We start from the raw sequence: 57,671 nt of genomic DNA, 5'->3' as shown, positions 1-57,671 counted from the left end.
GTAGAGGTGGAGATCAAATAGCAATTTTTTCCAAAAATGAAATACCAAGATATTATGGTTCTACAAGTGAAATCTTACCAAGTGTTGATAGAACAAGAATTAAGAATATAACATCTATTATTGAGAAAAAACTATCTGATTCTAGAATTAATAAGGCAATAATTTATGGGCATGCAAATGCAGATCTAGATGCAATTGGTTCAGCAATGGGAATTAAATCTTTAGTAGAAACATATAAAAAAGAAGCATATATATGTTCATCAACCCAAGATGCTACAACAAAAAAATCTATTAAAAAATATTTTGAAGATATTGAAGATATATTTATTAAACCTCAACAGGCCAATAAATTATCCGATGAATCAACACTAGTTTTCTTTGTTGATAATTCATCACCAGAAAGAACAGATAATCCAAATGCAATATCTAAAATAAAAAGTAACAACATTTTTATTCTCGATCACCATAGACTAGGTTCATCAGTTGATTTTGCAAATAAAGAAAATAGAATAATTGATCCTTCTGCATCATCAGCAAGTGAAATAGTTACTCAAATTTTAATGTTTTCGAAAAAGACAATAAAAATTGACCGTAAAACAGCACAAATGTTGTTAAATGGAATTTATTTAGATACATTGCAATTTCAAAAACACGTTACTTCAAAAACATTTGAAGTATCAAGTTGATTAGAGTCAAAAGGTGCTAATTCTGCAATTAGTAATGAATCATTAAAAATTGATGACAATACTTATCAAAAAGTATTACAAGTTCTAGAAAATATTCAAGAAGTAAAACCCGGATTTTTCCTTGCATATAAAGATATACCGCTTTCAAACGATGTTATATCAATAGCTGCAGAAGAAATCTTAAGAATAAGTGGAAGAAAAGCAAGTTTTGTTGTTGCTAGAAGCGAAAACTCTAAAACATTTAAATTATCTGCAAGAGGCTTAAATACTAATGTTCAAATTATTGCTGAATCAGTTGGTGGTGGTGGACATTTTGGGACTGCAGCCGCAACATCAAATGAAAGTTTAGATATTTTTATCGACAATATTAAACAAGCTATAGTGAGTGTGAAAAATGAAAGTAATTTTAATTAAAGACTGTAAAGATGGTAAAGCTAACACCATTATCGAAGTTAGCAACGGATATGGAAGCAATTTTCTAATTGCTAAAGGTTTTGGTGTTCCATACAATAAACAAACCCAAAAAGATCTAGAAAAAAGATTGAGTGTGTTAGTTAATGATGAAATGGAAAAACGTTCACAAGCGTTAGAATTAAAAAATAAAATTGAAAAAGAATTATTAGTGTTTAATTTAACTGCACATATTGATAACAATGGAAATTTAATTACACATAAATCCATTTCAACAAAAGATATTATTAAAAAAATGACAGAAAAAGGATATAAATTAGACAAATACGCAATACAAAAAGTTCATTTGGTATCAAATGGTATGCATGATATTAATGTTGAAGTATATAAAGATATAATTGCAAAATTGAAAGTTAAGGTAACATTGAATGACAAATAAAAGTGAATCTGAGTATAATGAAAATATTTCAAAACATACTAATGTTGAATATGAATCAGCTTTATTGAGTTTAATTTTAAGAAGTAACGAATTGTCTGGAAAAATTATTCCGTTTTTAATGGAAGAAGATTTTTCCGTTTTTGAATATCGTGAATTATTTAAAATTTTTAGAGTATTGTTTGAAAACAATCAATCTATTAATGATGATCGGATTTTAGATTTAGCCAAAAGAAATAAAAAAAATATTATAGATGCAACTCTTTTATCATATTTATACACTGTTAATAGTTATTCTGCAAATATTCAAATTTATTTAGAAGAGTTAATTCGACTAACATCTCTTCGAAAAATTGAAAGAAAAATTAAAGAAGTATCGAACAAAATGAATGTCAATCCCAAAATAAGTGAAAGCGAATTGATAAATGAAATTCAACAACTTATTTTAGATATTGATAGAAGCCAAGTAAGTTCTGATTTTTTAACAGCTAAAGATGTTAGTGATAAATATTTAAGTGATCTAGAGGCAAGAAAAGATGCGAATATAAATGAATTCAGTGGTATACCAACTGGATTTAAAGAAATAGACAATACAACACAAGGTTTACATGGTGGAGAACTCATCATTTTAGCAGCTAGACCAGGTATTGGTAAAACCGCATTTGCGCTTAACATTGCAACAAATATTGCACAGCATAAAGGTAAAAGAGTTGCTTTTTTTAGTTGAGAAATGACGCCTATTCAATTAATGGGGCGTATTTATAGTTCATTAACTGAAATAGAAGCTAATAAATTTAAAAAACCTCAAATGTTAACAGATAATGAATTCATAAAAATTAATGCAGTAAAAATGAAAAAAATTGACAAATTAAATTTATATATGGATGATAGTTATAATACAGATTTAAATAACTTAATATGAAAATGTCGCAGATTGCATAAAGTAAACCCACTTAGTTTAATAATAATTGACTATTTACAACTAGTTGAAAGTTCAGGAAATAAATTTAGAAGTGAAAACGATAGACAAAAAGAAGTTTCAAAAATAAGTAGGGCTCTTAAAACTTTATCTCTTGAATTGAATATTCCAATTTTGGCACTAAGCCAACTATCGCGTGAAGTTGAAAAAAGAGAGGACAAACGACCAATGCTTTCTGACTTACGTGAAAGTGGAGCTATTGAACAAGATGCTGATATAGTTATGTTTATATATCGAGAAAGTTATTACAATAATAAGAAAAAAAATAGCGAAGAAAAGCAAAATCATTATATACAAGAAGGTTATGCAGATATTGGCACACCAACTAATATAATAATTGCTAAACATAGAAATGGCTCTACAGGATCATATAACTTAAGGTTTTTTATGACATATGGAAAATTTACTGATATTGATTATTCTTCATATAAAGATTTTAGTGAAAATGAATATGAGTAAAAACTTAAATGAAAGGAAAGAATAATGGACCCGATAACAATTTTATTTCTAATAGTATTATTTTTACTCTTAATATGTAGTGCAATTTTTAGTGGATGCGAGACTGCATATACATCTCTAAATCCTGGAAAAATCGAAACATTAGTCGAAAATAAGGGCTTTGGAGCAAAAATTATTAAAAAACAATATAGTTTTTTTAATCAAACATTAGGAACAATACTTATTTTTAACAACATAGTTAATATCACATCTTCAGCACTAATTTCATATATTTTTAGTTCATCTATTCCTGAATTAAAATCATACAGTGTTTTAATTTCAACGTTAATAATGACACCTATTATAGTTTTATTTGGTGAAATTATGCCTAAATTATTAGCAAAAGCTCATCCAATATGATTTGCACAAACTTTTTGTTATGTATTGTTAATTTTGTATTATCTTCTTTGACCAATAACATTTTCAATAGGTAAAATTGGTAAAAAAATTTACATAACCAATAGTGAAAAAGATGTAAAAAATTTAATTGATGTAGCACAAAATGAGGGTGTATTAGAAACAAATGAAAGTATTATGGCACAAAACGCATTAGATCTTGATAGTATAAAGACTGCACGCCATTACATAAAACTAAAAAATGTTTCAACAATAAAATGAGATGCAAATGTGCAAGAGGCACTTGAAGTATTTAAAAATACCAATTATAGTAGGTTACCAATTGACAAAGATGGTCAATTGATAGGAATATTGCACTTAAAAGATATATTCTTTTTACAAAACAAAAATAAAATCATTAATTACTTAAAAGTTGTTCCATCAATCAGTTCAAACGCTACTTTAGCAAGTTCATTAGAAAAAATGAGACTTAAAAGAGCTCAAATGGCTTTCGTTACTAAAAATAATCAGTCAAGTGATGTAATTGGAATATTAACAATTGAAGATATATTAGAAGAAGTTGTTGGAGAAATTTATGATGAATATGATGATGAAGAAATAAAAGATATATTTGAAATTAGTTTAGAATTATTCCATGTTTCTGGATATGTAAAAATAAAAGAAATGATTAGACAACTTGAAATTGAATTAGAATTAAATCAAGATGAAAAAGAAATGACATTGAGAGAATGATTAGAAAAAAGAACTGAACACAAAATTACAAAATCTACAAAATATCAAGTTGATGATATAACTTTTAGAACTTTTTGAGTTCCTGATCGTAAAAATAAATATTATAGATTCGAAGTTGAATTGGGAAATAATGCTGATATTATCGACAATGAAACAACAATAGAAAAAGAATTAATATAGCTTTATTGCTATATTTTATTTTATTAATCTAGAAAAACGTTAAATTTATTTAATATAATAAAAGAGAAAAGAGGTGTCTAAATATGAATAAAAAACTAATAAAAAAAATTAAATTATGCTCAATAATAGCAATGACACCAATTCCGTTTATAACTATTGGTTGTAACTTCAATAATTTTTTTAATACACAAAACGAAAAGGACAAATCTCCTGAAGAAAAAAAATTAAATGAATTGATTAACGAAGCTGAAAATATCATAAAAACAGATAATTCTTTTGATATAAAAAGAATAAATGAATTGACAAGTGCGATAAATAATGCTAAAAATGGTAAAAATAAAGTAATAAATAACAACGACTTTCTTGTTTTGGCTTTGGAATTAAAAAAAGCAATAAATAAATTTCAATCCGTTGTAGTAGATGATGAAAACATTGAAATTCCTAATGATTCTCAAGACTCTGATGATGACAAAATAAATGAAGTAAATGAAAAAGGAGTTTCAAAAATTAATTTTTCATTATATAAAAATGAAATTTTAAATAAAGCTAAAATTAAAAAAGCTTTAATGAAAGAAAATATTTTAAAAATAATAGGTAATAAAAATGTAAATTTAAATAATATTAGACAAAAAATTCAAGATCAAAATCAATTAAATAAAGCTATTTACCTTGCTAATTTGGTTAATAGAATTAGAAAACAATTATTAAACTTTTCAAATGATGTTTATGATTATTTTTATTTAAGAGGAGAAAGATATAATATTTCGCTTCATGCATTTGAAAATTTTGTAAAACAATATTTAACACAAGCTAATATAAAAAATATTATTATTACTCTTATAAACTCATTCAATGGAAGCCGTTTTAATATAGAGCAAATACTAGCGAATGAAAAATATTTTGAATTTAACATAAATCAAATTTCAAAATATTTAGATAATGTGCAAAGAGACATTGATTTAACATTTGATAATACAGATAGCTATATTGTTAATTTTAATAAATTAGATTTTTTAAAAAATAGAAACAAGTTTAATTGAATAAGTGATGAAGACATTTACAAAATAAGAAAAAATTTACTTTTCGCTGGTACAGCTCATATTAGAAATTTAAAATATTTCAAACCTTTTGTAATTGAAAATGAAGAAAACGATATTGTTGTTAGATCTAATTTTCAAGAATTAATATATGACCTTACAGGTGGGGCCAATTATTATAATGATGTAACAGAGTTATGAACTGGTTCAGGAATTGATAATAACATTTATAATTTTAGTTTTAAATATAGAACAAGTAATGCAAACGAAGAAATACAAGTAAATGAATTTGTTAAAAATAAAATAAAAGATATTATAAGTATAAAAATGAGTAAAAGACAAAAAATAGAATCTGTTCATAATTGAATAATAGATTATATTGATTATTCAAATAATAAGGATTTGAATGATCCATCCAAATCAGAAATAATAAGAAGTCCATACACATTTGTAACATTTCCACAGAATCAACAAGGAGTTGTTTGCGAGGGATATGCAAGAATGTTTCAAAAATTTATGACTTTTCTAAATATTGAATCATGATATATCACAGGTCCTGTTCTTGTTAATGGCGTTGAACAACCTCATGCCTGAAACATGGTAAAAATAGATGATGAATATTTATTTGTAGATTGTACTTTTGATGACCCTGTTATTCTAGGTAATAATATATCTATACAATCTAAATCTATTACACCACACTCTCGAAAACATTTGTTAGTAACATGAAAACAACTAGCATTTGATGAAAATAATAACAAAATAAGAACAGTTGATAAAGAATATTTATATTTACAACAATTTTGAAAAGAAAGAAATAAATTGGATATGTACAGCGTTAAATTTCCAAGATAAATAAAAATAACCCATAAATTATTCTGGGTTATTTTTTCGTCATTTTTTATTTATTTAATATTATAGAAAGCGTCAACACCTAAGAATTCTTCAGAACCGTCCAACTCTTCTTCAATAACTAATAATCTATTATATTTAGCAATTCTATCTGTACGAGACATTGAACCTGTTTTGATTTGTCCTGTATTTAATGCAACAGCAACATCTGAAATTGTTGTGTCTTCTGTTTCTCCTGAACGATGTGATACAACACATGCCATTCCATGTTTTTGAGCTAATTCAATTGTATCTAATGTTTCTGTTAATGAACCAATTTGATTTAATTTAATTAAAATGGCATTCATTGATTTTTCTTTAATTGCTTTTTTAAGTAATTTTGGATTTGTAACAGTTAGGTCATCACCGACAATTTGAATTTTGTGTCCATATTTTTCAGTCATTTTAGCGAATCCTTCTCAATCGTCTTCTGCTAAACCGTCTTCAATAGAAATAATTGGATATTTTTCAATTAATGTTCCATAGTAATCAACAATTTCATCTGTTGTATATTCCAATTTAACATTTTCTAAATGTTCAAAACCGTTTTGTTTACTTTCAATAGCTTTTTTAAGTTTTTTAAAAACATATTTTTTACCATCGTAAAATTCACTTGCTGCAGCATCTAATGCAATAGCAATAGCATCTTTACCGCTTGTTGCAGGTTTAAATCCTGCGGCCTTGATAGCTTTAACTAAGTAATCAAGAACTTCTTCATGACTTTTACAATTTGGTGCGAATCCACCTTCATCTCCAACTTGTGTTCCATGACCATCAGCTTTTAATAATTTAGCTAAATTGTGAAAAACGTGATTAGCCATTTGTAATGCTTGTCTCATTGATTTAGCACCAACTGGCATAATCATAAATTCTTGAAAATCAACTGTATTTGAAGCGTGTGCTCCACCATTCATAACATTTAACATAGGTACTGGTAATGTATGAGCATTTGTACCGCCTATGTATCTATATAAAGGCATTCCTAATTCATCTGCAGCAGCACGAGCAACAGCTAATGAAACACCTAAAATAGCATTAGCACCAAATTTACTTTTTGTATCAGTTCCATCCATTTCAATCATTTTTTGATCAATTCCACGTTGATCAAAAATATCATAACCAATTAATTCTGGCGCAATATCTTCATTAACATGGTCCACAGCAGTCATAACACCTCTGCCACCAAATCAATTTTTTTCATATTTTGTTTTTTGATCTCTTAATTCAAGAGCTTCTTTACTTCCTGTACTTGCGCCTGAAGGTACATTTGCAATTCCATGTGCACCAGTTTCAGTAAATACTTCAACTTGCACTGTTGGGTTTCCACGTGAATCTAAAATTTCACGTGCTTTAATTTCATAAATAAATGACATTTTTTCTCCTTGTAACATTTTAAATATATTTAAAATTATAACACATTGAAAAAATCTATTTTTAGACCTTTGATAATTATTTTTTTATATTAATGATAATAATTTCATATTTGATAAAAAAATATAGATTTTAAATCTATATAATGTTACATTTTTGTAATTAAAATTTAATGATTTGAATTTTATTTTGAATTAATTCATTTTCTAATTCATCTAGCATATCAAGTTCTTGTTCTAATTTTAAAACTTCCTCAAGTTTTGGTTTTGTAACAGGTTCTTTTGGTGCAAACAACTCACAAGTTTCATTTGCTTTTTCTATAGAAATTTCATAGGTTCCAATTTGTTTAGCTAAATTTATAGTATCGATTTTATCATTTGTTAAAACGGGTCTGAAAATTAATCTATCAGCTTCTTTGGAAATAACTTCAAGTGATTCTAATGTTTGTGATGCAACTTGTCCAATGTTTTCCCCATTAGAAATAGCTGGTATTTTTCTTTTAGCCGCTATTTTACAAGCAATTCGATAAAAACTTCGTCTCATAATAGTGATTTTATATGCTTCATTAGAAATCAATGATATGTAATTCATTAAATTGGAATAATCAGCTAAATATCAAATAGTTTTAGTCTGAAAATTAGATAATTTTTGAATTAAGCGCTTCAATTTACTTATTGTTGTTTCATCGGTTTGCGGAGGTGTAACAAAAGATAAAAATGAAACATTTAATCCTCTTTTCATTAATTCAAAAGCAGCCACTGGAGAATCTATACCACCACTCATTAAATGTAACGTAGAGCCAGATACACCTACAGGCAAACCACCATATAGTCTAATATTATCACTAAAAACGTAAGTTTCTTTTGCTCTTATTTCAACATTAATTATTTGATCAGGGTTGTGAACATCTACTTTTACTGAACTATTTTTCAATATGAACGAACCAATTAAATTATTCATTTCTTGAGAATTATATTTAAAATTTTTATTACTTCGTCTAGTTGCAATTTTAAAAGTTTTTGTCTCTTTTTTTAATGACTTTAATGCTAGATTTTTTATAGATTCCAAATTATTATCACACACAATAACAGGTGAAAATGAAGTTAATCCAAAAACATTTGTTAATTTTTTCATATTATCTTCGCTATATGAAAGATACATTCTGTCATATTCAACAAATGGTTTTTCATTCACAATTTTAGTTATATTTTTTGCTAGTAAATTAATAAAAGTATTTCTATTTTTTCCTTTTAAAGTTAATTCACCGTATCTTAATAAAATTTTAGAGTACATATTTTTTTCCTTTTTTTAAATGACCACTTAATATTTCATAAGCTTTTTGATAATCTTTAGCAATCATTTTCATATTTATTCCTTGTAAAACATTATTTAATTCTAAATTATTTTGTCTATGATTAATTAATTTATTAATCAAAATTTCTGTCATATTTTTATATGCTAAAGCAGTTAAAATTTTTTTTGTTAATTCAATTAAAATAGAATGTCATTTTTTTCATAATTCATCTTTAAAATAGATATATTCATCAAAAGCATTTTGAGTAACTAATAACGAATAATTTTTAATTAAAATATCAAATTTATTATTATTTTCATTGCTTTCTTCTAAAAGATTTCTATTTTTCATTAAATTTAAATATCACAATTTTGTAATTTCTAAATAATAAAGTTTTCATTGTTTTTGTGTTTCTTCATAATTAATATTTGTAACTAAATCATTTATTTGCTCTACTAAATCTATTATTTGTTTAAAAAAAACTTGTAATTCTAAATGCTCTTCTTGATCAAATTCTTTACTTTCATAATTTTGAAAAATACTATTGAAATTTAAAATTATTTGGTCAAATATTTTTGTAAATTCTGAAAATTTATTTTTTGCACTAAAAATAAAATGATTTTTCATTAAAAATGTTCTTAGATTTTCTAACATATTTTTAATATCAACAAATGAGTTTTTTACAAAACTATCAAACTTATTTAACTCAAATAAAGAATTTTCTATTAAAAACACATCAAAGTAAATTTTTTTAACCTTTTTAAGCACTGTTTTATATGGAATGTTTAATCATTCTTGTTTTAAAATATTCAATTCTTCCCTTAAATTATTAACTTTTAAATTATGAGAAGTTGTCTTCATTTGTTGAAGTTTTAAAGGCAAATCATAAAAGATAGCTCATTCTAAATTTATTAAATATTCTATTTTAGAAATAAAGATATTAATTCTTTTTTCATGTTCATTTAATGAAACAGAAACATTAGAAATTGAATTAGTCATTTTTTCTTCTTCTAATTCTTGAGTTATGTTTTCCAATTCATTAAGTTCTTTAATTAAGTAATCGTATGAATATATTAATTTACTTTTTTTAATATTTAAATATTTTTTTAATTCTCGAATTTTATTAAAAGAATTTGTTGAAACTGTATCGATTGTGTTTCAATGTTTATTTAATTTATTCGATATAGAATTAAATTTTTCATACAAAATACAAATTTTTTCATATATTGGTAATGCTATTTTATATTTTTTCTTACATAAAAAGAGCTTAAATTTTTCTAAATACTTTTTCCATTCAATTAAATGAATTCTAATATCTTTTTCTAAACATTTAATTTTTTCATTTATTTTCTCTAGTTCAATCAAGTCATTTTTATACTCAGTTCTTTTTTTGGACATTGTATAAAATCTAGTTAATGAAGCTTCAATATCATTATCTTCTGCAGAAATTCTTTTTATTCATTTTTCAATGGTTTGTTCATGTTTTAAATAAATTCTTTTTCTAGACACTAAAAAAACTATAGCAACTAAACTAGAAAAAGAAATCAAACAAAGAAAAAATGATAGTGTAATTATTAATTCTTTCATAATGTTATGTATTATAAATAATTTTTATATTACTTATTAAAAAATAATAGGTAATAAAAAAGTTGAATTAAATAAATTCAACTACTGGATTATTATGAATTACGTAAATTTAAACTCTTGTAACCTTCAACTTTTTTGCCTTTATAAAAACCACAAAATTCACATACACGGTGTTGTTGAATTAATTGTGTACAGTTTTTACATGCAATTAAATTTTGTACAGGCAACGCATCATGAGTACGTCTTTTATGTTTACGTTGTTTAGATGTTTTACGCTTTGGAACTATAGCCACAATTCCTCCTTCATTTAAAGTTAAAAATTTATCAAACTTTACTATTTATTAAAATGTATTTCTATTATAGATTAAAAAATAAAATAAGAAAGTATTTTTTTAATTTACAACAACTAATTTTCGAAGTTTGTTTTTAAAATACCTAAAATAATTAAATATTTAGTTTAAAATTATTTTTATCTATTAATTAAATGAAATAATAAATTTATATACTTTTTAAAGTATAAAAGGAAACACATGAATAACGAAAAATTAAAAAAAGGTTTAAAAAAAGAAGAAGTCCTACAAAAATTAAATCAATATGGAGAAAATACACTACTTAAAAAGAAGAAACTAAATCCTTTCATTGCATTTTTAAAACAATTTATGGATCCAATGGTAATTCTATTAATAATTGCAGCATTAATTAGTTTGTCGTTAGCAATTTATGAACATTTACAAAATAATAATTCTTTGAAAGAACTTATTGTATCTTATGTTGAACCAGGAATTATAATGATTGTAATTATTTTAAATAGTATGTTAGGTGCATATCAAGAAATAAAAAGCGATCAAGCTGTGAGGGCTTTAGAAAAAATTAATCAAGTAAATACAACTGTAATTAGAGATAATAAAGTAGAAATTGTGCCAGCTAATTTAATAGTTCCAGGAGATATTATCATTTTAGCATCAGGCGATACAATTAATGCTGATTGCAAAATAATCGAATCCAATAATTTAGAAGTTATTGAATCTTCCTTAACAGGAGAAAGTATACCTGTTAAAAAGAAAGAGGACTTCGACAAAAAAGTTGACAAAATATTAGCCAATAACTCACATATGGTTTATTCTGGTACATATGTCACTAATGGTAGAGCAATTTGTTTAGTAGAAAAAACAGGGTCTAATACTCAAATTGGAATTATCAATTCAATGATTCAAAATGAAAATAAAAATATAACGCCATTACAATTCAAATTAAATAAATTGGGAAAATGATTTGGTTATTCAGGAATAATTTTATTATTTATAAGTTTTATAATGCAAATTCTTATGAATAATATATCTACAGGAATATGAAATAATCCTGATATTTATACCGAGAGTTTAGTGACAGGTATAAGTTTAGCAGTAGCAGCAATTCCTGAGGGTTTAATCACTTTTACAACAGTTATTTTATTCATTGGAGTGAAAAAACTTAGTAAACAAAATGGGTTAGTTAAAAATTTACTTGCAGTTGAAACACTCGGTTCTGCTTCAATAATATGTACCGATAAAACAGGAACATTAACTGAAAATAAAATGCGAGTTGTTGATTCTTATATTTGCTCTAAGCAAACTTTTATAAATAAACAAAATGAGAACTCGTTTTTAGAATTAGCAAAATATTTCACACTATGCAATGATGGATTTATAACTTATAATAAAAAACAAAATGAATTTAAAGAAGTGGGTGATCCTACCGAAACTGGAATTTTAAGGTGATCTTATTCATTCAATCTCACAAAAGAAAATCTAATAAATAAATATCCTATCTTAACTTCATTACCATTTGATAGTAATAGAAAAATGTCAAGTGTTCTTATCAAAGTTGAAAATAACTATGAAATAATAACAAAAGGTGCTCCTGATGTGATTATTGAAAAATGTATAAATATTGATAAACAAGAAATCAAAAAAATAAATGAAGAATGAGCTAAAAAATCGTATCGTGTTTTAGCTATTGCTAAAAAAAATCATGCAATTGAAACATTAGATTTTAAAGATGAAAATGATCTAGAACTAATTGGTTTAGTTGCAATGATTGACCCTCCGAGAGCAAATGTTGCTCAAAGCATTGCTGAAGCTAAACTTGCAGGAATTAAAACTGTGATGATTACAGGAGATCATATCGTTACAGCTAAGGCAATAGCTAGCAAACTTGATATATATCAAAATGGGGATTTATGTATAAATGGTGAAGAACTTAAAAAAATGAGTGATGAAGAACTTAAAAATAAAGTTAGTTCAATATCAGTTTATGCTCGTGTTAATCCTGAAGATAAATTAAGAATTATAAAAGCATGGCAAGCACATGAAAAGGTTGTTGCCATGACTGGAGATGGTGTTAATGATGCACCAGCACTTAAAGCAAGTGACATAGGTTGCGCAATGGGAATAACAGGAACCGATGTATCAAAACAAGCTGCAGATTTAATTTTGGTTGATGATAATTTTAATACTATTGTTAATTCCGTTAAAAATGGACGCTTAATATATGACAAAATAAAAACAGTTATTTTAAATTTACTAATTAGTTCACTATCAGAAGTGTTAATTATGTTAATTGGAATGATTGCATTCTTTTTTGCATATAAGAAATATTATATAAATGGTTTTTATATCTTTGCTGCAAGCCAATTATTATGAATCAATTTATTAACACATGGTTTACCAGCCATAGCATTAGGATTTGTTGATAGTAACAAAAATGTTATGAATCGAAAACCATTTGAAAAGAAAGAAAGCATATTTGCAAGAGGTATGGGAATGAATTTAATAATTCAATCATGTATTCTTTCATTGTTATCTTTGATTAGCTATGTATTAGGTGCTGAATATGCTATACAAAATAATTTAGATGTAGCTTCGGTAGCTTCTACTACTGCATTTGTAACCCTTGGTGTTGCCGCTTCTATAAATTCGATTAATTTGATGAGTGAAAAATCAATATTTACCGCAAGTTTTAAAAAATATTGACTTGTTTGATTATCAGCAAGTTTTTCATTGGTTGCAACTCTAATAATTGTTTTCATTCCACAATTAGCAAAAATGTTTAGAATGTCAACTAATTATTATAATAACGTAAATTTAATAGCTATGTCAATACCAATTTCCTTTGGATTAATTGCATACAATGAAATTTATAAACTTATAAATTTAATTAGACGAAAAAATAAAAATTAGGCTAAACAATAAAGCCTAATTTTTATTTGAACCAATAATTTTTGTTTTAAAAAAATCAAATTTTTCTTGTGCTGCTGTTTGAGTTTTTCCAAATGCAAAAATATAATATTTAATTTTAGGTTCTGTTCCTGAAGGTCTTAAAGCCAATCAAGAATTATCATCTGTAAATTCAATTTTTATCATATTAGATTTAAGAAAATTATCTTTTTTATTGTAATCAACAATAATTTGATTTTCAAAATTTAAATTTTTAAATCTATTTTGTAAATCTTCTAAATTAATTCCTGCCTCTATTTCAATTTCAATATTACCGCTAACAATGTAACCATATTTTTCATAAATATCATTTAAAACATCAACAAGAGTTTTGCCTTGTTTTTTATAATATGAAACCATTCTAGGCAAAATTACTACAGATTGCAACGCATCTTTATCACGAGAAACAAATTCCTTATTTAGAGAACCATAACTTTCTTCAAAGGCATAAATACACTCTCTATTTTGTTTACTTTGTTCATTAATTATCATTCCAATTCATTTAAATCCAGTTGGAACAACATAAGAATCTATATTTTTTTCCTTGGCTATTATAGCAGGCATATTAGATGAAACATATGAATGCACCATATATTTGGTGTTATTGATATTCATTGAATCCTTATTTAAAACATTAATAACAAAATTTGCAATCAATGTTGCTGTTTCATTACCATTTAATAAAACATATTTATCGTTATGCTTAATGCCCAAACCAACTCTATCGCTATCTGGATCAGTAACTAAAAATAAATCACAATTATTTTTTCTAGCTAATTTTTCAAGCATTATATAGGCATCTTGTTTTTCTGGATTAGGATAACTACAATGTGTAAAGTTCCTGTCAATTTTCATTTGTTTTTTTACAAAATAAACGTTTTCGCCTAATCCTAACTTTTCGAATATTTGGGGAGCAAATTTACTTCCTGTTCCATGCAAAGGAGAATATGCCAATTTAATATTGTCTGTATCAATATCATTTGCAATATTGCAAATTTCATCAATATAAGAATCCTTCATTTTTTTACTAAAAAAATTAATATTTTTGAATGTTTTTTTAGTAAGTTTTTGAATATTAAAATTTTCATCATATTTTTCATATGATTCGAAAAAACTAGTCATTTCGTCAATTTCTTTTGGCAAGCATTGACTACCCATTTCATTGTATAACTTAATACCATTGTATTCTGCGGGATTATGACTAGCAGTTATATTAATCCCTCCTTGCATTTTATTTTTTAATATTGCATAACTTACAAAAGGTGTGGGAGTAATATCTTTACTAAAAAAAACTTTTATCCCATAGTTATTCAATATCATTGCACAACAAATTGCAAAACTATATGACATTCTTCTATTATCACGCCCAATAGCTATTTTAATTTCCTGATTAGGATATTTATTTAACAAATAATTAGAAAATCCATGCGCTACTCTTTGCACATGTGCATAGTTTAAATGATCTTCATTTTTACCTAATTTACCACGAATGCCCGCGGTACCAAATTCCAATTTTTTAATTTTCATATCTTGCATAGCCCATATTATATACTTTTATTTTTTGAAACGCAATTTGATTAATAAATTATATAATTAGTTAATGAAAATTTTAGATACAGACAAAGAAACAAAAAATGAAAACGAAACCGAACCTTTTAATCAGAAAATTAAAAAATACTTTAAAAATTCTATTAAAGTAAAAATTTTTGATATTTCACTTGGGGGAATTCTGTTAGGAATGCAAATCATTCTTATGATAATTGCAAAATTAACAATTCTTAAAATAGTTCCTTTGGAAATCGAATTTGTCTTTTACATTTTTTATGGCTTAATATTTGGACCATTTAAAGGTTCGTTTTTTGCAATTCTAGGAGATACGCTTGTTTTATTAATTACAGGTTATATTGGAACGTGATTTTGATTATATGCAATAATACCTCCGTTAATTGCAATTACAAGTTCTATTTATTTTTTCATTTTTAAAAACGTAAAAAGTTTTAGATTGATTTTTTCAATAGCAATTTTATTATCATCCTTAATTATTATTTTAGTTACTTATTTTATGCATGTAAATGAAGATGGAACTTTTAATATTTCTAAATCAAAAACCTTGCCTAAATCGTTTTTATTGTGAATGATTATCGCTTTTGCTTCCTTAATAATTTTGGCTTTTATTACTCTTTATATTTCTTATAAAGTTACTAAAAAAGAAAAAATAATGAATTATTTACTAGTATTTAGTTTAATTATTTTTATTGTTATTATTTATAGATGAACATTAGGACCAATTGCTTACATTTCTTGATATAATCATTTCAATAAGACTAAAGGAACAACTAAATTTAAAACATTAGGCACTGATTATGTTTTGATAACTATACCTATTATTATTAAAAGTGTAATTACAATTCCGGTATATACTCTTATTTTAACCCCTATATTTAACATCACCCATTTTTTAAAAGAAAAATATATTGATTCAAATAATTCAATCTCATATTAATGAGATTTTTTTTATATTAATAAAAAATAATTATTTTTGTTATAAAATTCATATTATGTTATCAAGAAGAAAATTTAGACTTGGAAATATTGGTGTTATTTATAAATATGAATTATTTGATAAAGAAATAAATATAAATGAAGTGTTTCAAGAAAATCAAGATCTCACAAATGAACAATTTTTAGAAATAGAAAAACTCAAAAAGAACTATTCATTTTATAAAAAAATAATAAGTTCCTTTTTAAATGCTGATTGAAAATGGGAAAGAATTTCTCCATTATTAAGAGCTATTTTAATTTACGCTGTACATGAACTATTTTTAATTGAACCTAGAATTGTTATAAATGAAGCGGTAGAAATAACCAAATATTACTTCGAGGATGAAAAAAATTACTATAAATGAATCAATGCTATTTTACAAAATATTTATAAATATTTAGTAGTGCAAGAAGCAAAATTAAGAGAAGAAAAAAATAATGACCATGACAAAAAAACAATTAATTAAATATTCTAAAAATTATTTAAAAAATAATGGCTTGTATAAAAACTACAAAAAAGTTTTTTGTTTTAGACAAACAAAGTTTTCCATCGAAAAAATTATTCAGATATTTAATTTTAAAATTAACACTGATTTTTTAAATTTAATAAATAACTATTTAATAGATGATAAAAATAAAAATATGGATGATTTTGTAAATAAAATAATAAGTATTTTTTCTAAAATAACAAGCGATGATGAAAAAATGTTAAGAAATTTTTGATCATATTATTGATTAGCCATAAATAAATATTACATGTTAAGGTTAGGTTCCAAACAATTTAGCGTTTATAATCCATACAAAGAAGAAATAATTTATGAAGTTGATATAACAAAAAGAAATTATTTTAGTTCTTTTTTAGATGAATTTAAAAAAAGACAAAATTTTAATATTAAATTAAGAAAAATATTTAAATCATGTCCCTTTTTACTTACAACTTCTTATAATTAAAAATAACCAAATTGCCTTTTTTAAAGACTTTTTGGTTATTTTAATATAATAATTCAATTATTTTTTCAAGCTCTATTTCATATTTTTTGGAAACATCTTCAAAATTAGAAAATTTATCTGATTCATATTTTGTTCCATCTATTAGAAGTGATTGAATATTTTTAGCACCTAAAAAATTAAATGTACCTTCTAGTAATTTAATATGGTCTCCAAATGGATACCATCCTTTAGGTGCTCCTTGTGAACCAATAATAATTACGTTAAGATTTTCTAAAAAGCCTTTCGATTGTCCTTTGCCAGAATATTTGTATGTAAAAGTTTTATTAGCAACACATATAGAATCAATAAAACTTTTTAATGTTGATGAATAACTAAAATTATACATAGGTGCATTTAAAACTAATAAATCAATATTTTTTAATTTATCAATTCATATGTCAGATTCTACATTGACAAAAAATTCATCTCTATTTAAACTTGTTAATTGATTTTCAGCAAATGGAGAATTGTTTAAATCTAAGAAAGTAATTTCGTTATTTTTATTTTTATCATTTATTTTTTTAATAAGTTCCATGCTGATATAGTCTGTCAAAGATTTTTGATTTACAGAAGTATTTAAGCATAATACTTTTAGTGGTTTGTATTTCATATTTTTACTCCTTTATTAATTTCATATTAAAATTATACAAAAATCATATAATTAATAAATATGATTACAAAAGAAATGGCAATAGGAATAAGCATAGGCACAATATTTACATTTACAATATTGACTTTTTTGTTTGCTTATACAATTTTAAAGGTAAAAAAGGAAAAAAATAAAAATAGTATTGGATTCAAATTTGAAAATAAAATTAAAAATAAAATGTTAAATATAGTTAAGACAAATAACTATAAATATTTAAATGGCGGGTTATTTAAGTACTCTGAAACTCAATGATTCGAAATTGACGGTATTTTAATTAGTGAAAAAGCTATTTTTATTATTGAAACCAAATATTATATTGGAACATTGAAAGGAAATGCTCTCGATACAGAAATCACTCTTATAAATAACAAAAAAAGAAAAAAATTTAGAAATCCGCTAATTCAAAATTTTAAACATATACAACATTTTTACAAAATGTGTAGAATGAGTTTTCCTATTTTTTCATTAGTTATTCTACCTTCACAAACCTCACAAGAATTGGAAGCTCTAGAATCTTGATCGGTTGTTGTCAATGAAGACAATATTGAACAAACCTTAAAAGAAATTGATGAGGACATGAAAGATGACCTTCCTATATCTAATGAAATAGTTAGAGCAATAATAGACATTACAAATGCATCTAGAACATCTTCATATAAAGATATTAAACGTTTCGGAAAAATAATAAAAAAGGATATCAATGACAAATAAAAAATTCCTTAAAAATTACTATTTGGATAATAAAGTATATGAAGTCTATACAGATATTAATTCTTCTAAAAATATTAAAATTGAATACAATGGAGACCATTTTATTATTAAACATTGTAATCACATTTCGATGGAAGAATATGAAAAATATGATTTAGACAAATTATTAAAAAAGCAATTGAACAAAAATATTATTATTTTATCATTTAAACCAGAAAATCATTGAATAAGTATTTTTGGAAAAAAAGTATGATTAAAATGAAATTATTTATATAGAAACATAAATCAATTTTATTTTTCAGAAGATGAAAATGAATTAATAATCTCATGTAGTATAAAATACCAAAATGATGAAAAATTAAGAAAAAAAATTTTTTTAAATGTTTTATCAAGAATATTAGAAAATTACATTAGAAATTTTCAAACCAAAATGTCTAACCAAATGAATGTTCAAAATACAAGTAATATAAAAATTGTTAATGTTTTAAATTATTGAGGCGAGCATAAATTTTCTAAAAATAAATCAATGTGAATTAGATATAACGTAAAATTAATTGCATTAGAAAAAGAATTAATAAATAGCGTAATTACCCATGAATTGTTGCACCATATTTATAAAAAACATACAAAACTATTTTATGAACAAGGCGATTATTATTATAGAAATTTTTCCAAATTTCAAAATGCTTTAAATAATATTAAGGTTTTACTAAAAGCGAATTAATAAACTATATAAAAACAAAATATAAAAAAGTCTACGTTAAATTTCGTAAACTTTTTTTATTTAAAATTTGAAAATTTTATTTATTGATAAGAGTTTGAATAAATTTCGTGAGTGAAGCCTTGTGTTCATTAAATCTAAAACTTGATACTCTATAAATTGGATAACCCTTAACTGTCATGAAATCGTTTTTGATTCTATGATCGATTAAGTCCTGAATCTCAAATCTATCAGCGGTTGTATCTAATGATAAACCAACAATAAAATTATTTTTATTATCTAATAATGCCATATCAATGTTATATGAACCTATACAATAGTCTAATTGAATTTTAATTTCTTTTCCAAAATTTTGCTCATTAATTCAACTAGTTAAATCGTAAACAAATTGAGAATTTGCATTTTTATTTTCATTGTAACTATTAATAACATTTTTTGTATATGATTTTTGTTTATCTACACTCATTTGAATATACGTTAATCATCTTTTAAAAGTTAGTAAATTATCATTTTTGGCATCAATGTCAGTTGCATAAATACTTTTAATAACAATCATTTTATCTTTTGCTCTTGTTATAGCAACGTTTAATGCATTTCTACCTTTTTTTGAACCAATATATGTTGAATGTAAGGCTGTAGCAGAAGTATAACCTACTGATGCAATAACTAATTCAGCTTCATCACCTTGAATATTTTCAATATTCCTTAAAATTACTTTATCTTCTAATGCCTCAAAAATTTTAGGAGAAATAAGTGAAATTTGTTCTCTAATAAAATCTTGTTGTTTTCTATTAAATGCCAATAAAATAATTGAATTGTATTTTTTAAGATTTTTTTCACAAACGTTTATAAGTTTTGCACATTCTGCCTCATTTTTATTATCAATTCATTCACCATTAACATCTATAACATCAACACTTGTTTTTCCTTTTTTAACATAGCTATCTAAACCTTTAAGACCTGATTGATAAAATTCCTTGCTTGAAAATAATACTAATTCACTAGAATTTGAACGATAATTCATTTCTAATAAATATTTCGGCAAATGATTATGTATTGCTCAATCTAATAAAGAAGTAATTTCTTCTTCTGTAAATTCATCTTCATTATTATCTCTAGTACTAAATCAATTAGATGGCTGCATTTGTTGATCATCACCAGCAACAACTACTTTGTCTGAAATGGAAATAAAAGGAATTGCTTTTTCAATAAAAATTTGGCTCGCTTCATCAAAAATTACATAATCAAAATGATCATTATCAAAATCAATAAAATTACCTAAAATTTCAGGAGTACCAACAAAAATATTATAGACACTTTTTATAATGTCATCAAACAAAGAGGTGATAATATAAGGTGGGGTAACCCTTCTTTCTAATCTTCCAAAAAATTCATTTAGTTTTTGTCTATGTGATTCACTTTTCGATCTATAGTTATCTAATTTTAATTTACTTGAATATGCATTGTTTTGATATATAGCTTCTAATAATTCAGGGGTTGTATTATCTAAATTTCTTCTATCTAGAAATCTATTGTATTCTTTTTCTTTTTTGTCAAATTGAATAAATGAATTTAAACGAATAAAATTAGATAATTGAACTAAATCCTCAATTGCATAAATTGATAAATATTTTTTATGATATTTCATTAATTGTTTTGCTAGTTTATAACTTTGTGAAAATGACATTGAATAAGGTGAATCATTTAAACGTTCTTTATAAATATGTTCCAATCTTTTTGCAAGATTACTTTTTGACATTTTATCAAAATATTTATAAATTCTTAAGAAGTCATTTTTACTATAAAACTTATTAAATAATTGATAAAAATTAATAATATGGTTAATATTAGCATCTAAATTACCAGCATTTTTAATATTTGTATAGGCAATTAAATCTTTATTAAAAATTTCACCTATTTCGTTTTTTGCATTAAAATAGCTAAATTCATCCTTACTAAAGAATGTTGAATTAAATTTTTCTAATTTGTTCAATTTAAAAACATTATTAATTTCAGTAAAATATTCAATAACTGGCTTATAAAAATATTCTTTTTCAGTTTTGTTAATTTTATTTCCTTCTGAAAATTGAAATAACATATTTTGATATTTTCCAAGACGTTTTAAAACTACGTCTAAAGCTACTTTTTTTTGTGAAATAAATAATGCTTTTTTATTATTTTTAGCAATATTTATCAAAATATTTGCAATAGTTTGGCTTTTACCTGTTCCTGGTGGACCAATAATAATTGATGAATTAGAAAGGGTACCAATTATAGCTTTTTCTTGACTAAAATCTGATGGTGTTGCTCTTGCAATTGTGTAACCATCTATTGTTTTCTCATAAGCATCTTTTTCATAATTATGTAAATCGTCGATATTAATTAATGATTCCATCTTGTCATTTGCAATTAATTTAATCATTGTTTCACGAAGTTTAGTTCCACCAAAATTAGCTTGCACCAAAACAGTACCTGGCAGCAACTCTAATTGTGAAGTGTTTTCAAAATTCTTTTTAGTCAATTCTTGAAATGGATCATAAACAAAATCACTAGATTCATTATTAAGAATTTCTTTTGTTTGTAAATTCAATTGTTCAACGGCTTGCTGAATAGTTACATTTTCTCCATCTACCAAAATTGGCAATTTATAAGAACTATGTTGATCAATTAAATATTGAATTTTTTCATTAACTATAATATTTTCGTCCAATGTTTCTAAATATACTGAATTATGATTTACAACTATTTTCACTGCTTTTAAAATATATGGTGCATAAAAGTAAACATCATCTTTTCTATATTTTAAAAAATAAGTACCAATATAAAGAGGTCAAATATTTGTTTGTGAATATATTTCTTCAATTATCTTACTATTTGTTTTTCAAGTTTTTATAAAGTCTTTATTGTTATTTAATATTTTTCTTTTATAAATATTTAATCATTTTTCATTATCTTTAGCAAGATTTTCACTCATTTTAGCAGTTATTGATGTATTGTTTTCTTTGGCTCACTCAATAAAGCCATCAACACTATTAATATTTTTTAAAGCATTTAAACTACTCGTTTCGTACGATTTTTTAATTGGAATTTCAAATTTTACATCTGTAAATATTTCTTTATTCTTTTTTAAATTTATTATTTTTCTTAAATCACAACAAATATTTGATGTTTTATAAAAAGTCGCATTATCTCCTCTACTTTTTATATCCAATAAATTATTAACTAATCTTTTATATTTTGAATCTATTATTTTTTTGATATCAACTTTTTCAATTTCATTTTTATCTAAAGCAAAAATTTGTTTCATATTACTCCTTGATCTCTATTATGAATATACATATATCAATATATATGTTAATTCTTATATTATATTAATTAGTATCATTATATAAAAATAAAAAAAATAAAAGTTATATTCAACAACTATAATCAAGGTTGAAATAATAATAAACTTAAAACAATATTACCAATTATTAAATAAACAATAGGTATTTTTTTAAAATACAAAATGGATGAAATAATTATTCCTGTAGGAACATAAATATATAGAACTATTTTCCGTCAATCACTATAAAAAAGATTTTTAAGTGTATTCTGATTAATAGTTCAGTATTCACTTAAGGATTTATTAAATTTTAAAAAAGGAAAAATAATAGCTAAAAATAATTGAATAATCAAAGCAACAATAATCCCCACAATTACAGGATTCATAATTTTTATTAATTTTGTAAAAAAATTGCTATTATTGATTTTTCTTGTATATCTTAATGCTAAATACATCATTAAAAAGGCTGGAAATATAAAAATTGAATATGTTAATAGCATTGCCACAAATCCTCATCATTCACCATTTGCTGTTAAATAACCAGTTATAAGTGCAAATTTAGGTGAAAGAATTCCTGGTGTGGCATTACCAATTGCAAAAATATTGTTTATAGTGATTTCCGAAATATTTAGATCAAATCAAGAACTTAGAGATATCCATAATCATTTAAAAATAGGCATAAATACTTGCCCACCACCAAAAACAGACAAACTAATAATTATTAAAAATAAACAAGAAACAAGAAGAGCCAACATTATTCATCTCCTTTTTTTGTAAATTTTTTATTGTATCTTTTTTTAACTATGTAAATACTAGTAAAAGTTAAAATTATTAAAAACATAATTGCAACGGGAATGTTATAAGGAGAAGGAACAAATAAGCAAAATAAAAAAGTAATTAAAAACAATGTAACTCATAAATTTGTTTTAATTTGATTTTTACGAAAATATTGAATTGAAAAACCAATTAAAGCTCCTATCACAGCTACCAAGACACCAACTTCGATAGCATATAAATATTTCAAAGGAATATATTTAGAAAAATAGATTAATACAAAAGCTACTAATGTATGCGGTAACGCGCCTATCAAAATTGCCAAAAGAGCTTTTCTAGGACCCAATAATTTAATAGATATATAACTGACTGCTTCAATAATACTTGGACCAGGCAACATATTAGTTATCACAACATTTTCTTCAAATTCTTCTTCTGAAAGTCATTTATATTTTTCAACTGAATATTTTCTAACAATAGGCATTAATGCATTGCCGCCACCAAAACCAATAAAGGTAATTAATAAAATAAATCCTACAACTTTTCAAAAGGACTCATTTTTTATTTTTGATACTTTATTATTTTCCATTTTTTTATTATACTTACTTTTAACTCAAAAATTTAATTATTATTAGGGGCCTTAAAATATAATTCGTTAAGACTTAATTTATTTTCCTTGAATTCAATTATTTCTAATTTATTCTTCAAAATTTCTTTTAGAAGAAAATTTTTTGAATTCTTAGTTAATTTACAATCAACGTAATTGTCGTTTAACATATGTTTAATTTTTAAATCACTTAATATTTTTAATAATTTGTTATTATTTTTAGTTTTAATTTTTACATTATATTTATTGTTTAATAATTTTTCTGAAATTAAACCTGAATCTAAAACTTTGCCATTTGAAAGAACTGTAAAACTATCAATATATTTTTCAAGTTCTAACAAAATATGACTAGAAATAAGTATTGTAATACCTTCTTTATTTAATTCTTTTATTGACTCATAAAATTCTACTCTTGCACTAGGATCTAAATTTGCAGCCGGTTCATCCATTATTAAAATCTGAGGATCATTCAATAAAGCTTGCATAAGTAAAACTTTTTTCTTCTGACCAGATGACATATCAGCAGCACTCTTATTGAATTCCTCTTTATTAAAACCAAATTTTTTTATTAAAAAATCAACTTTATTTTTTGCTTGATTTTTGTTTAAATTAGACATTTTAGCAAATGACATTAGATATTCTCGAATTGTCAATTTTTTGGGAAAAATGGCAACTTCTGGAATATAACCAACAATGTTTTTACATTTTTTATTTTTACTATTTATTCCGTTAATATAAATATTTCCGTAATATTTACTATAAAAACCTAACATAGTTCTTATTGTTGTTGTTTTACCAGCACCATTATCTCCAATAAACCCATGAAAAGAACCTTTTTTTACTACAAAAGAAATATTATCTACAGCAACCTTAATCTTATTTGATTTAATTTTAAAAAATTTGCTTAAATTGTCTACAACTATTGCATCTTCCTTAGAAAAAAATGTTTTTTGTTTTGAGTTAACTTTTGCGTTTTTAATTGTTTTATAACAATGTCTAACTTCTCTAAAATAATTTTGAATTTTTTTGATTATTTTCATATTACTTAAAATTCTTTCTTATAAATATAACTAAACCAATTGAAAACATTAAAAATGTTGCAATTAATGAACCAGATATAGCTCATATTTTTGTAATTGGTGATTTTCTTGAAAATACAACTAAATTATCCTCTAAAGGTATAATTTTAAAAATGCTTTTATCATATAAACTTAATGCAGAAATACTTGAAAAACCATTAATAATTGTTGATGAATTAATTTTTTGTAAATCTAATATATTTATATTAATTTTTTTATTTGAAAATTCTAATGCAAGCAAATAAAACGCTGAAGTATATTTTAAACCTTGGATAAGTTCTTTTTTAACATCTTCATACTTCTTTAATGCCTCAGCATATCTAACTTGATCAATTGGATTCATTGTTGTTGGTTTTTTAGGTGGTAAGAAGAATGCATCTTTTCCCTCAAACAAATTATCGATAATTGGTTTAATTATAGTAGTATCCTCTACCACGTTTTTAATGAAAGCAATCAAACCTTCAACATTACTTGAATCAAAAATATTGTGATTATTAATTGTCGTAAAAATTTTTTTAGAAGAATCATAAAAATTATCTAATTTATAAGTATCGCTAATTTCTAATAAACGGTTTAAAAAATTATTATTAAATTTGCGCAAATTGTTAAATAGACGTTTTATATTTTGTATTGGAGTTCCAGATATTAATTCACTTTGTATATCTTCAATGGTTTTAGAACCTTTATTTTTTATATTGTTAGACAACTCATATTGATCGAAACCTAAAGCAAAAAATTTAGTAGTTAAAATGTTTTTAGAACTATCTAAAACGGAAAATCTTAGAATAATATTATTATTTAAATTAATTCCATATTTGTTAAATTGATTTAAATTTAATTCATTATTGTTAATTTCTGTACTAATTGGTTCAAAATTTACAAATTCATTTCCCTTTTTTAAATTATCGTCATATAAAACAAAATTTTCATTGTAATATTCATCATAATTCAATCAGTATAAATAATTATATAAATTCTTATTATTGTTTTTAACCACATCAATTAATGATTTCTTATCACTATTTAGATATATATCTGTCATTCTTTTATTGTATGTTAATATATCTTTAGATTTTTCAATAGAAGTCTCTAATTCGTCAATTTGTTTATTAGAATTATTTTTATTATTAGGCGCTAAAGCGACAATTCTTGCTTGTGCCGCAGCAAGCGAATTTAAATTTTTATTTTGAGCAGGAAATTTTATAAAATTTAAAACCAAAATAATTAAAAATGGTAAAACACCAGCAATTAATTGATAAACTTTCATCTCTACAACTGCTTGAACTATAGCACCAATAGATAAAACTAATAAAGAAGATAAAAAACTTGCTAACATAAATGATAATGTGGAATAAACAATTGTTTTTAAACCAATATTAGGAACCATAACTTTACTTATTAAAAAACCTATTGACGTTATAGATAACATAAATAAAATACCTATAAAACAAGCTAATAAGTTAGCAAAATATATTTGATATCTATTTATAGGTTTAGAAAACATAACAATTTCTACTCCCTCAAGTCTATATTTATAAAATATGGATTGAGCGACAAAACTCGAAGTCATAAAGGAAATAAAAAGTGATAAACTAGCCAAATTGCTAGAAAAATAACTAGATTTTAAAACTGCTTCTGCTTGTAATTTATTTTCGGTAGACGAATTAATTGCTAGAGTAATTATTATATAAAAACAAGAAATGACAATTGGTGTAATATATGTAGAAAATTGTCTAAAATAAATTTTTAATTGTAATTTTAGAAAACTAAACATTTATTTCCTCTTTTGAATTTAAAATATAATAATCTAAAGTTTTTGCTAAGCCTCCCTTTTTAAAAGAAAATGGACTAACAAGATTTGCTATTTTTTTAAAACTTTTTACAGAATTCGCTAGTGCAATGGTTGTACCTACAATTCCTACCGCTGAAGCATCATTCATCGAATCTCCAATATGAATACAATCTTTTAAATCCACATTACGAAATTCAGCATATTTTTTATTAGCATCACCTTTGGTACAAAATTTTCTAGTTATTTCTAAAAAATCATTATTAAAGCCAGCTGAACTCACCATTAATTCATCTGCAAATAAATTTTGGATTTCATTTGCAAACCTATGTAGTTTTTTCTTGTTAAAACACCACATAATAATTTTAAAAGAATCAAAATTATTTTTAAATTCAGAATATTTTTTACAGTTTCCCTTCTTAAATTTAATTGCTAAATTAAAAAATTTAGAAGGTGAATAACTTTGATTTTTAAAATCAGAGTTTAAAATTAAAGTTATTTTTTGTTTTTTAGCTAAATCGAACAATTTTTGAGTTGTTTCTCTTGTTATATTAGCTGAAAAATATTCACTATCGTTAATAAAAATTTTTGAACCATTTCAGCCAATTCAATTCTTTTCACAATTTAATTCTTTTAAAATTTTATAAGTAAATTTTTTTGGTCCTCTTCCTGTAGATACAACGATTTCAATGCCTTGATTTTGACATTCTTTAATTTTCAATATATTCTCTTCACTGACTCATTTTTCTCCATGTTTTTTAGAATCTAATGTTGTTCCATCTAAATCAAGAAAAATTATTTTAGGTTTTTTTATCTTTTTATTCATTATGTTTAAATTATATTGTTTTATTATCATTATGAAATAAAAACTAAATAAATGTTATAAACAGATATTAAATAATAAAATATAATAAATATTAAATTATCATTATCATGATATTCTAGGAGTAAAAAATGAATATATCAATAAAAAATGTTGCCGTTAAATTAGAAATAAAAGAAGAGCAAGTTCAAACTGTTCTTGATTTAATTAATGAGGGAGCAACTGTTCCATTTATTGCGCGTTATCGTCAGGGTGCTACAAATGGTTTGGATGAAGAAATCATTCAAAAAATTAATGATTATTATATATATGATGTAGAACTAAATAAAAGAAAAGAAGCAATAATCAACATCCTTAAAGAAAAAGAATTATTAACACCTGAGATAGAAAATAAGCTTAAAAAAGCTTCTACAAAAGCTGAAGTTGAAAATATCTATGAGCCATTTAAAGTTGGTAAAAAAACAAAAGCTAGCGATGCTATTGCATTAGGATTAGAGCCATTAGCTAAAATGATTCTTGAAACTACTAATGAAAACTTTAACCCTTATTTCGAAGCAAAAAAATACTTAAACGATAAGGTTGAAACAGTAGATTTTGCAATCGAACAAGCAAAATATATTATTAGTCAAATTATGTCTCAAGATGTTGAAACACGTGAATATGTTAAAAATCAAATTGTTGACTTTGGTTTTGTTGTATCCAATAAGAAAAAAAATGCAATAGATGAAAAAGAAGTTTTTGCACAATATTATGAATATAAAGAAAAAATTAAATATATTCCAAACCATAGAATTTTAGCAGTAACAAGGGGCGAGGATAAAAAAATTCTAAATTATGATTTGACATATAATGTAAAAAAAATTCAATATGATTTAAACAATAAATACTTTAAAATAAAAAGAACTGGAAAAATTATTAATGAATCTTTAATTTATTCATTAGATCATTTAATTTTTCCTTCTATTGTTAGAGAAATTAAAAGAGATTTATTTGAAAGAGCGGAAAAAGAAGCTATTCAATTATTTGCTGATAATGTAGAAAATATGTTACTATGACCCGCTGTTAAAAACAAAACAGTAATGGCAATTGATCCCGCTTTTGTAAATGGCTGCAAAATTGCAATTTTAAACTCACAAGGTAAATTTTTAGACAAAAATATAATTTATCCAACACCACCACGTAACCATGTTGAACAAGCTAAAAAAATTGTTAATAATCTAATTAATAAATATAGAGTAAATATTATAGTAATTGGTAATGGAACAGCTTCAAGAGAAACTGAAGAATTTATTGCAAAATTAATTAAAGAAAGAAAAAAAGATTCCCAACATATGAATGAAGAATTATCATATGCTGTTGTTAGTGAAGTTGGTGCAAGTGTTTATTCTGCTTCAAAATTAGCAAATGAGGAATTTCCTGATTTTAGTGTTGAAGAACGTTCAGCTATTAATATTGGAAGACGTTTTCAAGATCCTCTAAATGAATTAATTAAAATTGATCCAAAAGCTATTGGCGTTGGTCAATATCAACACGATGTCAATCAAAAAGAATTATCTAAATCATTAGCTTTTAAGGTAGATAAAGTTGTTAATAAAGTTGGAGTTGATTTGAACTCTGCAACAAAAGAAATTTTGACTTATATTTCAGGTCTTTCAAAAAAAATTGCTGAAAATATTGTTAATTATCGAGAAGAAAATAAAAAATTTAAGAATAGAGAAGAATTAAAAAAAGTAAAAGGTTTAGGACCAAAAGCATATGAACAATCTATAGGATTTTTAAGAATTCATGATTCAGAAAATTTTTACGATAGAACATCTATACACCCTGAATCTTATGCATTAGCAGAGAAAATTGTTAATTATTTAAAATTAGATTTAAATAATATGGATGTGGACAAAATCAAAAAACAAGATATTAAAAAATTGGCAATAAAATTTGATTCAAATGAGTTTGACATTAAATTAATTATTGATTCCTTGTTAAATCCCACAAAAGATATTCGTGATGATAAAGATGGATATATATTAAAAGATGACATTTTAGATATTAAAGACTTAAAACCAGAAATGATTATTGATGGTTCAGTACAAAATATAACCGATTTTGGAGCATTTGTATATATTGGACTCAAACAAGCTGCATTAGTTCATATCTCGAATATGAAAAAAAATAAAGATGATTATATTAAACACCCGAGTGAAATTTTAAAAGCCGGTGACAATGTCAAAATTCAAATCTTAGATATTGATATTAAGAGAGATAGAATACAAGCTAAATTAATTTATGAATAATTAAATTAAAACAGCAATTAACGCTGTTTTTTTATTTAAAATTTGTTGATTATAAATATATAAACTATAATAAATACATGAACAAATTTATTAATTTATACAATACCACAGAATATACATTTTTAGATTCACTAATTAAAGTTGAAGAATTAGTAAAAAAGAGTAAGGAAAATGGCTTAGAAGCAGTTTGTTTAACTGATCATAATAATATGTTTGGTCTTGGTATTTTTTTAAAATCATGTAAAAAATTCAACATAAAACCAATTATTGGCGTGGATCTAGATGTTGATAAATATCGCTTTATACTTTTAGCCAAAAATTATAAAGGATATCAAAAAATTAACAATCTTATACTAAGAAAAAGTAAGTCTCAACCGCTTGAAATTACTGAATTAGATGATGAAAATATTTTTGTTTTAGATCATCCAACATTAGGTTTTTATGCTCAAAACCAACAAAATTTACAATTTAAAAATCAAAATTATTTTATAAATAGCGAAGACGTTTCAATAAATAATGCAATCAAAATTAAAACCAATAAAGTATTATATTCAGAAGATAACGACACTCTTAAAATTCTACAACAACTCAATTCAAACACCATAGATAAAAATTATTATAATGACTATTTTATAGATATAGAAGTTAATTCTATTATTACCGAAAGAATTAACAATATAGTAAAACAATGTAATGTTGTTTTTCCTAAAAAAGAGTTAAAATTACCAAAATTTGATAGGGAAAATAGCGAAAAAATATTTATTGAATTAATTGAAAAATCTATTGAAAACAATAAAAAAGAACTACTGCCTTATAAAAATATTTTTATTGAAAGAATAAATTATGAATTTGATGTTATTAAGAAATTGGGATATATTGATTATTTTTTAATAATTCAAGATTTAGTTAATTGAGCTAAAAAACAAAATATTGCAATAGGACCAGGTAGAGGTAGTGCTGCTGGATCTTTAATTTCATATCTATTAAATATAACCACAATTAATCCTCTTAAATATAATTTACTATTTGAAAGATTTTTAAATTCAGATCGTGTTTCATGACCTGATATTGATATTGATATTCAAGATGATAGAAGAAATGAAGTATTTAATTATTTAAAAGAAAAATATGGAAGCAAAAATACTGCATTAATTTCAACTTTTCAAACAATAGGTCCTAAAATGGCTATAAGAGATATAGGAAGAGTTTTAAATATTTCATTAGGAATAATTAATAATATTTGTAAATTGTTGGAACGTGAAAACGACTTAGAACATGCATATCAAAAAAACTTAGCATTTAAGGTTGCTATCGATCAAATAGATGATAACAAAGGATTAGTTTTATTAAAACATGCTATAAAAATTCAAAATTTACCACGTCAACAAAGTTTTCATGCGGCAGGCTTTATTATTGCAAACGATTCAATTGTAAATATCGCACCAACCTCATTGAGTAATGTTGATGATTTTCAACAAGTTCAATTAACAATGGATTATATAGAAGATTTTGGGTTATTAAAAATTGATTTACTAGGCCTTAAAACGCTAACAGAAATAAAAATGATTGAAGAAAATATTGAAAATGAAAAACATTTTGATTTACTAGTTAAAAACAATGCGCAAGAATTAAATGATCCAACAACATTTGCAATGTTAAATATGGGATTTACAGAAGGTCTTTTTCAATTAGAATCTAATGGAATGAAAAGCACAATAAAAAAGGTTATGATAGAAAGTTTTGAAGACTTGTATGCCATAATTTCGCTATTTAGACCTGGACCAAAAACATATATTAGTGAATATGCAAAAATTAAAAAAAATCCTAAACTAATGGATCAAATTCATCCAGAATATGACGAAATAGTTAAACCTACTAATGGAATTATAGTTTATCAAGAGCAAATAATGCAAATTGCTCAAAAAATAGGTGGTCTAACTTATAGTCAAGCAGATATATTACGACGTGCAATAAGCAAAAAAAAGGAAATGGATATTCAATTGTATAGAAATTTATTTTTTCAAAATGCCTTAAAAAAAGGAATAAAAGAAAAAATCATTAATGATATTTACAATAATATTGAAAAATTTGCTTTGTATGGTTTTAATAAATCTCATGCGGTTTGTTATGCTTACATAACAATGAAAATGGCATATTATAAATCTCGTTATCCTTTACTATTTTATAGTTCATTAATTTCAAATTGTGCTGGAGCTCAAGCAACTATAAACAAATATTCTGCCGAAATTAAAAGTATGAATTATATCGTTCATTCTCCAGAAATAACAAAATCACTTAATAAATGTCGAATATATAATAATGAATTGTATTTACCATTCACAATGATCAAAAATTTTGGAAATGAAGGAATTAATAAAATACTAAAAGATATTCAAGATAATGGTTTTTATCCACAAAATATAACCGAAATATTAATGAGATTAAAATTCGCTGGATTAACAGATAACCAAATTAAAATTCTAATTAGTGCAAATTGTTTTAGAAATTTTGGAAATATTAAACATATTGAGAATGTCTTTAATCAAATACAAGATATTTATAACCTTGTTAAAAACTATAATTCTTTTAAAGAGGCATATGATAAATTGAATAATATGGGTTACTTAAATTTATCATTTGAAAATAGTGAGGATATTGACATAAATTATGAAATGGATAAAGAATTATTTTATTTAGGTGAAACATATAATGTTTTTCCTACTTCAAAATATGAAAAAAATTATAAATACAAATTAAAAGATATTCAAAGTAATAAGATTGAAAAATGCGCAGTTCAAGTTGTAGAAATTAAACTATTTAAAAATAAAGAGTTTTTCTTAATTATTGTTAAGGATAGTTCAACTAGAGTAGAATTTTTTATAAATAAAAAACTTTATAATAAATATTCTCCTTTAAAAATAAATGACATTATTGAATTACATGTTTCATATAATACAAGATCTAATAAATTAAAGATTGAAGACTGAAAGGAAATAAAATAATGAAAAAAGAACCTTTTTTATTAATAGATGGAAATTTTTTGATGTTTCAATCTTTTTATGCCTCTTATAATCCATATAATGAACAAAAGTTAATGCATTCTCCACAAGGAATAACAACCAATGGAGTTCATGTTTTTTTAATGACATTGTTTAAACTTATTAAGGAAGTAAAACCACAATATCTCTTTATAGCTTTTGATGCATTTGGTAAAACTAAAAGACACGAAAAATTTTCAGAATATAAAGCAGGTAGAATTAAAGCGCCTGAAATTATTTTTGAACAATTTACTTTAATAAAAAAAATTCTTACTAAAATGAATATTAAGTGATTTGAGCAAGTAGGTGATGAAGCTGATGATTTAATTGCAACTTTAGCTCAAAATAAAAATACTTACAATTATATTTTTTCAAAAGATAAGGATTTATTACAACTTGTCAATGAAAACACAAGTATATTAAAAGTAATGAAAACCAGTTCATATACAACGGGTTTTGAATTGATTAATAATACAAACTTTAAAAATTTAATGGGCATAGAACCATGACAAATACCAGATTTTAAGGGTATTGCAGGTGATGCTTCAGATAATTTAAAAGGTATTCCTGGAATAGGAACAAAAGGTGCTATAAAATTAATCAATGAATTTCATTCGTTAGAAGAAATATATGAAAATATTGATTCCATAAAAGGTAAAATTAAAGAAAAATTAATAAATGGTAAAAGTGAAGGCTTTTTATGTAAGGAACTTGCCTTATTAAATAGAAATGTTAATATGAATCTAAATATTAATGATTATAAAATAAATATTAATGAAAAAGAAGGTTCTAAAATATTAGAAGACTATAACTTAATAACTGTTCTAAAGAAATTTTTTATATATTAAAATCTGTGCTATTGTAAAATGGTGCAGGTTTTTTACATTATTAAAAAAACTACCAACTTTGGTAGCTTCATTATTAATAATATTATTTTTTTTCTTTGTGATTAGTATGTGTATTGCATTTACCACAATATTTTTTTAATTCCACTTTTTCAGGGTGATTTTTCTTATTTTTTTTGCTAATGTAGTTTTCCATTTTGCATTCTGTACAGAAAAATGTGAATCCTTCTCTTGCCATATGTCCTCCTATTAATTTGTGAAAATCTTTTACTATTATATAGAAGTTGTCTATTTTAATAAGAATTTTTTAATAAAAAATGAATATAAATAAATATTTCTAAAAAATTTCTTTGATTTATTTTTTTTTCAATTAAAATGATATTGATGAGTTCCTTAGTTGAACTGTTACCTAGTCCAAAGGGATGGGTTGCTTAAGAGTATATAGACTCCTTTCGAAAAAATAATTGAAAAAAGTTTTGTGCGCGAATCTTTTTAATTTCAAATTATCTTATATGTTAATCTTAAATAAAAAGACCTTTTTTAGGGTCTTTTTATTTAATACCTAATGTAAGTAAATAAAACCAAATATTAAAAAACTATAACCTTAATGAAGATTTATATTTTTTTATATTTTATTAATGTAAAATTAATTTTATGCAATATAAAGAAAATCAAATAATAAAAAATGTAACAGCATCAAAATTAACTTATGAAGGTCTTGGATTAGTTCAAATAGAGAATTATTCAATTTTTGTTGAAAATATGTTACCTGATGAAGTTGCAAATATCCAACTAAAAAAGGTTAATAGTAAATTTGGTTTTGCCAAAGTAATTGATTTAATTAAAAAATCATCACAAAGAATTGACATAAAAAATAAACAATTGGCAAAAACAGGCGCAGCTTCCTTACTGCATTTAAGTTATTCTGATCAATTAAAATTTAAATATGATATTGTTAATAATTTATTTACTAGAAATCTCCACTTTAATAAAACGCAAAATACATATCAATCACAAAAACAATGAAATTATCGAAATAAACTAACTGTTTTTGTAGAAAAAATCAACAATAAAAATATTATTGGTTTATATGAAAAAAATACTCACAAAATTGTTGAGCAAAATAAATACGATTTAGCACATTTTGAAATTGAAAAAATTCTTATTTGATTACAACAAAAAATAAACGAATATGACTTTTTTATAGGAACAAAAAATAAATTAAATAAAATAACAATTAGATATTCTGAATCATATAATCAACTAATGGTAATATTAGAAACTAATAATAAAATAAATATTGATAACTCATTTATAGAAAATATAAAATCCGCTTTTCCTAACTTACATTCTTTATTACAAGTTTTCAAAATAAAAAATAAATACAAATGCATAACATATATTAATAATAAGGATTTTATAAAGGATAAAATAGATAACATAGATTTTTTAATCACTTGAGATAGCTTTTTTCAAGTTAATTCTTTTCAAATAAATAATTTATATAATTGCTTATTAGATAATTTAAATTTAAAAAATGATGATATTGTATTGGATGCATATTCTGGTATTGGAACCATAAGCTTAAAAACAGCAAAAAAAGTTCACAAAGTATATGGATTAGAAATAGTCCCAAACGCAGTAATAAATGCTAAAAATAATGCACAATTAAATAATATTGATAATGCTTATTTTTTTGCAGGAGATGTCATAAAAACAATTGACAAAATAAAAGATAAAATAAATATTGTCATTGTAGATCCGCCAAGATTGGGATTAAGCACACAATTTATAAATAAAATTATTCAAATAGAGCCTAGAGAAATAGGATATATTTCATGTAATCCTAATACTTTGTGCCGCGATAGCGATATATTATTAAAACATGGTTATGAATTAATTTATCTTAAGCCTTTTGATATGTTTTGTCAAACTCATCATATTGAATGTGTAGCAATATTTAAAAAAGTAAAGCACTAAAATAATGCTTTACTTTTTTATTATCTGTCTGATGTTTTATTCGCGTAAGGAATAACATGAACATGAGTATGAAAAATTGTTTGATCCGCACTCTCGCCAGTATTAATTAAAATTTTAAAACCTGGAATATTTTTATCTAAAACTTCTTGTTTAGCTAATTTTCTTGCAATATTTATTAAATGTGCCGCTGTTTCACTATCTGTCTCAACAATATTTTTGCTTCTTACTTTAGGTACAACTAAAAAGTGTCCTGGTTGTAATGGAAATTTATCATAAAATGCTACACAAATATCATCTTCATAAATAAAGTTTGCAGGTATTTCACGATTAATAATTTTTAAAAAAATATCATTCATATTTTAATCCTCAATTACTACAAACTCGCTATTTTTAACAGCATCGGTTAAAGTTTTATCAATTTTTGATAATTTAATTTTATAACCCAATTTAGCAAAAGCAGATTTAGCTGTTTTAATTAATGAATCAGAATCTTTTAAATAAAATACATATGATAAAACATCTAGTTTATCTTTGTATATAGTTTTTTCAAATGAAAGTAATTTAGTTATTTTCTTTTTATTTTTATTTTCCACATTCTCTGGCAATTCAATTTCTTTATCCAAAATAGGAGCTATTTGATTCAAATAAACAACAACGGCTTCATTGGAAATACTTGAATTATTTTTATATGGATTGTAGCCTGAATTCAAATTAGATTCATTTACAAGTGTTCCACCATTTGGTTCGTAAAAACCAGAAAACTCATTAGCATTTTTGTGAATTAAATTTTCATAACTTCATTCTAATGTGTATGAAGGATTTAATTCAAATCCAGCATAACCACGTAATTGTTTATCAAAAGAATTACTTGTAATAGTTTCAAAAGAATTAACCATTTTATTATATTCAGGAGTAGATTCTAAAAATTGATTAAAACTATCTACACCATCAATTTTTTGATAACCTTTAATAAAAAAGTCATCACTATTCGCTGCTTCTTTTGTTGATCTTTTTCAAATTTGCACCATTTTTTTACTCATAGCATATTTTGTTAAAAAATAATTTTTCAATTCATATTTTAAATAACTAGAAGTATATTGAAAATCACTTTCTACTTTTTCAATTTCTTCCTTAGTTGAAATTGAAAAATATTTTTTAACAAATAGTAATTTTTCAATTTCATCTCTAATTCCTGTTTCTTGATTTTTTCAATAAATAGCAAACATTTCATTTGTGGGTATTTCGTTTAAACCCAAAAATTTAAGTTTAATTTCATCTTCAGGACTAAAATATCCATTCTTTTTTCATTCAATTTGTTTAGAAGCAAAATATTTTGAATCTTTGCTTAATTTTTCTCTTGCATAGATTTCAAAAGCTAAATTATTATCCTTCCTAAATTCTGAGGTTTGATCATCAAATTTTTTAATTAAAGCATCATCTAAATCTAATACGTTAGAAGAAGAAACTCCATATAATGCAGCTAATGTCATTGTTTTTCATCTTTTATCCAATTCGGTAGGCAATTGCGCAAGTTTATTTTCTTGTTCTATTTTTTCAACCGTTTTAATTTCCTTACCACATGAAATAGCAACCAAAGGTAACGAAGATATAGATAATAATGAACCTAATTGTAATATTTTTTTGTTTAATTTCATTTCATGTCCTTTCTTATTTAAATATCTTTATTAACTCTTTTAGTTTTTGCATCATAATCTTGTTTGCTGGTGTATCTACGCCAGAAACTGGTTGCTTATTGTCTGCAAAATATACAATATCATCTTTAATTTCAAAATCAGCATTAATATTACTATTAGCTTTATTTTTCATTCAAGAATCTAGTGAAGTAACAATATTTAATTGTTGTTGTTCCTTATCACCTAAAATTATTGATTTATTATAAGCAATTAACGAATCAATAATTTCTTGTGTATATTTATTTTTAGTTTCATCTTTTATCATTTCGCCATTTTTATCCAATGCATAGATATTAGTTTGTTTAAGTAAATATTCCACAAAATCAGAGTCATGCAACATAATATCATTTACAAGATTATTATTAGTTAAACTGCCATCTAATACTTTTAGTGCGTTGTAACGTACTCCAGATAGATTTTTAAATTTCTTTTCAAGTTGAAAATCATTTTTCAACATATTCATTAATGTTTTTTTATAATCTCCAGAGTTATATTCATCAACACTCTTAATATAGAGCAATTGAATCCCTTTTGTTGTTAATATAACTTTAATATCGTTATTATCTTTTAGTTTATACACAGAATGAACTTTGCCATCTGCTGTTTCAAATAATTGTGAAAGTGGTTTAATGATTTTATTTTTAAATTCTTCGCTATATAAACCTGTTTTGTTTTCTTCATTAGCATCATCAAACATTTTTTTAATCTTTTCGTTAAATTTAGAAACTTCTGCTTGTTTTTCTTCTTTAGTTGTTAAACCATTAAAATCAGGAGCAGCAACGCCTAAAGATGTTCGAATATCATCAAGAGTTTTAAATAAATCTATTTCTGGCAATGCATTGGTATTGTGTAATACATCTGACATAATTGCAATTCCTTCTTCTATTGATGAAGTATCTGAAAGTAATTTTAGTAGAGATGTTAAACCTTTTGTTCCTCAATTATTTTTGACATCAGCATCATCGCTTGAAAGTTTAGTAAGTATTGTACTATATGTTACAGCTTTGGGCGGTAATTGATTTGAATTATTATTAATAGCTAATTCAACATATTCATCAAAAGGTTTAAAATTATCTTTAATCATAGTTGTAGAAGATTTAGCCTCAATATCATTGCTATCAATAGGTCAATAGAACATTAGCTTTTTCATTGTGTCTTTAGCTACATTCCATTGTTCATTAGCATTGGTTTTTTTGTTAGGCACAATACCCGGAAATGTAAATTGCGAAATAATATAAGCATTATCATTTTTATAATAATGTTCTAAAAATTTATCAGCACTTTTATATTTATCATTCATAATGAAACTTTCACTCATAAAAGGCATAAAATTATCGTTAAATTCGAAATAATTTTTATCTTTAACATAAAAAGGAAATACTAAATCGCCCTTATGGTATTTAATTTTCGATGTGTCTGGTTCACCATTTTCATTCAATTCATAAATATCACTATTAGCTGTTCTGCCAATAGATTCTTTATTAAAATTCTTTTCAAGTCTAAAACGACGCAAAGCTGCATTTTGAATGTCTTTAAATACTTGATAATCTACTGCTTCTTCAATTGTTTTGGCACCATCATAGTTATTAATAAGTTGGCTATTAAATTGAGTTTCTCAATTAGAAAAACCAAATTGTTTTTGAATATTTTTCTTAATATCCAATAAGTTATTTCTATAAGAATCCTTCAATTCATCAATACTTTTTAATCTAATAGTTTCATTAGTTTTTTCACCTGGTTTTAATGATGCATTTCATAACCTTTGATATTCGCGCGATGCTTTTGCTTCTTTTTCATAAAGATAAAATTTCGCTAAACGGTTAACTTGTTCTAGTTGTTTTTTTAAATTTTTTCTATCCTTTTGAAGATCTTGTAATTTTAAATCTTTAATTGTATATTCGATTTTTTTAGTTTTATCATTAGGGTCAGTGAATGAAAATACAACAGTTTCACTAGGTAATGCTTTTATATATTTAGATTTAGTTGAATTTACTACCAATGGTATTGTAATACCTGTGACAATTGCGCTTGCTAAAACAGCTGAAAAAATCATTATTTTTCCGCTTTTTCTTTTTTTATTTTTTTGAAGTTGATTTTGATTTTCTTGTGCTGCGTTTTTATTTGTTAATCGCTCAAAAAAACCTTGTTTCTTTTTAGCCATAAAAACTTCCTTTCAATTTTTAACGAATGTTATATAAATTAATAGTTTTAATTATATATTAAAATTTTATTAGTATACTATTAATAGATAATTTATAATTTAATTAATATGGATGAATATAGATTACTTGAAACTTGAAACACATTAAAAAATATAATAAAAAATGAAAAAATATTTTATTCAATTAGTAAGGAAACGCTAAAACAGATAAAAACAAATAAAAAACTAAATTTTCAAAATTTTCAATTAGTGATTTATTGAAAAGATTTCATTTTATTGAAACAAAAATATAAACATATGTTTTATGATAGTATTTTAGAAAAAGATAGAAGTCTTGCGCCTTTTTTCAAAATTAATAATAATAAAATATTTTTAAATTTAATTGTTGATACTACTAAGGAAAACATTGAAAAATTGTATATCTTAAAAAATTATAAAAAACTTATATATTTTGGCGATTCCAAGAGACCGCTATGAATTAAAATGTTTACAAATAAAAAAAATTTTTCACTTCTTAACATAATTAATTTATTACATGAAAATAGATATTTAAAATACATTGTATTAAATTCTAATCTTAATAAATTTGCTATTTATGACAATTTAAATATAAATGACATTAAAAAAATTAAATATGATAATTATTTTTTTGATTACTTAAAAGAATTTGACGAATAAAACTGTTTTTAAGATATAAATAAAAAGTGGTTTACCCCACTTTTTTAAATAATTGTTGTACTTTCAGTAGTTCTTTCTTGAATAACATATTTTGATTTAATTTCATTTATTAGTTTTTTATTTTCTTTATCATTTAAAAATGAATTATATGATTCTTTCGAACTTCAACGTTCAATTAACAAGAAAATAGATTCATTCTTTCATGCTCCATCAATAGATAAATTTAATTCCTCTTTTTTGGTTGTATAAATAAAATTCCTTATTTCAGTAATAAAATCATTTTTTAAATCATTTTTTATTTTAAATGTTTTAGTAATTATATAAATCATTTTGTCCTTTCATTATCTTAAATATTTTGAGAAGCATCTTAATTATTAAATAATACCAAATTTATAAATAATTAAGTTATAGGTATATTAAAATATATTGCTTTAAATATTATTTTTATAATAATATTACTATAAAATTAAATCATTATGAATGATAAACAAAAAAAAATAATTAATTTGTTAAAACAATTTATTGAAATTTGCGAAACAAATAATTTAAAATATTCTGTCTTTTATGGCACTTTATTGGGAGCTATAAGACACAATGGAATAATTCCGTGAGATGATGATGTTGACGTAATAATTGATTACAAAACATATCAATTTTTAAAAGAAAACTATCCGCACATGATAAAACATAATCAAAACAGCAAAAACTGATTATTGTATCCTAAATTTACAAATGAAAAAGAAAACGAAATAGAACCGGCTTTTATCGATTTATTTATAGTAGTTACAACTAATAGAGAAAAAATAAAAAAATACTTGAAAATTAAAAATAAAATAAGAATTTTAAATAATTTTAGTAATCGTAAAATGTTTAAAATTCAATGAGGGGCAAGATTGTCTAAGGCATTTTTATGATGAACCTGAGCTAGTAAAAAACTTAGTATTGAGGAAGCTTACAATATATTATATGAACCAAATAGCAATATTGAGCATGTCATAAATTTTCCCATGAAAAAAATAACAGAAAAAAACACATACAATAATTTAAATATTTTAGAAACTTGTGAACATAATTTTGAGAACTTCACGGTTAAAATTCCTAAAAAATATGAAGAAATCTTAATTAAAGAATATGGATTAAACTGACAAACTCCAAAAAAATTTAAACATTCTGAGCATTTAGGATTATATGATATGAAAATTTTTTGCAAAAAAGAAAAGTAAAAATGATTAATTAAACTATTTCATAAGGAAAAAAGTAAAAAATAAATATAAAGTTATATAATTAATATTTCATAAATATTTAAGATAAGGAGTCTAAATGCCAATAAACCCCGTTTTTAACAAATGAAAAAAAAATAAATCTAATGATGATAATTTTGTCAATAATTTACTAAGACTAAATTCTCATAATGAAAATGAAATTAATAAAAAATTTGCTAATCAATTAAAATTTATAAATAATAAAATTATTGCCCAAATTGGTGTTGGAACAGATTTAATCAATGAATATACTATAACTGCATTGGCATATTCAATTTCAGACAAACTTTTAAACTTAAATGAAAATAACAAAGAACTTAAAGTCTTTGTTGCTGCTGGCATGTCTTTTCATAGTAAATTATATTCAAGTATATTTGCTCGTGTTTTTTATGAAAAAGGTATTCAACCAATTATTTTTGAACATTCAGAGGAATATCCAACAACATTAAAATGAACAGCTGTAAGAGAATCCAATGCAGTTGCATGTGTTTCAATGAATCATTATAAATTTCATAAAAATATTATGGAAATTTCATTTAATTGAAAAAACGGTAATCCATTTAGTTCTAGCGATGTTTTAAGTATTGGCGGTAGATTAAATTCAATTAATTATCTAGCATTAGACATCCCTAATAAACCTATAGAATACATTTATAGCTATTCATTTAATTCTTACAAGGAACAAATTAAAAAACAATATTGTAACTTAAAAAATGAATTTTTGAGTGAAAATGAATATGGCATTGATATTTCCAAAGTCAAATCCACAGAATTTTATGATGAACTTTTTAATCATTTAAATATTAATAAATATTTTGTAAAAAGAAAAAAAGATGCTCATTGAACAAATATGGACAATCAAAAATACTTAAACAAAGTCTCTTTTCATAGCATGTTTAGAAAAACAAAAGCTAATTTTGCTATATCACAAAATGGAGAAAGTATTAATTTGTGTATAAAACATAAAAAAACTTACAAATATTTTAAAACAGATGAAATAGCAGCTTTATATTTAAATTTTTTACTAAATGATGATAATAATTTCAATAAAAATGAATTGCATAAATCATTTATTGCCAAAAGCATGTCAATAGGTTCATTAACCAAATATATTGCAATAAAACATAATATTGATGTAAAAGAATTTGTTCAGGACGAAGAATTATGATCAATTTGCGAAAAAGAACCAAACAAAAAATTACTTTTTGCCTATACAAAAAATAATCAATTTGTTCCAAATAATAGAATCGATAATACTTATGATGCTACACATTTTTTATTTGAATTAATAAGAATGATTAATTTTTATAGCACCAAAAACATTACACTTTATGATAAATTACAACAACTTTATTTAGAATATAAAAAACGCGTTACAAATATTAAATTATTTAATATTGACGATGAAACAGCGAATAGATTCATCAAAAGAATTTTAAATGCTAAAACAATTGGTAAATATAAAATCTTGAATTATAAAAAAACACAATCATCAATAATTACTAATGGCAATATTAATTTGAAATTATATTTTGAAAGTAACGATAATATAAATATTTATTATAACTTAGTAGATAAAAAAATAGAAATATCAAGCGAAACTATTGCAAAAGATAATACAGAAGAAGAATATTTAAATGCAATCGTTAGAGAAAGAGAAATATTTGATAGTATTTTAGAACTAAAGGAAGAATTTAAAGTTAAAAAATTAACGGCTTGATCTTTTTTAAAGTATTTCTTATTCATTTTAATATTTGTCGGGATCTTCATTTTTCTATTTAACTCAGTTTATAATTTTAAAAATAATGGAACTATAGGAAAAGGTAATTTTAGTGCAATATTTGGCAAGATTGTCGACTATATTACATACAATAAAAAAACGCGTATTGCCTTTCTGTTTATGTGTTTAGTACCACTGGTTTATACTTTCTTTAATGCTTTAATATTAAAAAGATTAATGCATTTTCAAGGAGAAAAAACTAAATTTATAGATTTATGAATAGGAAGTTTTATTGGTATCGTTGTTCAAAATATTACACCTAAATCAATTGGTGGAGACATTGCAACTTATTGATATTTAAGAAGACGAAAAATAGCACGACCTTCCCTTATATCGTCAATAATAATGAATACATTTGTTTGACAAATAGTTAATATTATTTTAGTTGTAGTCTTTGTTCCAATCGGAATTGTATTCTACAAAGATATCTTTTCTAGTCCATCAAATCCTAGTGTATCAATCTTTATTACTTTTTTAATTTTAGGAATTGTTATTGATACAACATTTGCATCTTTATTTTTATTCATTTCATTAAGTAAAAAAATGCAAAAATTTTTCTTAAAAATTGTTTTAGGATTTTTCGAATGATTACCATTTATACATATTTATGATATTGAAAATAAAAAAGCAAAATACGAATATGAAATTTATCAAGTTAGAAATGGATTAAAAAAGACATTCAAAAAGTGATATTATTTTGTTGAAATATTGTTTTACAAATTAATAGTATGAGGAATTACTCCTATTGCTATTTTTGTAAAAGCTGCCGATATAATTCAACCTAATTTAGTTGGTGGATGATACTTTAATATAACAATTTCTGGTATTTTAGTAAGAAGCGTAAATTCATTTTCTCCTACGCCAGGAGGAACGGGAACGGCAGATTATTTCTTTAAAACTCTATTCTATATAGTATTAAAACCAGGCAAAGATCCAATAGGAAATTTAGTTCCAGAACAAAGAATTTCAATCATTACTGCTATACAAACAATGGGAACAGTTTTAATTCCTTCAATTTTTTCATTGATTATGTTAATAATTGTATTTATAGGCGAAAAAAGAGTATATGTTTATGAAGCAAGAGAAAAAAATATGAAACTAATCAACAATAAAAATCTAATTGTAAATTATAGAACAAAAACTCGTTTTTATAAGATAGCTTACACATTATATACATTAATTTTAGTGATTGTTTCATCTATATTTATATTTATTTAAAGTTAAGGGAGATGAATATGAGACATAAACCAATCGATAAAGAAAAACATAAGCAAATGATGGATGAAGTTAAAGAACTATTAATTGAAGTAATGACAAATATAGAAAAAATGAATGGTAAAGGTGCTGTTGCATATGGAAGTCTTCTTGGGCTTGTAAGAGAAAAACAACTAATTGAATACGATTCTGATGGTGATATTATTGTTGATTATGAAACTTATTTAATGCTAAAAGAAAAGTATCCAAATCGTATTATTGATACTGAAAACAGTAAAAATCCTTATATTATTCCTAAATGAGTTAAAGAAAATTATGATTTAAAAAATAGATATGAACCATCAATAGATATTTTTGTCCTTGCAAAAACAACATTACATAGATATAAAAATTGAGTTCATGATCCAAAAATTGGTTTGCGAATATATAAAACTATGACAAATAGAGATTATTACTTTAGAAAAAAAACTTATTATAAAATTGCAAAAATATTTTTTAAATTAATATTTTGACTTAAAGACTATTCGGTTACTGAAGCAATTGAATATTTAGAAAAAAATATTAAACATGCAACACTTGGAATTGTTTTACATAAACACAAATTTAACAAAAAAGTTTTACGTGACGATACAATTCTTGATCCAAATGATTTGAATGATTTAGGATACATTGAACTTGATGGACATAAATTATTAACATTTAAAAATCCAATAAAATATTTAGAACATTGATATGGTTTAAATTGAAAAAAACCTATAAAATGTAAGAGGTCTAATTATTATGGATTATTTGAATTATATTAAGAAGAGGTTATTATGATAAAAAACGCAATTATATTTGCAGCTGGTAAAGGAACTAGACTTTCACCACTTACTGAATACACACCAAAGCCTTTAATTAAAGTGTCGTCAGGTGAAGATAATTTAAGAGAACCAATTATTGAAAGAAATATTAAATTTTTAATCGAATCTGGTATTAAAAAAATCACTATCGTTGTGGGTTATTTAGCAGAACAGTTTAATTATTTAAAAACTAAATACAACGTCAATATTATTAAAAATGAAAAATATAATGAAGAAAATAACATTTCATCTTTGGCTGTTTCTTTAAATGAAATTGAAGATACTTTATATATTGAGGGTGATATTTATTTAAAAAGAAATATTATCAAAGACTTAATTCAACAAATTGAAGATAAAAACTATGAATCAGTATTTTTTGGTTCAAAAGATGCTGGAGCAAATGAGTGAGCTTATGTTATTAAAAATAACAAAATAATTAAACATAAATTAATAACATTAAAAGAAGAAGATTATAAATGAACCGGATTTGCTTTCTTATCTAAATCGCTATGTGACAAAATTAGAGAAAATTTTAAAGAATATTATAAAAATTATAAAAATAAACAAAGTTATTTTGAAACATTTATTTGAACTTTGAAAGAAACTATATGACTAGGGCAAATTGATAAAAATGATTTTTATGAATTGGATAATTTTAGTGATTTAGTTAAAATTGATGATTTTTATAAAACGCAAGATGAAATTAAATTATGAACTCCTGGTCCAACAAATATTGATAATAATATTGGTTCATTATTTTTAAAAGGAATAGTTCATCATAGATCTCAGCTCGCTGTATATTACATCAAATCTCTTGTTGAAAAACTTAAAAGATTATTTGAAACTAAAAAAGGGCTACCATTATTAATTACTGCAAGCGGCACAGGAATTATGGAAGCCACTATACAAAACTTAATCAATGAAGGAGATGAAGTAATTGCTATTTCTTCAGGTGATTTTGGAGATAGATTTATTGAACTTTTAGAATTGTATAAGGCCAAAATTCACAAATTTAGATACCCAAATAACACTTCGTATAATATTAATGATTTTAAAGATCTTATACCTAAAGTAAAAGCTGTATTTATTACACATCATGAAACTTCCACTGGTGTTTTACATAATATTGAGCAAATTGGAAATCTTACAAAAAACACAGATACATTATTTATTGTAGATAGCGTTAGTTCAATCGTAAACGAAGAATTAAAATTTGATGAATGAGGTATTGATGCAGCCTTTGCTTCATCAGCGAAAGCATTTTCTTTAGCCCCAGGTTTTTCAGTTGTATGTTTATCAGAAAAAGCAATAGAAAAAAGTAAAGAATGTAAAAACAAAAGTTATTATTTTAATTTTCAAAAATATATTGATACTTATCAAAATAAGAAACAAACACCTTTTACACCAGCTATTTCATTAATTGTTTCAATGAATGCATCAATAGAAATAATGGAAAATGTTTCTTATGAGAAAATAAGAATACAAAAACAAGAAATTTATGATTATCTTAATAGCAATTTAGAAAAATTAGGTTTTATAAATTCAATCCCTTTAGAAAATAGAACTAAATCTATGTTATGTATGACAGCTCCAGATAATTTGGATTGCTTAAAAATGCGCAATTATATTGCAAACAAAAAATTAATTTATTTTGAAGTTGGTAGAAATGAAATGGCAACAAAATCAATTAGAATTGGCATTTCTAACACTTTAAATATGGATGATGCTGTGAATCTTTATAAATCAATAAAAAATTACATCGGTTTAACTAACAATTAACTTATGACAAAAATATAGATAGCTTTTGCTATCTTTTTTTAATTCTTTCAAAACCGACTTTTTTCTTGTTTTTTTTTTTTTTTTGAAAGAATTAAAGTAGATACAAAAAAAACAAGGAGCACAAATGCAAGACAATATAGACGCAAAGCCAGTTTCAATAAGAGAAATGTTTAGCCTAGGGAAATATTCAAAATTTTATATTCCCGAATATCAAAGAGCTTATAAATGAGAAAATAAACAATGTGATAAATTGTGAAATGATATTATTGACTTTGATATAAATTCAAATGATAAATATTTTTTTGGAACCATAATTATTAATTCAGATAATTATGAAAAGGAATTGAATTTAATTGATGGACAACAAAGAACAACTACTTTCATTTTACTATTAAAAGCTCTATTAATGAATTTGGATATAAAAATTAATAAATTGAAAAATGACAAAAATGAAAATGACGAAAAAAGAGCTATTGAAAAATCTTTGGAAAGAAAAAAAGAATCAATATTACAATTACTATATAAAGCAAACGATAATAATATGGTATATTTTCTTCAAGATTTTGATGCTATGAAAAATACAAGTGATGTAATTTTAATAAACAAATCGCTATCTGAAATTTATAAAGACGATTTACAAAAAATATTATTTGCAAAAGATTTAAAAGAACTAGATAGCAACATAACAATAATAAAAAATAAACGAAAAGATAATAGATACACGAATTTTTATAAAAATTTTAAATTTTTTTATAACAAATTAGAAAACAAGGATTCGACAGAATTGATATCTTTTGCAGATAAATTTTTAGATAATTGTCAAATTTTGAAAATAAAAACATGAAATATAGATCAAGCAATATCAATGTTTAACTCATTAAATTCTGATGGCCTACCATTAGAAGTCGCCGACATTTTAGCAGCAGAATTGATGATTTATGTTAATAATGATGATAATAATGATTTCAAAAAGAAATGATTTGAAATAGTAGAATTAGTAGATGAATTAGACAAAGAACAGATTTCCAATATGGATTCAATTCTTTTGCAACAAATGTATATTAATAGATCTATTGCTAAAGACTATTCTGGTGAATCATATGAAAACATTAGTACATATACACCAGGAATAAGAGCTTATTATTTGGAACAAAATCGAGACATTTTAAAACAGCCTTTACAATTAATAAATAATTTATTACATTTAATTAAAATATGACACAAGATTAAAGATTTTACAATATCAAAGCTTTGCTTTAAATTTAATCAAAATATAAAAATTTTTATGATTTCTTATTTAAGTAAATTTAAATTAGAAGATATAAACGAAGAAAAAGTTAAAGAGATAGCTATACCTTTACTAAAACTTTTCACAATTTTAGAACTGGTTGAAATTGGATATTCAAGTAGCAAATTTAAATCATTTTTATTCAAGTTAAATTTATTTTCCGTAGATGATAATTACAATGTTAGCGACATAAATAAAATGGTAAATGAGCACATTAACACAACATGAAAAAGAGAACAAATTAATCAACTTTTAAACACTTACTCAAAAAATGTATTAGTTTACTTAAATGAATATCTTATTTCTCAAGAAAGGAACATGTCATTAAATTTAAACAAATCAAATGATGTGGAACACATTTTACCTAAAGTAATTTGACGAGCAAATGATGATAAATATGATGATTACATTGATTCATTAGGTAATAAAATAGTTTTAGAGAGACCTATTAATAGAGGTTTTTCAGAAGAATGATTTCCATTTAAATTAGAAAAATATAAAAATAGCATTTATCCAATGGCTCGAAAAATTTGAGAAGATTTTTCAATTAAAAATTCTCAAGACTCATCTGAAAACAAGATCAAATGAGATATTGATGAAATAAACAATAATGAAAAAGAAATAATTGAAAGAATAATGAAATTTATATTTGACTAATAAAATTACAAATTAAAAGCAGGTATAATTCCTGCTTATTTTTATAACATAAATTAAAACCGGATTTACATAAAATATAAATTTAAAATAAGCGCTATTTTAATCTTGAAAATAATAAATACTTTTCATCTGTAATAATATTATCAAATTTAGAAAAATCTTTTATTCTGTCTTCGGTAAAACCATCAATATGAAGAGCATTAGCAACTTCACTTATTTTATTAGGTAAAGAAATTTGTAAAGCTCAAGATACAGCATAAATTCCATTTAAAAGACGAACAAGAATATGTTGTAACTCTTCTAAATTGTTAGTTAATTTTCAAGGGGCTGTTTCATCAATATATTTATTTAAATTTGATGATAATTCTATTATTTTTTTATAACCTTTATCAATTTTAAAATTATCCATTTCTTGTGAAAAAATAGATGAAAAATCTAAAATATTTTTTTCAATATCATTGTGAATTTTTTTACTACTTTTACTATAAATTAACCCTTTTGGAAAAGAATTATGAATCATTTTTAAAGTTCTTGAAACTAAATTACCATAATTATTAACAAGATCAGCATTGACAATATCTTTTAATTTTTCTTCACTAAAATTAGCATCTTCACCAAAAATAATTTGTGATGCAAAAAAATATTTAATCATTTCAGGATGATATTTTTGAAGTAAATATTCGGGAGCAATAACATTATTTAATGACTTAGACATTTTTCGTCCTTCTTTGTCTCTTAACAAACCATGACTAACAATATTATTAGGTAATCTTAAATTGATGGCTTTTAAAAACATAGGTCAATAAACAAAATGAAATCTAGAAATTTCCTTACCTAAAATATGTACAATTTCATCACCTTTTTCTCAAAACTTAACAAAATCATCACTTGGATTATTTAAATCAAAACCTAATGCACTTACATAATTAAACAACGCATCTAGTCAAACATACAATGTGTGTTTATTATCTTCATTAATTGGTATTGCTCATTCAACATTGGTTCTTGTAACAGACAAGTCCTCTAAACCTTCATTAACAAAATTACTAAAAATTTCATCTAAAACTTTTTTAGGCAACAAAAATTTGGGATGTTCATTAACATATTTTTTTCATCATGATTCCATTTTCTTAATATTAAAAAAATAACTTTCTTCACTCATTTTCACTAATTTATGACCACTTGATGGATGATAATATTCTCCATCTTCTTTTTGAATAGCTTGATTTTTAGATAAGAATTCTTCATCTTCTACTGAATATAAACCTTCATATTGGCCTTTATAAATGTAGCCATTATTTAAAAATCAAGAAAAAACGTTTTTTACTATTTTTTCATGGTTTTTGTTGGTTGTACGACTAAAATAATCAAATTCTATATCTCATTGTTTTCAAATTTCTTTATAATTTTCTACCAAATTATCAACAAATTCTTTTGGACTTTTATTAGCATTTTTAGCTTTATTTTGTATTTTTTGACCGTGTTCATCACTTCCAGTTAAGAATTTAACCTCATATCCTTTTGCTTTTTTGTAATTTTTAATAGTTCAAGCCATAATTGTGCAATAAAGATGACCAATATGTAAAGGTCCTGAAGCATAATAAATTGGTGTTGTAATATAAAATGTTTTCTTTTTCATTTTAACTCCTACTATTCTTTTATTTTTAAAGGTTTATACAATGCTTTAATTTCTTCTAAATAATAATGCTCTTTTTTATTATTAGAGTCATGCAAATACAGATTTGGTAAAAAATGAACACCTCATCCCGCTTGATATCTACCTTCAACTAAAACTAATTTGGGTTTATCATTTATTCTTGGAATAATAAATTGCACTCTCTTTGGTTCAAATTTATACTTTCTCATTAAGCAAAAACAATCCACTAAACGCTCAACTGGAATAACTAAGGATAAATAACCTTTTTGTTCAATTAATTTTGAGGAACCATAAATAATTTGTTCTAAATTAATTTTATATTCATGAGTTGCAATTAACATTTCATCGCTAACTTTTGAATTTTTTTTAGTATTTTCTAATGTATAAAATGGTGGATTGCAAACAATAGAATCATATTTAGGATTAGCATTTTTATTATGTTTAATAACAAAATCATTAAAATCAATATTTATAACTTTTATTTGTTTATTTTTTTTGTTTAATTTAATATTTTTTTCTGCAAGTTCGCATGCTTTTTGTTGAATTTCAATTGCATCAATTTTAAGTTTTTGACTTCTTTCTGAAATAAAAATTGATAATGCTCCATTGTTAGTTCCTATTTCAAGCATATTTTCAATTTTATTATTTAAAAATACAAAATTACCTAACATTATTGTATCTACTGAATAATTAAACATATTTTTATCTTGGTAGACATATAAATTAGAATCAAAACCTAATGAATTTTTAACTAAATTTCTTGTTTCTTTGTTTTCCATTATTGCCTTTTATTTTTTTATTTTTAGAATCATATCTAAATGTTTTGTTTTGCAAATCATTTAGATATTTATCATAAAGATTTTCTAATACGGCATCAACTTTACCAGTTGACATATCAGCATCTACAATAACAACATTTACATAATCGCCTAATTTATAGCTATTTTTGCTACCTACTAATTTAGTTCCAATCTCATTTAATTTATATTCATCATCAGTCATAGTTGAAATATGAATTAAAGCTTCTGTTTTATTATCAAATTGAACAAACATTCCAAATTTTAAAACACTTATAATTTGTCCTCTCATTATTGTTCCAATTTTATTAACATAAAACTCAGCATATTTTAAATCATTAGTATCTCTCTCAATTTGCATAGCGTTTTGTTCCGTTTGTGAATTTCTTTCAGCAAATACTGGTAATATTTCATTGTAATGTTGAATATTTTTCTTATTTTTTTCAAAAATAACATCTCTAATTATTCTATGAACAACTAAATCTGGATAACGTCTAATTGGACTTGTAAAATGACAATAGTCTACACTAGCTAAGCCAAAATGACCAATATTATTAGGACTATAACATGCTTTCTGCATAGTTCTTAAAAAAAGCATTTTTAAAAAATCATCATTTCTTTGTTCTTTTATTTTTTGAACAACACTTTGAAATGTTTTTGGCGTTATATTATTTTTATCTATTTTGACATGAATGTCTACTGAATTTAAAACATTAAGAAAATTATTAATTTTTTCTTCATCAGGTTTGTCATGAATTCTATATAACATTGGTATTTTTCTATCGGTTAAATATTTTGCAACTTGCTCATTGGCTCTAACCATAAAGTCTTCTATTAAGGCTTGTGAAAAACCACTCTCATCTATTTTAATATCAACTGTTTTTCCTGTTTGATCTAATATTATTTTTGGCTCTTGAATCTCAAAATCAATATAACCTTCTTCATTTTTTCTTGCTCTAATTAGTTTAGCTAATTCCACTGCATTATTTAGCATAATATTTAAATTATTATCTTCGAATTTTTCATTATTTTCAATAAATTGATTTACTCTATTGTATGTCAAACGATATTTAGAACATATTATACCAGGTACAATTTTCGATTCAATAGTTTCACCTTTATCATTAATTTTCATAATAATACTCATAGTAAAACGATCTTCATTTGGATTTAATGAACAAATACCATTTGATAATACTTTTGGTAACATAGGAATAACTTCATTAACTAAATAAATTGATGTCCCTCTATTTAAAGCCTCATTATCAATATCACTATTTTCCTTAACATAATATGAAACGTCAGCAATATGCACACCTAATTCATAATTACCGTCTTCTAATTTTTTTACAACTATTGCATCGTCAAAATCTTTTGTATCATCCCCATCAATAGTAACAATTAATTCATTTCTAAAATCAACACGATTATCTTTGTTTTCATATTCAATAGTAGATGGAATTAAATTAGCTTCATTAATAACTTGTTCTGGAAAATTTTCTGGAACATTTTTTTCTACTGTTAAAGCCTTTACATAACACATTGGATCATCAATTGAAGCGATTTTTCTAATTATATTTATGATAACTTTATCTTTTTTGAATTCTACAATTTCGGCTAAAACGACATCATTAAGACGCGCTTCGCTTACAATATCTTTAATAAAAAAATTTAATTTTTTGTAATCTTTTTTTATTGTTCTAAAAACTACGAAATTTTTATGTTGAACTAAAATACCAACAATTTTATTTGTCTTTCTTTGAATGATTTTATCTACCATTGCAAATGTTTTTGATTGATTAACATCATTATATTTAAAAACATTAATTTTCACAATATCATTATTCATGGCTTGATTGATAAATAGTCCTGGAATAAAATAACTTTCCTTGTTTTCCAAATTATTTTCTTCATCTACTACATCAACAAAAGCATATTTACCTTCAGAAGCTAATCTTATTTCGCCTTCAATAGTTTTAATCTTTTCAATTCCAGTATATGAATTATCAGAGTTTTTAACAACTTTATATTCATCTACTAATTCGAATAAAATATTCGTAAGTAAACGATTTTCAAATGGTTTAATCTTGAAATATTTAGCAATATCTAAAAAAGAAGAATTAGGGTTTTGTTTAATAAAGTCAAATAGTTGTTGTTTAGTGCACATATTAAATTAAACCTGGGAATCCTGAACCTGCAGGATCTTTCATAACAAATCTAAGCACAACAGCTAAAACAATTAAAGCAATACCTAATGTAAACATCGAATATTTTAATACTTTTTTAATTCCTCTTTCTTTTGAAGTTTTAAACAATTCAAGATCTCCTGAACCTACCAATGCACCTGAAAAACCGTTTGAATCAGGGGACATAATTAATGAAATTGCAATAATAATTACTGAAATTATTAATAAAACTATTGTAATTGTTAATTTCATAAATGCTCCTTTTAAAATAACTATATTTTTGATATATAGTTTTTAATTATATACTAAATATTAGTATAAGTATTTAGATATGTTGTTACATAGCAAATCTATAAAACATAAAATTAAAATATTTATACAAATATTTAACAAATTTACCATCTTTTTGTAAATAATGCGCAATGTAAATGTTGAAATAACATAGTTATATTTTTATTTTGCTTTTTATAAAAAAATTAAATATATAATAAATATTATGATTAATATTAAAAGAAAAAAACCATTGATTATTTTTACTGGGCCAAGCGGTGTAGGTAAGGGGACTATTGAGCCCTTTTTATTTAAATCAGAAAAACTAAAATTACAATTATCTTGTTCAACAACCACTAGAAAACCTCGTGAAGGAGAAATTAATGGAATTCATTATTTTTACATCACAAAAGAAAAATTTGAAGATCATATTAAAAATAATGAATTAATTGAATATAGCTTTCATTTTGACAATTATTATGGAACGCTATATACCGAATTAGATAGAATTTTAAAATTAAATAAAATACCTTTTTTAGAAATTGAAACTAATGGAGCTAAACAAATTTTAGAAAAAATGAAAAATAGTGAAGAATATCAAGTTTTAACATTTTTTATTTTACCTCCTGATTTAAATGAATTAAAAAGAAGAATTTTAAATAGAAACACCGAAACGCAAGACGCCATTCAGAAACGACTAAAAAAAGCAGAAGAAGAAATTGAAGATAGACACATATTTAAATATAATATTTTGAATGATGTTCCAGAAAGAGCTGCATCTGAAATTGAAAGCATAATTATTAAGGAGTTTAATTTATAATAATGAATTTTGGTACAAGTAGTCATGTGGGAAATGTTCGATTAGAAAATCAAGATAGAGTTAGTGTTTTAACAAACAATAACTATACTTTTTTAATTCTTTGTGATGGTATGGGTGGTCATTTCGGAGGTGCAATCGCTAGTACAATTACTATAAAAGTATTTAATCAAGCCTTGCAAGAAACAATTCCTAGCGATGATAAAAATATTGATTCTTATGTTGAATGGTTTAAAAACACAATTAATAAAGCAAGAAATAAAATGATAATTGAAAGTCAAAATGATGAAGCTAAATTAGATATGGGAACGACAGTTACTGCCGCATTAATAAATAAGAAAACTAAAAAACTTATTGTTTTTAATATTGGTGATTCGAGAACATATGTTTTAACTACCGATGGTGATTTAAGACAAATTACTACAGATCATAATTTACTAAACAAACAAATTAGTGAAGGTAAAAGTGAAGCTGAAGCTCTTAAAAACCCTTTTCATGCTGCTTTGACATCAGCTCTAGGACCAGAAAAAAGAATAAAAATTGAGGTTTTTGATTTAACCGAACATTATGATAAAGTTCATTCAATACTTGCTACAAGTGATGGCGTTCATGATTTTATTCAAAAAATGGCAATCGAGCAAATATTAAAGGAAAATGATGATGCTAATGAAATTTGTACAACTTTAACTGAAAATGCTATGCAAAATAATTCAACAGATAATGTATCTGCTGGTTTAGTTGTTCTAGATAATCAAGCCACTTGAAAATAACGAGGTATAACAATGAATATAAATAAAAATAGTAACGTCTTAAAAAAATATAGAATTGTTCAATTAATTGGCGAAGGCGGATTTTCACAAGTTTATAAAATTGAAAAAAACAATCCTAATCAACATTTTTCTAATGAATTTTATGCTCTAAAATATGTTAATTTTGAAGGACGTCCCGATATAGAAATTAACAAAAAAAGATTTAAACAAGAAATTGAAATATATAAAAAAATTAAATCCAACAAAATACCTGCTTACATTGATTCATATATTGATGAAAAAGAACAATATTTAATTATGGAATATGTTGAAGGTAAAACATTAAGAGAAATAATTAATCAAGAAGGTAAAGTAAGTTCTCAAACTGCTGTTTATATTATTAAACAAATTGCTGAAGGGTTAATGGAACTACATAATTGTAAAATATTGCATCGTGATATTAAAAGTGCAAACATAATACTAACAAATAAAAAAGAAGTAAAAATTATTGACTTTGGTTTAGCATTAGGCGAAGATAGTCAAAGATATACAAAAGATACAAAAGTGGTTGGTACCGTTTATTATATGGCTCCTGAATTGTGTGTCTCAAATGCGATTCCTACAGTACAATCGGATATTTATGCACTAGGTATTTTGCTCTTTGAATTGCTAACAGGTCGCTACCCAATTAAAGGTAAAAATGCACAAGAAACAATTAAAAAACAAAAAAATTCACCTATGCCAGATATCAACAAAGAAATTACAATTCCTATAGCTCTAAGTAATATAATAACTAGATCTACAGCTAAAGATCCTAATAAGAGATACAAATCTATGTATGAAATGTATCTTGATTTAAAAACTTGTTTAGATCCTAAAAGATATTATGAAAGCCCCCTTGATTTAAAAAAAATTAAAGTTAAAAATAAAATGAGAGATTTTATTTATTCTAAAAGCTTCATTATTACCTCAAGTATTATTTTCTTTTTATTATTAATTTTAGGAATAGGTTTAATAATAAAATTTATTAATTAATATGACTGGAAAAATTTATTCAATTAATAGTGGCAAATACTATATAAAAGAAAATAATAATATGCATATTCTACCTGCAGCTGGGATATTTAGACACAAAAAAATAACCCCGCTTGTAGGAGATAATGTTGAATTTGAAAATGAACAATATATAACTAAAATATTACCTAGAAAAAATGAATTTATAAGACCAAAAGTTGCTAATATTGATCACATTATTGTGGTGATGTCAATTAAAGAACCTGAATTTTCAAGTTATCTAGTTGATAAATATTTATCATTTATTGAAAATAGTAATGTTGAGCCCATAATTTTTTTTACTAAAAATGATTTAGCAAAAAGCGAGTGACCTGAAATATATCAAAAATTAGGATATAAAATAGCAAAAATCAATTATAAAAGTAATGAATGAATTAATATTGTTAAAAAATATTTTAAGAATAAAACTTGTACATTAATGGGACAAAGTGGTGTAGGCAAAACAACAATAATAAATAAAATAACTTCACAAAATTTTGAAACACAAGAAATATCTAAAAATGCAAATAGAGGTAAACATACAACAAGAATTGTTCAAATTGTCGATGTATTAGATGGTTGATTGATAGATACTCCTGGATTTTCAAGTTTTGAACACAAAATGTCTAAAATCGAAATTGCTCATTCATTTAAACAATTTAGGGAATTATCAAAATTATGTAAATTTAAATCTTGTTTGCATTTAAATGAACCTGAAAACTTATGTAATATTAAAATAAATGTTAAAAATAAAAACATACCAGAATTTAGATATCAAAATTATTTAAAAATATTAAAAGAGGTAAAAGATGAATATTAATCAATTAGAAATAAAGGTAGTTGCGCCTTCATTATTAAATGTTGAAGAAAATGAAAGAGTCAAAATGGTAAATACATTATGTAATGCTGG

At 23.9% G+C, this 57,671-nt stretch carries 47 protein-coding genes (2 of these 47 cut by a window edge); 26 read left to right on the top strand and 21 right to left on the bottom strand.

Going from position 1 to position 57,671, the window contains the following annotated elements; all coding sequences use genetic code 4:
* The 5 genes from T388_RS0103345 to T388_RS0103325 all read left to right on the top strand — a co-directional run.
* A protein-coding gene (locus T388_RS0103345) for a GGDEF domain-containing protein (RefSeq protein ID WP_027120885.1) crosses the window boundary here: on the top strand, positions 1–1,100 show its 3' portion. 877 nt of this gene lie to the left of the window's left edge; 1,100 of the gene's 1,977 nt are visible here — the last part of the coding sequence; the start codon falls outside the window, past its left edge; it ends in the stop codon at positions 1,098–1,100.
* Positions 1,081–1,536, top strand: a complete 456-nt coding sequence (rplI, locus tag T388_RS0103340) for a 50S ribosomal protein L9 (RefSeq protein ID WP_027120884.1) — start codon at positions 1,081–1,083, stop codon at positions 1,534–1,536. The genes T388_RS0103345 and rplI overlap by 20 nt, the downstream gene beginning before the upstream one ends.
* Positions 1,526–2,971, top strand: a complete 1,446-nt coding sequence (gene dnaB / locus T388_RS0103335) for a replicative DNA helicase (RefSeq protein WP_027120883.1) — start codon at positions 1,526–1,528, stop codon at positions 2,969–2,971. The genes rplI and dnaB overlap by 11 nt, the downstream gene beginning before the upstream one ends.
* Positions 2,972–2,995: 24 nt before the next feature.
* Complete coding sequence (locus T388_RS0103330) at positions 2,996–4,279, top strand: CNNM domain-containing protein (protein WP_027120882.1); 1,284 nt, start codon at positions 2,996–2,998, stop codon at positions 4,277–4,279.
* 83 nt (positions 4,280–4,362) lie between these two features.
* A complete protein-coding gene (locus T388_RS0103325; protein ID WP_027120881.1) occupies positions 4,363–6,171 on the top strand; it encodes a transglutaminase domain-containing protein in 1,809 nt (602 codons plus the stop codon).
* A 50-nt stretch (positions 6,172–6,221) separates the two neighbouring features.
* Here T388_RS0103325 and eno read toward each other — a convergent pair whose 3' ends face one another.
* The 4 genes from eno to rpmF all read right to left on the bottom strand — a co-directional run bounded on the left by eno (position 6,222) and on the right by rpmF (position 10,752).
* Positions 6,222–7,580, bottom strand: coding sequence for a phosphopyruvate hydratase (eno, locus tag T388_RS0103320; protein WP_027120880.1), 1,359 nt, complete (start codon positions 7,578–7,580; stop codon positions 6,222–6,224).
* Between the two features lie 160 nt (positions 7,581–7,740).
* Positions 7,741–8,871 carry a tRNA uracil 4-sulfurtransferase ThiI gene (gene thiI, locus T388_RS0103315; RefSeq protein WP_027120879.1) on the bottom strand — a complete coding sequence of 377 codons (1,131 nt, stop codon included), beginning with the start codon at positions 8,869–8,871 and terminating at the stop codon, positions 7,741–7,743.
* Positions 8,861–10,459, bottom strand: a complete 1,599-nt coding sequence (locus tag T388_RS0103310) for a hypothetical protein (protein WP_027120878.1) — start codon at positions 10,457–10,459, stop codon at positions 8,861–8,863. Before T388_RS0103310 ends, thiI begins: the two co-directional genes overlap by 11 nt.
* A gap of 92 nt (positions 10,460–10,551) precedes the next feature.
* Positions 10,552–10,752: a 50S ribosomal protein L32 gene (rpmF, locus tag T388_RS0103305; protein WP_027120877.1), complete on the bottom strand. Its 201-nt coding sequence runs from the start codon at positions 10,750–10,752 to the stop codon at positions 10,552–10,554.
* Between the two features lie 237 nt (positions 10,753–10,989).
* On the opposite strand from rpmF, the gene T388_RS0103300 reads away from it, so the two are divergent.
* A complete protein-coding gene (locus T388_RS0103300) occupies positions 10,990–13,677 on the top strand; it encodes a cation-translocating P-type ATPase (RefSeq protein ID WP_027120876.1) in 2,688 nt (895 codons plus the stop codon).
* A 15-nt stretch (positions 13,678–13,692) separates the two neighbouring features.
* Here T388_RS0103300 and T388_RS0103295 read toward each other — a convergent pair whose 3' ends face one another.
* Positions 13,693–15,249: a phospho-sugar mutase gene (locus tag T388_RS0103295; protein WP_245598354.1), complete on the bottom strand. Its 1,557-nt coding sequence runs from the start codon at positions 15,247–15,249 to the stop codon at positions 13,693–13,695.
* A gap of 64 nt (positions 15,250–15,313) precedes the next feature.
* Here T388_RS0103295 and T388_RS0103290 point away from each other — a divergent pair, with 64 nt between their 5' ends.
* The 3 genes from T388_RS0103290 to T388_RS0103280 are packed head-to-tail and all read left to right on the top strand — an operon-like array spanning position 15,314 to position 17,205.
* Positions 15,314–16,216 (top strand): ECF transporter S component, encoded by a 903-nt coding sequence (locus T388_RS0103290; RefSeq protein ID WP_036456967.1) that lies wholly within the window; start codon positions 15,314–15,316, stop codon positions 16,214–16,216.
* Between the two features lie 55 nt (positions 16,217–16,271).
* Complete coding sequence (locus T388_RS0103285; protein WP_027120873.1) at positions 16,272–16,721, top strand: transcription antitermination factor NusB; 450 nt, start codon at positions 16,272–16,274, stop codon at positions 16,719–16,721.
* Positions 16,699–17,205: a hypothetical protein gene (locus tag T388_RS0103280; RefSeq protein ID WP_027120872.1), complete on the top strand. Its 507-nt coding sequence runs from the start codon at positions 16,699–16,701 to the stop codon at positions 17,203–17,205. Before T388_RS0103285 ends, T388_RS0103280 begins: the two co-directional genes overlap by 23 nt.
* 40 nt (positions 17,206–17,245) lie before the next feature.
* Here the strand turns inward: T388_RS0103280 and T388_RS0103275 are convergent, their stop codons facing one another.
* Positions 17,246–17,854: an FMN-dependent NADH-azoreductase gene (locus tag T388_RS0103275; protein ID WP_027120871.1), complete on the bottom strand. Its 609-nt coding sequence runs from the start codon at positions 17,852–17,854 to the stop codon at positions 17,246–17,248.
* Positions 17,855–17,914: 60 nt separating this feature from the next.
* On the opposite strand from T388_RS0103275, the gene T388_RS0103270 reads away from it, so the two are divergent.
* Together T388_RS0103270 and T388_RS0103265 are read left to right on the top strand one after the other, a co-directional pair.
* On the top strand, positions 17,915–18,604 hold the full coding sequence (locus T388_RS0103270; protein WP_036456964.1) for a nuclease-related domain-containing protein: 690 nt from the start codon (positions 17,915–17,917) through the stop codon (positions 18,602–18,604).
* Entirely contained in the window at positions 18,594–19,328 is a 735-nt protein-coding gene (locus T388_RS0103265) for a YgjP-like metallopeptidase domain-containing protein (RefSeq protein WP_027120869.1), read from the top strand. The genes T388_RS0103270 and T388_RS0103265 overlap by 11 nt, the downstream gene beginning before the upstream one ends.
* A 76-nt stretch (positions 19,329–19,404) precedes the next feature.
* Here the strand turns inward: T388_RS0103265 and T388_RS0103260 are convergent, their stop codons facing one another.
* From T388_RS0103260 to T388_RS0103235, 6 genes are all read right to left on the bottom strand, one after another.
* Positions 19,405–22,632, bottom strand: coding sequence for a DEAD/DEAH box helicase (locus T388_RS0103260; protein ID WP_027120868.1), 3,228 nt, complete (start codon positions 22,630–22,632; stop codon positions 19,405–19,407).
* Positions 22,633–22,748: 116 nt separating this feature from the next.
* Positions 22,749–23,405, bottom strand: coding sequence for a chromate transporter (locus T388_RS0103255; protein WP_036456961.1), 657 nt, complete (start codon positions 23,403–23,405; stop codon positions 22,749–22,751).
* On the bottom strand, positions 23,405–24,013 hold the full coding sequence (locus T388_RS0103250; protein WP_036456960.1) for a chromate transporter: 609 nt from the start codon (positions 24,011–24,013) through the stop codon (positions 23,405–23,407). Before T388_RS0103250 ends, T388_RS0103255 begins: the two co-directional genes overlap by 1 nt.
* 32 nt (positions 24,014–24,045) lie before the next feature.
* The gene (locus T388_RS0103245) at positions 24,046–25,071 is read right to left on the bottom strand and encodes an ABC transporter ATP-binding protein (protein WP_027120865.1); all 1,026 of its coding nucleotides are present in this window, start codon (positions 25,069–25,071) and stop codon (positions 24,046–24,048) included.
* A gap of 1 nt (position 25,072) precedes the next feature.
* Positions 25,073–26,884 carry an ABC transporter permease gene (locus tag T388_RS0103240; RefSeq protein ID WP_027120864.1) on the bottom strand — a complete coding sequence of 604 codons (1,812 nt, stop codon included), beginning with the start codon at positions 26,882–26,884 and terminating at the stop codon, positions 25,073–25,075.
* A complete protein-coding gene (locus T388_RS0103235; protein ID WP_027120863.1) occupies positions 26,877–27,725 on the bottom strand; it encodes an HAD-IIB family hydrolase in 849 nt (282 codons plus the stop codon). The genes T388_RS0103240 and T388_RS0103235 overlap by 8 nt, the downstream gene beginning before the upstream one ends.
* 128 nt (positions 27,726–27,853) lie before the next feature.
* On the opposite strand from T388_RS0103235, the gene T388_RS0103230 reads away from it, so the two are divergent.
* From T388_RS0103230 to T388_RS0103220, 3 genes are all read left to right on the top strand, one after another.
* Positions 27,854–30,013 carry a helix-hairpin-helix domain-containing protein gene (locus T388_RS0103230; protein WP_027120862.1) on the top strand — a complete coding sequence of 720 codons (2,160 nt, stop codon included), beginning with the start codon at positions 27,854–27,856 and terminating at the stop codon, positions 30,011–30,013.
* A gap of 77 nt (positions 30,014–30,090) precedes the next feature.
* Positions 30,091–33,015 carry a DNA polymerase III subunit alpha gene (dnaE, locus tag T388_RS0103225; protein WP_027120861.1) on the top strand — a complete coding sequence of 975 codons (2,925 nt, stop codon included), beginning with the start codon at positions 30,091–30,093 and terminating at the stop codon, positions 33,013–33,015.
* Positions 33,015–33,899 carry a 5'-3' exonuclease gene (locus T388_RS0103220; RefSeq protein ID WP_027120860.1) on the top strand — a complete coding sequence of 295 codons (885 nt, stop codon included), beginning with the start codon at positions 33,015–33,017 and terminating at the stop codon, positions 33,897–33,899. The genes dnaE and T388_RS0103220 overlap by 1 nt, the downstream gene beginning before the upstream one ends.
* A gap of 82 nt (positions 33,900–33,981) precedes the next feature.
* Here T388_RS0103220 and rpmG read toward each other — a convergent pair whose 3' ends face one another.
* Positions 33,982–34,134 carry a 50S ribosomal protein L33 gene (rpmG, locus tag T388_RS0103215; RefSeq protein ID WP_027120859.1) on the bottom strand — a complete coding sequence of 51 codons (153 nt, stop codon included), beginning with the start codon at positions 34,132–34,134 and terminating at the stop codon, positions 33,982–33,984.
* A 416-nt stretch (positions 34,135–34,550) separates the two neighbouring features.
* Between rpmG and rlmD the strand changes: the two genes are divergently transcribed.
* A complete protein-coding gene (rlmD, locus tag T388_RS0103210) occupies positions 34,551–35,876 on the top strand; it encodes a 23S rRNA (uracil(1939)-C(5))-methyltransferase RlmD (RefSeq protein ID WP_027120858.1) in 1,326 nt (441 codons plus the stop codon).
* Positions 35,877–35,896: 20 nt separating this feature from the next.
* Here rlmD and hinT read toward each other — a convergent pair whose 3' ends face one another.
* Genes hinT through T388_RS0103195 form a run of 3 tightly spaced genes read right to left on the bottom strand, consistent with a single transcriptional unit; the run spans position 35,897 to position 39,731 of the window.
* Positions 35,897–36,232 (bottom strand): histidine triad protein HinT, encoded by a 336-nt coding sequence (hinT, locus tag T388_RS0103205; protein WP_027120857.1) that lies wholly within the window; start codon positions 36,230–36,232, stop codon positions 35,897–35,899.
* A 3-nt stretch (positions 36,233–36,235) separates the two neighbouring features.
* On the bottom strand, positions 36,236–37,531 hold the full coding sequence (locus T388_RS0103200; protein WP_027120856.1) for a HinT-interacting membrane complex lipoprotein P60: 1,296 nt from the start codon (positions 37,529–37,531) through the stop codon (positions 36,236–36,238).
* Between the two features lie 13 nt (positions 37,532–37,544).
* Entirely contained in the window at positions 37,545–39,731 is a 2,187-nt protein-coding gene (locus T388_RS0103195) for a HinT-interacting membrane complex protein P80 (RefSeq protein ID WP_027120855.1), read from the bottom strand.
* Between the two features lie 108 nt (positions 39,732–39,839).
* On the opposite strand from T388_RS0103195, the gene T388_RS0103190 reads away from it, so the two are divergent.
* On the top strand, positions 39,840–40,409 hold the full coding sequence (locus T388_RS0103190; RefSeq protein ID WP_027120854.1) for a hypothetical protein: 570 nt from the start codon (positions 39,840–39,842) through the stop codon (positions 40,407–40,409).
* 44 nt (positions 40,410–40,453) lie between these two features.
* Here T388_RS0103190 and T388_RS0103185 read toward each other — a convergent pair whose 3' ends face one another.
* A complete protein-coding gene (locus T388_RS0103185) occupies positions 40,454–40,738 on the bottom strand; it encodes a putative quinol monooxygenase (RefSeq protein WP_027120853.1) in 285 nt (94 codons plus the stop codon).
* Between the two features lie 147 nt (positions 40,739–40,885).
* On the opposite strand from T388_RS0103185, the gene mf1 (T388_RS0103180) reads away from it, so the two are divergent.
* From mf1 (T388_RS0103180) to T388_RS03770, 5 genes are all read left to right on the top strand, one after another.
* Positions 40,886–41,632 (top strand): diacylglycerol cholinephosphotransferase Mf1, encoded by a 747-nt coding sequence (gene mf1, locus T388_RS0103180; protein WP_027120852.1) that lies wholly within the window; start codon positions 40,886–40,888, stop codon positions 41,630–41,632.
* Positions 41,633–41,729: 97 nt separating this feature from the next.
* Positions 41,730–44,669: a lysylphosphatidylglycerol synthase domain-containing protein gene (locus tag T388_RS0103175; protein WP_027120851.1), complete on the top strand. Its 2,940-nt coding sequence runs from the start codon at positions 41,730–41,732 to the stop codon at positions 44,667–44,669.
* A gap of 17 nt (positions 44,670–44,686) precedes the next feature.
* Entirely contained in the window at positions 44,687–45,469 is a 783-nt protein-coding gene (gene mf1 / locus T388_RS0103170; RefSeq protein ID WP_027120850.1) for a diacylglycerol cholinephosphotransferase Mf1, read from the top strand.
* A 12-nt stretch (positions 45,470–45,481) separates the two neighbouring features.
* Positions 45,482–47,287: an aminotransferase class V-fold PLP-dependent enzyme gene (locus tag T388_RS03825; protein ID WP_051586208.1), complete on the top strand. Its 1,806-nt coding sequence runs from the start codon at positions 45,482–45,484 to the stop codon at positions 47,285–47,287.
* A gap of 124 nt (positions 47,288–47,411) precedes the next feature.
* On the top strand, positions 47,412–49,232 hold the full coding sequence (locus tag T388_RS03770) for a DUF262 domain-containing protein (protein WP_051586207.1): 1,821 nt from the start codon (positions 47,412–47,414) through the stop codon (positions 49,230–49,232).
* 94 nt (positions 49,233–49,326) lie between these two features.
* Here the strand turns inward: T388_RS03770 and metG are convergent, their stop codons facing one another.
* Genes metG through secG form a run of 4 tightly spaced genes read right to left on the bottom strand, consistent with a single transcriptional unit; the run spans position 49,327 to position 54,124 of the window.
* The gene (gene metG, locus T388_RS0103155) at positions 49,327–50,871 is read right to left on the bottom strand and encodes a methionine--tRNA ligase (RefSeq protein WP_027120848.1); all 1,545 of its coding nucleotides are present in this window, start codon (positions 50,869–50,871) and stop codon (positions 49,327–49,329) included.
* 11 nt (positions 50,872–50,882) lie between these two features.
* The gene (locus T388_RS0103150; protein WP_027120847.1) at positions 50,883–51,668 is read right to left on the bottom strand and encodes a tRNA1(Val) (adenine(37)-N6)-methyltransferase; all 786 of its coding nucleotides are present in this window, start codon (positions 51,666–51,668) and stop codon (positions 50,883–50,885) included.
* A complete protein-coding gene (gene rnr / locus T388_RS0103145; protein ID WP_027120846.1) occupies positions 51,637–53,853 on the bottom strand; it encodes a ribonuclease R in 2,217 nt (738 codons plus the stop codon). Before rnr ends, T388_RS0103150 begins: the two co-directional genes overlap by 32 nt.
* A gap of 1 nt (position 53,854) precedes the next feature.
* A complete protein-coding gene (gene secG, locus T388_RS0103140) occupies positions 53,855–54,124 on the bottom strand; it encodes a preprotein translocase subunit SecG (RefSeq protein WP_036456957.1) in 270 nt (89 codons plus the stop codon).
* 244 nt (positions 54,125–54,368) lie between these two features.
* On the opposite strand from secG, the gene gmk reads away from it, so the two are divergent.
* The 5 genes in view from gmk to T388_RS0103115 are tightly spaced (at most 12 nt apart) and all read left to right on the top strand, a layout consistent with a single transcriptional unit that may run on beyond the window.
* Positions 54,369–54,962 (top strand): guanylate kinase, encoded by a 594-nt coding sequence (gene gmk, locus T388_RS0103135; RefSeq protein WP_027120844.1) that lies wholly within the window; start codon positions 54,369–54,371, stop codon positions 54,960–54,962.
* Positions 54,963–54,964: 2 nt separating this feature from the next.
* Positions 54,965–55,729 (top strand): PP2C family protein-serine/threonine phosphatase, encoded by a 765-nt coding sequence (locus tag T388_RS0103130; RefSeq protein WP_027120843.1) that lies wholly within the window; start codon positions 54,965–54,967, stop codon positions 55,727–55,729.
* 12 nt (positions 55,730–55,741) lie between these two features.
* Positions 55,742–56,743: a serine/threonine-protein kinase gene (locus tag T388_RS0103125; protein ID WP_027120842.1), complete on the top strand. Its 1,002-nt coding sequence runs from the start codon at positions 55,742–55,744 to the stop codon at positions 56,741–56,743.
* 1 nt (position 56,744) lies between these two features.
* On the top strand, positions 56,745–57,581 hold the full coding sequence (gene rsgA / locus T388_RS0103120; protein WP_027120841.1) for a ribosome small subunit-dependent GTPase A: 837 nt from the start codon (positions 56,745–56,747) through the stop codon (positions 57,579–57,581).
* Positions 57,571–57,671 carry the 5' portion of a ribulose-phosphate 3-epimerase gene (locus T388_RS0103115; protein ID WP_027120840.1) on the top strand. 577 nt of this gene lie beyond the right edge of the window, so only the first 101 of its 678 coding nucleotides appear in the window; the start codon lies at positions 57,571–57,573; the stop codon falls past the right edge of the window. Before rsgA ends, T388_RS0103115 begins: the two co-directional genes overlap by 11 nt.

The sequence above is a fragment of the Mycoplasmopsis lipofaciens ATCC 35015 genome, assembly GCF_000686585.1.
Taxonomy (GTDB): Bacteria; Bacillota_I; Bacilli_A; order Mycoplasmatales; family Metamycoplasmataceae; genus Mycoplasmopsis; species Mycoplasmopsis lipofaciens.
This window is presented reverse-complemented; position numbering and strand designations above follow the sequence as displayed.